The sequence below is a fragment of the Saccharothrix sp. NRRL B-16314 genome (assembly GCF_000716595.1).
Lineage (GTDB): Bacteria > Actinomycetota > Actinomycetes > Mycobacteriales > Pseudonocardiaceae > Actinosynnema.
The window spans coordinates 1-57,671 of record NZ_JNXC01000027.1; the positions used below are offsets into that span (position 1 = coordinate 1).

Here is a 57,671-nt window from a genome sequence, read left to right on the forward strand (position 1 = left end):
GGCGAACACGTCGTCCTCGGTCAACAACACCGGCGAAACATCCATACCCGAACAATAGTCGAACAGACATTCGCACGTCATCACCCGACCAGGCAAGAAAGCCGGCCGAAAATAGCACGGTCCGTCATCACTCGCCACGGACGCGTGAATTAGCCCAACCGGTGAGGGAATCGCTTCGGTGAATCACCACTTCGTCGAACAACCCGACGTCCGCAGACTAGCCGGCACCGGCGCGGCACACCCGAGGTAGAGTGGGGTCTGACAGGGCCTTCTGCGGCAGGCCGGACGCGTAGTCCGTGAAGAAGCCGGCTCGTCACGATCCACTCCACCCCACCCGTCCGCGAGCGAGTTCATCGCCGCCGACCGGTTCGGGCTCGCTGCATCCGGCACCATCGCCGCCCCCCTCGAAGCTCGACAACGACGCCGTGACGCGACTTCCTGCGAAGGGAACCCACGACATGAACGACCCGACCCTCATCACCGACGGCCCCGAGCGCCTGCTGCTCGACTACCTGCTCGACCACAGCCGGGCCGAGCTGGTCGACACGGTGCGCGGCCTGTCCGAAGCGGAGGCGCGCCGCCGGCTCGTCCCGTCCATGACAACCCCGATCGGGCTGGTCAAGCACGCCGCGTTCGCCGAGCGGAAGTGGTTCCAACACATCCTGGGCGGGCTGCCGGAGTCCGAGTGCGACGGTGCGATGGTGGGCGAGGACAGCTTCCTGGTCGGTGACGACGAGACGGTGGCCGACGTGATCGCCGAGTTCGAGCGCGCCGGTGAGCGCGCACGGGCGATCGCCGCGGACGTCGACCTCGACGCGACCCGGCAGCACCCCGTCTTCGGCGCCGTCAGCCTGCGGTGGATCTACCTGCTCATGATCCAGGAGTTCGCCCGCCACTCCGGTCACGGCGACATCTTGCGTGAGCAGACCGACGCCGCCCGCCGCACCTGAGCGGGAACCGCACCGAGCGTCAGCCGTCGAGCACCGCCGCCAGCGCCGCCGCCGCGTCGTCCCAAGTGGACAGTCCGGTGCGGCGGGTTTGGGCCAGGACGCGGAGGTCGCGACGCCACCGGTCGTCGGTCAGCCACCGGCGGAGGGCTCGGGCCAGCGCCGCCACGTCGCCCGGCGGGAGGAGGAGGCCGCCCGAACCCAAGGCGTCCGGCACGGCGCTCGCCATCACCGGGATGCCCCGGGCCAGGGCCTCCGTGACGACCATGCCGTAGGTCTCGGCCCTGGACGGCAGCACGAACAGGTCCGCCTCGGCGTACGCGTGGTCGAGCGGAACGCCGGTCAGCGGGCCGGTGAGGTGGATCCGGTCCGCCAGGTCGTGCCGGGCGATCAGGTCGCGGACCGCGGTGGACCGGCCGGGGCCGACGAACGCGCAGGTCCACGGCAGATCGGTGACCGCGGCCAGGGCTTCGACCAGCACGTCGTGCCCCTTGCGCGGTGTCAGCGAGGCGACGCAGAGGAGCCGGGAGACGCCGTCCGTTCCGGTGGCGAGTGGCGCGGGGTTGGTGCCGGGGGCGACGGCGTGGACCTCGGGCAGGCCGTGGCGGGCGGCCAGGTGTCGTGCCGCGCTCGGGCTGGTGGCGACGACGGTGGTCGCCGCCCGCAGGCACTCGCGCTCGGCGGCGTCCAGGCGTGCGGCCACGGCGGGAGGCAGGCCGGTCTCGTCGGCCAACGGCAGGTGCACCAGGACGACCAGGCGCAGCCGGTTGGCGTGCGGCACGACGATGTCGGGCACGCCGCACGCCACCAGGCCGTCCAGCAGCACCACCGCGCCGTCTTCGATCCCGCCCAGCGCGTTCACGAGGTCGGCGCGGGCGGTGTCGTCGGGCTGCGGCCAGGTGCCGGGAACGGCGATCTCGCGCACCACCCCGCCCAGCGAGCGGAGCCCCTGGACGACCCGGCGGTCGTAGGTGTTGCCGCCGCTGGGCGACGTGGGGTCGTCCACGCCGCCCGGCAGCACGAAGTGGAGCGTCACAGTGGACGTTCGTAGCTCGCCCACGCCACGTGCGACTCGTGCAACGTCACCTCGACGGCGGCCAGCCCGCGGGCGCCCTCGCCGAGCGCGCCCTCGTGCACCAGGTCCGCCAGCCGGTCGGCGACGTGCTTGGCCAGGAACTCCGTCGACGTGTTGATCCCGGCGAACTCGGGCACGTCGTCGAGGTTCCGGTAGTTGAGCTCGCCGAGGACGGCGTGCAGCCGCTCGGTCGCGAGTCCGATGTCGACCACGATGTTGTCCGCGTCGAGTTCGGTCCGCTTGAACCGGGCGTCCACCACGAACGTTGCTCCGTGCAGGCGTTGTGCCGGACCGAAGACGTCACCGCGGAAGCTGTGGGCGATCATCACGTGATCGCGGACGGTGATGCTGAACAGGGTGACCTCCGCCGAGTGAGCGAGCTACGGTGCAACTCCGGTCGAGCGTAGTGAACGCACGGCCGGTGACGAGGGGAACCGGATGCGCGAGGAAACCTTCACCGACGAGGACGTCGCCGAGTCCGATCTGGTCACCCGTCGCGGCACGTTCCGCGCGGTGGCGTTCCGCGCGGACGGGCACGAGCACATGGCCCTCGTCCACGGGCGCGCCGGGCTGCGCGAGGACGTGCTGGTGCGCGTGCACTCGGAGTGCATGACCGGGGACATCTTCGGCGCGATGCGCTGCGAGTGCGGCGACCAGCTGGAGGCCGCGCTGGACCTGATCGTCGCCGAGGGCAGCGGCATCCTGATCTACCTGCGCGGACACGAGGGGCGCGGCATCGGCCTGGTGGCCAAGGTGCGCACGCACGTGCTCCAGGACGAGCAGGGCCTGGACACGCTCGACTCCGCGACGACCCTGGGGCTCCCGGTCGACGTCCGCGACTACTCACCGGCCGCCCGCGTCCTGCGGCACCTGGGCGTCACCTCGGTGCGGTTGATGTCCAACAACCCGGACAAGGTCAAGGCGTTGGCGGACAACGGCATCGAGGTCGCCGCCCGCGTGCCGCACCTGATGCTCCCGAACCGGCACAACATCGGCTACCTCACCGCGAAACGCGACCGGATGGGTCACGACCTGCCACAAGTGGACGTGTTCGCGGCGGACTAGCCCGACAATGTCGACCGGCGCCACCATTCCGCTCTTTTGCGGGCAACCGATGCCCACTCATATCGAGTTCGCACCGGACGAGGTCCCCGAACAATCACGATGAAGACTCCATTCGGATGGACTTCGAATATTCCAGGCCGTCACGATTTGTCACGCCACGCAGTCGCACCCGACACCCGAACGGGTGGTCATTGCGCGTCGAATCGTTACACCTGAATTCTTTTCACACCATCAGCGCAGGTCAGGCCGCCTGAAGATCAATTCGGCCACCGCTTGACCGTTTCATCGTCAATCCATCTGGTGACCGAGCGTCGACCAATCCCCCGCCGGACTGCTCCGGTTGTGCCGGGCAAGTCGACCCGACCGGCGGTAACGGACTCGAACGACCGCCCGATTGACCCCCGAGAAGCTCACTCCGCACCCTCGAACGGATGCGACGGCAATGGTCGGCACACCGCCCGCTATTGTCCGTCCGCCTCCGTTCTGCCGACCATCGTCGAATGTCGTGACCCGCTGAAGAGGGGTACTAGTGGGGATTTCCTCGTCCGGCACCGCCATGACCGTCGCACCCGACGAACTGGGCACTCCCGGCGACCAGCTCGGCAAAGGCGGTGAGGCCACCGTCTTCGACCTGCCCGGTCTCACGTACCCGGACGTGGCCGGCGCCCTGGTCTACAAGCGCTACCGGAACGGCCACGACTCGCCGCAGAGCCTGCGCCGGGTCGTGATGGCCCGCGCCGGCCTCGACGCGGCGAAACGCGCCCGGCTCGACGCCGTCACCGCCTGGCCCGTGCGGGTCGTGGAGGAGCACGGGCAGGCCGTCGGCATCGTGATGCCCCGCATCCCCGACCCCTACTTCGACCAGGTCGTCCGCAACGCCGGCGTGAAGAAGTCGCTGCGCGAGGTGCAGAACCTGTTCATCGACCCGGCCCGCGCCCTGAAGGTCGGCCGGCCCGCGCCGACCGACGAGGAGCGGTTGCGGATCTGCCTCGACTTCGCCGCCGCGCTGGCGTTCCTGCACGACGAGCTGAAGATCGTGTTCGGGGACATCAACCCCAAGAACGCGGTGTTCCGGCTCGACGACCGGCCGATGGTGCTGTTCCTCGACTGCGACGCGGTGCGGCCGACCGGTGTCGTCGCCCACGTCAGGCAGCTCGACGCGCCCGACTGGGTGCCGCCGGAAGGCGGCAAGCTCACCCTCGCCACCGACCACTACAAGCTGGGCCTGTTCGTGCTGCGCTGCCTCACGCCCGGCGCGTACTCCTCGGTGGGCACCGACCCGGCCGCGGCGGCGGGGGCGCTCGACGCCGAAGGGCTCGCGCTGCTCCGGCGTGCGCTGGGCGACCCGTCGGACCGCCCGTCCGCCCGCGACTGGGAGATCCACTTCCGGCTGCTGCTCGGCGAGGCCGTCGCGCCGCCACGACTCGGCGAGGTGGACGTCGACCGCGCGTTCGTCCTCGGCGGCCGGCCGGTCACGGTCGAGTGGGAGGCGCTGGAGGCGCGCGAGGTCGAGCTCGTCGCGGGCACGCGGACCGTGCGGGTGGACGGTCGACCGGGGAAGGGCAGCACGCCGATCACGCTGGACGAGTCCGGCTGGATCACGGTCCGCGCCGTCAACGACCTCGGCGTCGACGTCCGCGAGGTCGGCCCCGTGACGGTGGCGCCCCTGCCCGAGTCCAGCCCGCTGCCGGTGCCGGTGCCCGACGTGCACCTGCCGCACACCTTCGCACCACCGGACCTCCGGCTCCTCCCCCTGCCCGCGATCGACGTGCGGGTGGAACTGCCGGACCCGCACCCCGACGGCGGACGGCCCGCACCGTGGCCGCCCATGCCCGCGCCACGCGCCGTCGGGTTCCCGCTCGACCTGCGGGCGATGTTGACCGACTCACCCGAGGTCGACCTCGGGTCACACGAGGGTGAAGGGACGGGCCGATGAGCTTTTCCACGTGGCTGGCCAGGCTGGCCGGGGCCAGGCCCGAGATCCTGGCGAAGGCGCCGGGTGACGTCAACAAGCACGCCGCGCTCGGCGGGGTGCTGCTCACCACCTCCGGCGTGGCCGCCGTGTCGGCGTTCTTCGCCCTGCACTCGGTGCTGGAGCTGCCGCCGGCCGCCGCCGCCGCGGTCGGCGCCGCCTGGGGCCTGATCATCTTCAACCTCGACCGGATGCTCGTCGTCACGATGACGCGCGACAACGGCTGGCTGCTGAACTTCCTGGCAGCGATCCCCCGACTCGCGCTGGCGCTGGTGATCGGCACGATCATCTCGATGCCCCTGGTGCTGAAGATCTTCGAGCCGGAGATCAACAGCGAGCTGATCGCGATGCAGGCCGAGACGGTCAAGCGCAACCAGGACGAGTACGACAAGGCCTACGCCAAGATCAAGGAGTTGGAGACCGAAGAGGCCGGTCTCCTCGCCGTCCTGGCGGGTCGGGCCACGACGACGATCTCCGACGACCCCGACGTGAAGGCGGCGCAGAGCGCCCTCGACGTCGCGGAGAAGGCGTACCAGGACGCGAGGCAGTCGGCGCAGTGCGAGTTCGACGGCACCTGCGGGACCGGGGTGCCGGGCAACGGCGAGTCCTACCAGCAGAAGAAGAAGGCCGCCGACGACGCCGAAGCCGCCCGGGACCGGGCGCGGACCAAGCTGGACGAGGTCACCGCGAAGGTGGCCAAGCGGATCGAGGACGGCTCGGCGACCGACACCGAGAACGCGAAGAAGCGGCTGCCCGAGGTCCAGGCCGACCTCGACCGGCTGCGCGGTGACCGGGAAGGCCTGGAACGGCGGGGCACCGACGCGACCGCCGCCGACACCGGTCTGCTCGCCCGGCTGGAGGCGCTGGACCGGATCACCGAGGACCGGCCGAGCGGCGGGCAGGCCCACCTCGCCGTGTTCCTGCTCTTCCTGGCCATCGAAGTGCTCCCGGTGCTGCTCAAGCTGCTGAACGGGTTCGCGCCCGAGACGCTGTACGACCGGCTGGCGAAGCGCGCCGACGACGGTCTCGACTCCGACGACGAGCTCTGGGCCAAGCGCGACCGCGACCTCGCGGTCGACCGCGCCGACCAGAACCTCGCCATCGAGCGCCACAAGCTGGACGCGCAGACGCAAGCCCACGCGACGACCACCCAGCTCGTCGCGGACAAGCAGCTCGGCATGGCCAAGAAGGCGATCGACGTCTGGGCGGCGGTCGCGCAGCTGCGCACCGACGAAGAGCTCAACCGCTGGTACCTCGACCACGTCGGCACGAACGACCAGCACACCAAGCCGCTGCCCAGGGTCGACAGCCAGCGCACCACGCCCATCCCCAGGACGGCACTGCCCACCACCAACGGCACCCACGTCCCCGGCGTGCCGTCGCCCACGAACCAACCCTGATTGGAGACGCTCCGCCATGGAGAGCGAAAAGGCCAAGCTGCTGCCCTTCTACCTGGTGATCGACGTCTCCGCGTCGATGACCGGCGACAAGCTCGAGCAGGCGAACGCGATCATGCCCGCGGTCGTCGACGCGCTGTCCGACGCGCCGATCCTGTCCGACAAGGTCCGGTTCGGCGTCATCGACTTCGGCACCGACGCCCTGGTCCGGCTGCCGCTGTGCGACCTGCTGGACGAGCACGTCACCCTGCCGCCGCTCAACGTCCGCGGCGCCACCTCGTACGCGGCGGCGTTCCGGCTGCTGCGCGACGAGATCGAGAGCAACGTCAAGCAGCTCAAGGCGGACGGCTTCCAGGTGCACCGGCCGGCGGTGTTCTTCATCAGCGACGGCGAGCCGACCGACCGCGACGCCGACTGGCGCGACGCGTTCCGGGACCTGACCGAGAACTTCCCGACGTACCCGAACGTCGTGCCGTGCGGTGTCGACGCGGCGAACCCGAAGACGATGGCCTCGCTGATCTACCCGGCGTCCGGGCCCAAGGCCATGCAGATGTACCTGATGGACCACGGGCAGAACCCGGCCGACGCGATCGCGATGATCGCCGAGATCCTGATCTCCAGCATGCTCGCGTCCGGTCAGAGCATGGCGCAGGGCAGCTCGGGGCTCATCCTGCCCGCCAAGCAGGACCTGCCGGCCGGCATCTCGGCGCACTCGTCGGACGACTTCGTCTGATGGACACGTCGACGGAAGAACCCACCACGCCGGCCGCCGCCCCGGCCGCGGAACCCGAGTGGCGTGGCCGTTCCGAGCCGTTCCAGGTCGGCGACCCGGGCCGGGCGGCGTCGCGGGTGGTGCCGGTCCCCGACCCGGAGGGCTGGGACCGGCGGGACACCGTCCTGGACGGTGTCGCGCTGATGGACGACGCGAAGAAGCCCATCGGCGAGGTGCGGGCGGCGAGCGTGCGTGGCCTGTCGCACCGCGCGTACGGGACCGTGCGGCAGGACGAGTACAGCTTCCGCCGCACCCGGGACGGCCGGTACCTGGTGATCGGCGTCGCCGACGGCGTGTCCGCGGGCAAGCTGTCGCACAAGGCCGCGATCGTCGCCGCGCGCAAGGGCGCGGAGCTGATCGCGAAGGCCTTGTCGGGGCCGGACCCCTTGGCACCGGACAACTTCCCGTGGCCGGACCTGGTCCGCGCGGTGGCGGGCCGGATCGAACGGCTGGGCCGCGAACGGCTCACCGCGATGGGCAACGCCGCAGCGTCGACCATGTCGGTGCGCGAAGTGGCCGGGCACATCGCGACGACCGTGCTGTACGCGGTGGTCGACCTGACCCCGGTGGGCGGCGCGCACGCGGTGCACCTGCTCTCGGTCGGCGACACCTCGGCCTGGGTGCTGCGCGACGGCGGACGGTGGGAGCCGCAGGACGCGGTGAAGAACGACGGCGCGGACCTGCACTCCTCGTCGGTCCACGCGTTGCCGCTGCCGCCCGCGGTCGACCCGAAGCCGGTCCGCACGACCGTCGCCGCCGGTGAGGCCCTGGTGCTGATGACCGACGGCATCGGCGACCCGCTCGGCCACGGCACCGGCGCGGTCGGCCGGTTCCTCGCCGACGTCTGGTCCGGGCCGCCCGCGTCGGGGCTGGAGTTCGCGGCGCACGTCGGGTTCGCGCGCAAGAGCTTCGACGACGACCGCACCGCCGTCGCGTTCTGGCCGACCTCCAGGGCATGAGCGCACACGTCGTGGACCTCGACGCGCTCGGGCCGCTCGGCGCGCTGCTCGGCGCGGGCGGGCAGGCGAAGGTCTACCACGCGCCGCACGTCACGCTCGCCGACGTGCCGGGGCCGCTCGTCTACAAGCAGTACAAGGCCGGGCACGCGCCACCGCACGGCCTCGACGCGGTGGTGGCGCGCCGGCTGCGGCTGGACGAGCGGACCCGGGAGCGGCTGGACCTGATGACCGCGTGGCCGGTCCGCGCCGTGCAGGAGGACGGCGAGGTGCGCGGCGTGCTCATGCGGCTCATCCCGGACGGCTACTTCCAGGACCGGGTGAAGCCCAGCGGCGTCCCGGCCCGCACGCTGCGCGAGCTGCAACACCTGTTCATCGCCCCGGAGCGGGCGGTGCGGCTCGGGATGCCCGCGCCGTCCACCGCCGAGCGGCTGCTGGTCTGCCGCGACCTCGCCGTCGTGGTGCACCTGTTGCACCGCAACGGGATGGTGATCGGCGACCTCAACCCGAAGAACGCCGTCTTCCGGCTCGCCGCGCGGCCGTGCGTGATGCTGGTCGACTGCGACGCGATCCGGATCAAGGGCGCCGCGGCGGTGGTGCGGCAGCTCAACGCGCCCGACTGGAACCCGCCGGAGAGCGTGCTCAGCCAGTCGAGCGACCTCTACAAGTTCGGCCTGTTCGTGCTCCGCTGCCTGAGCCCCGGCCCGTTCGCGTCGATCGCCCGCGATCCGAGCCGGGTCGACGCCGTCCTGCCCGGTGACGGCCCGAGGCTGCTGCGCGACGCGTTGAGCCGCGACCCCGGCGCCCGCACGACGGCGCAGACGTGGGGCCGCTACTTCGACGTCACGCTCACCGGCGTCGTCGCTCCCGAGCAGGGCACCCGGGAAGCGGAGCGGACCGGCACCTCCGGGTGGCGGCGCGATCCGCAGACCAGGCGATGGGTGCCGGTGACCTGAGTTGGCCCTGAGCACCTGCACCGTCTGCGGTCGTCCGCCGGTCGACCGGTACGTCGTGTCGATGCACGGCGAGGTGACGTGCGCGCGGCACCACGCCCGGGAGGACTGCGCGCTGTGCGGACGGCCGAGGGACGGCGGTGAGCCGGGGTGGTCGAGGTTCACCGCCACCACCTCGCGCTGCCCGACCTGCTCCCACCAGGCCGTGGACAGCCAGGAGGAGGCGAGGCGGCACATCCCGGCCGTCCGGGCGGAGATGGCCGCGCTGGGCATCCGGCTCGACCGGCGGGTGCGGGTGGCCCTGGTGGAGCCGGACCTGATCAACGCCGGCGGTCCGGGCCTCTGCCTCGGCCGCACCCTCCAGCGCATCGGGAACCCGGTGACCGCCGTGCTCGGCATCGAGATCGCGCGCGGCCTCACCTCGACCCACTTCGGCGCCACGGTCGCGCACGAGATCGGGCACGCCTGGCTCGCCCAGCGTGGCGCGCGCGGCCTGGCGAAGCCGCTGGAAGAGGGGTTGTGCGAGCTGTTCTCGGGCGCCTGGCTCAAGCGCCGTGGCACGGAGTTCGCCCGCACCATGCGGCGGGTGGCGCTGGAGAACCCGGACCCCGTGTACGGGGCCGGCTACCGCATGGTCCGCGACGCCGTCGTCTCGCACGGCATCGCGGTGGTGCTCGACTCGGTCTGCGCCCGCAGCCGGCTGCCGTGATCACTTGCAGAAGGAGGACGTCGTGACGCTCGAACCCGTGAGCCGCGCGATCCTGGTCGTGGACATGGAGAAGTCCAGCGAGCGGACGGACACCGGGAAGGCGGACCTGCGCGCGGTGCTCTACCGCGTGCTGCACGACGCGCTGGACGCCGCCGACCTGCCCGCCGGGCGCCGCCGGTTGGACGACCTCGGCGACGGCGTGCTGGCGGTCGCGGACTCGGAGGTGCTGCCGCTGCTCGACCCGCTGCCGGACGTGGTGAGCGAAGGGCTCGCCCGCCACAACGCCGGTGTGCGGGCGGAAGCGTGGCTGCGGCTGCGCCTGGGTGTCCACTTCGGACTCGTGGCGCGCGACGAGCACGGCTGGGTCGGTGACGCGATGACCACCGCGTTCCGGATCGTCAACGGCGCGGGCGTGAAGTCGGTGCTCAAGGCGGCCGGCCGGGCGCAGTCCGTCGTGGTGGTCTCCGACCCCGTCCACGACGCCGTGGTGCGCCACGGCTACCGCGGCATCCGGCCCGAGTCCTACGGGAAGCTGGTCGACGAAGGCCGGACGGTGTGGGTGCGCGTGCCGGGCTACGTCCAACCACCCCTGCCCGGCGACGCGCCGAAGCCGACCGGCTCCGCCACCGGCAAGGTGTTCAACGCCTACAACAACGGCCACGTCTTCAACGCCGACACGATGAACGTCGACGCCCGCATCGGGTTCGGGGGCACGTCGTGAGCGACGAGCAGCCGGAGGAGCAGCCGGAGCCCGCGGCGGACGAACCGGCCGCCGACACCGAGGCGAAACCACCACCCGCCGAGCAGCCGGACGAGGACAGCGACGAACCGGACGCGAAGGCCAGCGCGTCCGATCCGACGCAAGCCCGGAAGCTGCACCAGGACGCCCGTGCGATGGAGAACGCGCTCGCGGCCCTCCTCGGCGAGCGCCACGGCAACGGCATCGGCAACGTCTTCGTGGCGAACACGATCGGCCTGGTGGACGCCGGTCTGCCGCGGGCGTCGGGCTCGCGGCACGGGTCGCTGCCGACCGGACCGATCCCGGCGGAGTCCCTGAGCAGGGTGATCGGGACGTTCGTCAAGCCCGCCAACTACGACGAGCTGCGCCGTCGCCTGCGCGACCAGTGGTTGGTGCTGCTGCGCGCTCCCACCGGGTGGGGGCGCACGGCCACCGCGCTGAACCTCCTGGGCGTGGAGTGCGCGCTCGGCGTGGACAAGCTCAGCCCGGACACGGACCTGCGCTCGCCGTCCACCCCGATCGACCTCTCCGGCGACCGCGGCTACCTGCTGGAGGCGCTGGAGTTCGACCAGGCGGCGGCGCTGAGCGAGTTCTCGCTCGACCTGTGGCGGCTCAGGCTCGAGCAGTCGAAGTCGCGGATGGTCGTCCTCGTCGCGGCCGAGACGCCCCTGCGCGAGCGGGAACTCGCCGCGTACCTCGTGGACGGCGCGCAACGTGCGGACGACCAGGCGTTGGTGCTGAGCCACTTCCGGACCGGGCTGCGTGCCGCCGGGCTGCCGGCGCAGGACCTCGCCGACTTCCCCGAGTTCGCCGACCTGGTCGAGGAGGTGGTCAGCCGCACGTTGCGGGCGCACGATTTGGCGGACCTCGGGCGCGGCCTGTGCGCGGTCGTCTCCGGCGACCGCACCATCGAGGACGTCCGCCTCCAGTACGCGCTCAGCGCCGAGTCGGCGTTCCGCGAGTGGTTCGAGGGCCTGCCGGACAACGAGCACCGCGCCTTCGCGATCGCGCTCGGGTCGCTGGACGGCATGCCGCTGGCCACCGTCGCGGAGGCGGGCACGGCGCTCGCCAAGCTCATCCAGGCGGCCGAGATCCCGGACCCGCACGAGCGGACCCGCGCGGTGTTCGCCATCCGCACGCAGGACCTGGTCGAGCGGATGGACGCCGAGATCACCTCGACCGTCGAGGACAGCGAACTGGGCAGCCTGGCGGCCGAGGTGGTCCGCTTCCGCGACCCGCACCGGCCGCGCAAGGTGCTCGAACACGTCTGGCGCGAGTACCCCGAGGCGCACGGCGTGGTCCGGCGCTGGCTGCGCGGCCTGGGCAGTTCACCGGACCGGCACGTGCGCATCCGCGCGGGCGTCGCGGTCGGCCTGCTGAGCCTGGCGGAGTTCGACCACGCGCGGCGGCACGTGATCGAGCCGTGGGCCGACGAGAACGACTACTGGGAGCGGCAGGCCGTGATCGGCGCCCTGCGGCTGCCCGCCATGGAACCGGACCTGCAACCGCTGATCACCCGCATGATCGACCGCTGGTTGAAGGGCAAGGCGGCGACCGGCCGCCGGACCGCCGCCGTCGCCGCGCTGGCCACGTTGCCGATCATGACCACCGCGCAGGTGCTCAAGCGGCTCCGGCGGGCCGCCGACACCGACGAGCCGCGGATGATCATCTCGGTGGCCGACGCCGTCACCACGCTCTCGCTGGAGGACGACCGGCTCGACCTGGTGCTCGGCGCGCTCCTGCTGTGGACGCGGGCGACCAGGACGACCGTGCGCGACACCGCCCTGATGTGCGTGCTCCAGCTGATCGTGTACCTCCAGGTGTCCGAGGACGGCAGCACCGATCCGTGGCCCGGCCTGCTGTGGGTGGCCGACCTCGACCGGCGTGCGGACGACCCGGAACGCCGGGTCGCCGTCGGCGCCCACCGGCTCACCCGGCGGGAGGCGGTCGTCCAGCTGATCGCCCGCGCGCTGGAGGCCCAGTACTTCATGCCCGACGCGTTCAAGGTGGTCCAGCGCTGGGTCAAGACGGCCCAGCGCGACAACACGCAGCTGGAGCCGCTGGGCGCGCTGCTCGCCGACGTCGTCGGCGCCATCGGCTCGTCCGGGACCGTGCGGTCCCACCTGGCCGACTGGGCGCGGGCCCGGCGCGGCCCCGTCGACGCCGTCACCCGACTGCTCGCCGTTCTCGACCGTGAGGAGAACCGACCGTGACCGACAACCCGAACCCGGCACCGGAGCCGCTGATCACCTGCGTCCCGGTGAGGTTTGGCGAGATGATGTCCCGGCGCCGCCCGGTGCCCAGGGCCGACCAGGCGACCGTCTACCTCGACGCGAACGGGCGCTACCACCACGCCACCCAGCAGGTGCCGCTCGGCGGCGTGATGGGCTACCGGAACCTGTTCCTGGTCGACATGTCGGTGTTCTCCCGCAACTTCGAGCTCCAGCTGCCGAGCCGGGAGCAGGCGTTCTACTTCACCGCCAAGGTCACCGCGCGCTGGCGGATCACCGACCCGGTCGAGGCGGTGAAGACCAACCTGGTCGACGTCGGCCCGATCCTGTTCCCGCACGTCCAGCGCGTGCTGCGCGACATCTGCGTCACGTTCCCGATCGACGACTGCACGGGCGCCGAGCGGGCCGCCTCCTTCGCGTTCACCGATCCCCGGCGGAAGCAGCAGCTCACCCAGGGCGTGAGCATCCTCGACTGCGACACCGCGCTCACCCTGGACGCCGCCACCATCGCCTACATCACCCGGCGCACGGAGGACGCGCGGGCGCACGTGGTGAAGACGGAAGGCCTGCTGCGCTCGGAGGTCGAGCAGACCGCCCAGCAGCAGATCGACGTGCTCTCCCGCGGCCACGAGCTGGCGATGAAGCAGCTGGAGGAGGAGTACCGGCTCAAGCTGGAGCGGCAGCGGATGGAGTTCTTCAGCGGCGCGGTCGCGCAGGACCCGAACAACCTGATCGGCATCATGCTGTCCCACTCGCCCGAGCGCGCGCCCGACGTGATCGACATGCTCATGAAGCGGCACCGGATGGAGCTCGAAGAGGCCAAGCAGCTGGTGGAGGTCATGCTCAAGAACGGGCTCGTCGCGCGCAGCGACGTCACCGGGATCGTGGACCGCGCCACCACGCTGCTGACCGGCCGGATGTCGAGCGCGCCGTTCAACGTCGACCTGGACACCGCGTCCCCGCCGCTGGTCCCCGGCACGCCGGCCGCATCGCTGGAGCAGCCCCTCACCGTGGAGTTGCTGTCCGACTCGTCCAAGCCCTTGTTCGCGCCGTTGGACGACGACGAGGAAGACGACGACGAGGACGATCTGTGAGCGCACCGAGGCCGCTCTGAACTGTGCACGGTTTGTGTGCGTCGCGTGTGGTGGGGCGTGCGAGGCTATGCGTCGCCGCCGCCCGGTGCGTCATTTTCCGCCGTTCTCGAGAAACGGCACGATTCGACGCAATTCCGCCCGGCACACACATTTCGCAATTCAGGAAGAGAAGGACTCATGACCCAGCAGACCTCCTACCCGCCTGTTCCGCAGCAATCCGCCCAGCCGCCCAGGAACGGCCTGGGCACGGCCGGGTTCGTGCTCGGCCTGGTGGGTCTGGTGTTCTCGCCCATCCCGTTCATCGGCGTGGTCGCCTGGCCGCTGGTCATCCTGGGTCTGATCTTCTCCGCGGTCGGGTTGTCGCGGGTCGGCAAGGGCATCGCCACCAACAAGGGCCTGTCGATCGCGGGCATCGTGGCGTCCGTGATCGGCCTCGCCGTCTGCATCGTGTGGGTGGTCGTGTTCAACCAGGCGGTCAACGAGATCAAGGAGGAGGTCAGCCGGGTCGCCAAGGTCGACTACGAGGTCTCCGGTGACGCGGCGAACGTGGAGATCCTCTACGGCGAGGTGCTCGACCCGAAGACCGAGACCACCCCGGCGCTGCCGTGGACCAAGCAGGTCGAGAACCAGGGCGTGTACAAGGGCGGCACCCTGACCGCCACGGCCGACGAGAACGGCGGCACGGTGACCTGCAAGATCACCGTCGACGGCGAGGTCGTGTCGACGAACACCGCGACCGGCCCGTACGCCACCGCGTCCTGCGTCGGCACCTGATCCGAGCACGCGCGCAGGGCCCGGCGGGACCGTTCCGCCGGGCCCTGACCCGGTCCCGGTGGGCTCAGCGGTGCGCGGCGCAGACCGCGTCCCGGTCGTCGCGGTCCGCCCGCTCGACGCCGTACACGCGCAGCAGCTCGGGCAACCGGTACAGCGGCTCGCAGCCCGCGTCGACGCCGCTCGCGGCCAGCAGGCTGGACTGCACCAGCTCCTCGATCACCCCGTCGGCGTCCGCCACGTCGAGCACGGCCGCGACCACGCCCTCCGCCACGTCGACCGGGCCGAGCAGCGCCAGTCGGCGAAGCCCGGCACGGGCCAGCGGCCCCAGGCTCTCGTAGCTGCGCGCGACGGCGGCGCGCACCTGGAGCCCGCCGACGGCGAGCTCGTCCAACCGGTCGTCCTCGTCGGCCAGCCGGCCGGCCAGCGCCCGCACGCTCAGGTGTCGCCGCGCCGCGAGCCTGGTCCCCGCGATCCGCACCGCAAGCGGAACGCCTCCGCAGAGCGAAACCACCTGGTCAGCGGCGTCTCGCTCCCGGTCGATGCGCTCCTGTCCCGCTATCCGGCCCAGCAACGCCCGGCCCTCGGACGCGGTGAACGGCGGGATCGCCAGCGAGGTCGAGCCGGCCAGGCCGTTCAGCCGCTTCCGGCCGGTGACCAGCACCGCGCAGCCCGCGGTTCCCGGCAGCAGGGCGCGCACACCGGCGGCGGACGCGGCGTCGTCCAGCACGACCAGCACCCGCCGGTCGGCGAGGCAGGCGCGCACGCCCGCCGTCCGTTCCTCCAGGTCTTCGGGGATCACGGCGCTGACGGGGCAGAGCGCGCGCAGCAGCCCGCCCAGCACGTCCCGGGGCTGCTTCGGGTTCGACGAGGTGCCCGCGAGGTGCACGAACAGCTGGCCGTCGGGGAACTCCGCGCGCAGCCGGTGCGCCACCCGGATGGCCAACGCGGTCTTGCCGACGCCGGGCTCACCGGTGAGCACCACGACCGGCACCGACGCGGCGTCCTCCCGCAGCGCCGCCACCACCTGCTCCAGCTCGGCGCCCCGGCCGGCGAAGTCGGCGGTGTCCGGCGGCAGCTGGCAGAGCGGGAACACCGGCTCGACCGCCACCGGTTCCGGTTTCGGTTCCGGCGTCAGCTCGGGCACGTCACCACGCAGGATCTCCTGGTGCAGCCGTCGCAACGCCGGGCTCGGCTCCAGCCCGAGCGCCTGGACGAGCGCGTCGCGGGTGGTCCGGTAGGCGGCCAACGCGTCCGCCTGCCTGCCGCCGCCGCACAGCGCGATCATGAGCTGGCGGCACAACCGTTCCCGGGTCGGGTGGTCGACCACCGCCGCCTCCAACTCGCCGACCACCTCGACGTGCCGCCCAGCCGCGAGCTCGGCCTCGAACCGGTCCTCGAAGACGATCAGCCTGGTGGCCTCGCAGTGCGAGAACTCCGGTTCGAGCGCGGCGATGTCGAGGTCGGCCACCGGGCGGTCGCGCCACAGCGCCAACGCGCTGCGGTAGAGGTCCGCCGCCTGGGCGTGGTCGCCGCGCCGGGAGGCGAGCCGTCCGGCGTCGACCCTGGCGCGGAAGACGTGCAGGTCGAGGTCACCCGGTGCGACCCGGAGCAGGTACTGGCCGTCGACGTGGTCGATCCGCAGACCGGGCAGCCGCTCGCGCAGCCGTGACACGTAGGTGTGCAGGTTGGACAAATAGGACTTGGGCGGATCGCCGTCCCACACCGCGTCGACGAGGTGGTGGACGGAAACCGGTTTTCCCGCGTGCATCAACAGGACGGCGAGCAGTGCCCGCAGACGTCGGCCGCGAATCTGTACGTGCGCACCATCCGATCCGAACACGGTGAGCGGACCAAGCACTCCGAACTTCACCGACACACTGTAGGAGCAAAGAGCGGTATCAAGTAACCATCCGAACAATGTAGTTGGGATAATTTCACCTAATCGCGAGTTCACCTCGCATCGCGAATCTCCGCGCGCTTTTCTCCGGTCGTGTCCACGCCCGCGGAACACCCGGTCCGGCGGGTGGTCCGGGGCCCCTCGGCGGCCCGGCATTTGGGTGACGCGGCGGCGACGTGACACTCTGGGGCCATACCGCCCGCATCGGGCAGTTTCGCCCACGGTTCACGAATCCGGCTCCCGAGCACCGACCGGGCACGCAGTGGACGCCGCCTCTCGACGGCACTTGATCGTTCTCCGGTCCCACCCGCACCACGCGGTCCCTGCGGCGCCCCTCCACACCACCGTGTGGCGGTCGCGGCCGTCCCGACTCACCCCCACGGGAGCACGTCATCAGCATCTCCACTCCGCTGCCACCGGCCGTCGGCGCGCCTCGCGCACTCGCGGACGTGTACGGCCCCGGCGTCGCCGTGTGCGCGCGGCCTGCCGCGGGCGTCGCGGCGAGCCGGCACCGCACCACCGTCGACGCGCTGTCCGCCCGACCGGTCGCCGTCGCCGGCGGCACCCCGGTGATCTGCAGTGCGGGCGGCACGGACCCGACGCTGCTGGCGGTGCTGCGCGACGGCGGCCTGCCGGTCGGCGACGACCTGCGCGCGTTCCGCGACGAGGCCGGGTTCGCGGCGCGCGTCACCGAGGCGGTGGCGGACGGCCTGCTGATCTCGGCGGAGTACCCGCTGCCGACCGCGCTGTGCCCGGACGAGCGCACGGTGAAGACCGGTCGGCTGGTCGGGTTCCTGAACAACAAGGCCAGCATCAGTACGTTCGTCGACCCCCGGTTCCACGCGCGGCGCAGCGTCGTCACGCGGGACGAGCTGGCCGAGGCGACGCCGGCGGAGAAGTCGTGGGTGCTGAAGGCGGCGACCAACGACGCGCACGGCGGCAGCCTGGACGTGTACCTGCACCAGGCGGGCGAGCCGGTGGAGTTCCCGGCGTTCACCGACCTCCTCGGCGAGTTCGTGGTCGAGGAGTACCTGGACATCGTGCGCAACTGGGGCATCCAGCTGTACGTCGGGCCGGACGCGGTGGCCAGGCTGCTGGCCGTCACCGAGCAGCGCGTCGACGCCACCGGCGTGTACGTCGGCGGACTGTTCGGCCTGGTCAGCCCGCCGCCGGCGGACCTGCTCGCGGAGTGCGTCGCGATCACCCAGCGCGCGGCGGACGTCGGCTACCGGGGCCTGTGCAGCCTGGACTGCGCCGAGACCGGGGACGGCCGGCTGGTGATGCTCGACCTGAACTTCCGGATCACCAGCGGCTCCATCCCGCTGCTGGCGCTCCAGTCCGTCCGCCCGGACGCCCTGGACGGCCACGCCGAGTCGGTGAAGCTCACCGTCGCCGCGCCCCTGGCCGACCTGCTGACCCACCTGCGCCCCACCCTGGCCGCCGGAGGGGTCCTCATCACCTCGGGCCACGACACCACCCGCACCGACAACCCCGTCAGGCTGAGCACCCTGCAACTGCTGGTCCACGGCGACGACCCCCACGACGTCACCGCCCGTCGCGGCGCGCTCGAAGTCGAATTCGGCCACTGACCGACCCGTCTGCTGGGCTCATCCCGGCCCAGCAGACACCTGCGGCTCGTCGAGCCGTCAGGTCGAGGCGCGCACCACCAGCTCCGTCGGCAGTATCGCGGCGGCCGGTGGTTCGCCTCGGATCTGTTCCATCAGCAGTCGGACCATCTCGCGGGTGATGCGCTGGAACGGCTGCCGCACCGTCGTCAGCGCGGGCCGCGTGGAGGTGGCGATGCTGGAGTCGTCGAACCCGCCGACGGCCACGTCCTCCGGCACCCGCCGCCCGGAGTCGTGCAGCACGTTGAGCGCCCCCGCCGCCATGAGGTCCGACGCGACGAACACCGCGTCCAGGTCCGGCGCCCGTTCCAACAGCGAAGCCATCGCCGCCTCGCCACCCACCCGGCTGTAGTCGCCGTGCGCGATCAGCTCCGGCGTCGCGTCGGCGCCCAGCACGTCCCGGTACCCGGCCAGCCGCTCCACCCCGCCGGGGGTGTCCGGCGGCCCGGTGATGGTGGCGATCCGCCGCCTCCCCCGCGACCGCAGGTGCTCGACCATCAACCGCGCGCCCGAACGGTCGTCCGCCGCCGCGTAGGCCACCCGGTTCTCGAACCCGATCGGCTTGCCGCACGCCACGACCGGAATCCCCGAGTCGTGCAGGTCGTCGATCAACGGGTTGCCGGTGTGCGACGACACGAGCAGCACACCGTCCACATGACCCGCGGCGATGAACCGGCTCGTCCGCTTGCGCTCCACCTCCGTGCTCGCGGTCATCAGCAGCACGGGCACGTCGAGCTCGGCCAGTTCCTGCGTGCACCCCTGCAGCAGGATGCTGAAGTTCGGGTCCTCGAACAGCCGCTGCTGCGGCTCGGTGAGCACGAAGGCCACGGAGTGCGCCCGCTGCGTGACGAGGCTGCGCGCCGCCGGGTTGGCCACGTACCCCGTCGTCCGGACCGCCTTCAGCACGGCCTCCAACGCGGCGGGGCTGACGTTGCGCCCACCGTTCAGCGCCCGCGACACCGTGCCGCGCGACACGCCGGCGGCAGCCGCCACGTCGTGGATGGTCGGCCGGTGCCGCGCCGCCTTGCTGCGATCGCCGCTCATGACTCCCTCATGCTTTCACCGCTCCGGAGAGCAAGTCGATGCGCCAGTATCGCTGCAAAGTGAGGAACAGAGCGATCAAGGGCAGCACCGAGACGAGTGAACCGGTGACGACCAGGGTGTAGAGCGCGGGCACGCTGTTGCCCTGCTTGAGCATCGTGTAGAGCCCCAGCGTGACCGGGAACTTCCCGTCGTCGGCCAGCATGATGTACGGCAGCATGAAGTTGTTCCAGATGGACACGAACTGGAACAGGAACACCGTGACCAGCCCGGGGACCATCATCGGCAGCGCGATGGACCCCAGGATGCGCACCTCGCTCGCGCCGTCGGTCCGGGCCGCCTCGACCACGTCCTCCGGCACCGACGCGGCGGCGTAGATGCGGGCCAGGTAGATCCCGTACGGGCTGACCACGCTCGGCAGCAGCACCGACAGGTACGTGTCGGACAGCCCGATCTTCGACATCAGCAGGTACTGCGGGATGGCCAGCACCACCGCGGGCACCAGCACACCCGCGATGAGCGCGTTGAAGATCAGCGTCCGACCGCGGAACGTGTACTTGGCCAACGCGTACCCCGTGACGCCCGACAGCGCGGCCGACAGCAGCGCGCCCACGCCCGCGTACAGCGCGGAGTTCGCCATCCACCGCCAGAACATCCCGTCCCGGTACCCGGCCAGCTCGCCGATGTTCGCCACCAGCGACGAGCCGACGGACAACGTCGTGGTGGAGAACAGCTCGCCGGTGCTCTTGGTCGCCGCGACCAGCACCCACGCCACCGGGAACAGGCAGTACACCGCACCCAGCAGCAGCACGACCGTCGGCAGCGCGCCCAACGCGGACACCAGCGAACGCCGGCGGACCGGAGGTGGCGTCACGACCCGGTCCTCGACCAGCACGGCGCTCACCGCTCACCCCCGAACGCCCGCGAACGGGTCAGCCGCAGCAGCCCGAACGAGATCACGAACATCACCAACGCGATCAGCACGGACGTCGCGGCGGCGGAGTAGAGGTCGCCGCGGCCGAACGCGTCCTGGTAGACCTTCATCAACGGGGTCCAGGTGAGCGAGAGCGAATTGGTCAACGGCGCCAGCGTGGTCGGCTCGGCGAACACCTGGAGCGTCGCGATGACCGAGAACAACGACGTCAGCACCAACGCCGGCGCCAGCAACGGGATCTTGATCCGCAACGCGACCTGCAACGGCGTGCACCCGTCGATCCGGGCCGCCTCGTAGAGGTCGCGCGGGATCGCCCGCAACGCGGTGTACAGGACCACCATGTTGTAGCCGACCCCGCCCCACACCGCGATGTTGGCCAGCGCGAAGTAGATCCCGGTCGGCGACAGCACGTCCACCTCGGGCAGCGACAGCTCGCGCAGCAGCTGGTTGAACGGGCTCGTCCCCGGCAGGTACAGGAACCCCCACAGCAGCGACGCGATGACGCCCGGGATCGCGTACGGCAGGAAGATCGCGATCCGGCTGAACCCGCGGGCGCGCACCCGGTCCTCGTCCAGCAGCAGCGCGAACACCAGCGCCAGGCCGAGCATCGTCGGCACGAGGATCGCGCCGTAGCCGAACACCCGCAACGCGCCCGCGCCGAGTTCGGAGTCGGTGAGCGCGCGCCAGTAGTTGTCCAGGCCGACGAACACCTCCGACCGGCCGCCCTTGCCCAGCCCCAGCCCCTTGACCTCGGTCCGAAACAGGCTCAGGTACACCGTGTACGCGATGGGCAGCGCGAACACCAGCAGGAACAGGACCACCGCGGGGGCGACGAAGGCGTACGGCGCCACCTTCGGCGCCGCACCACCCCGCCCGGACACACGAGTCGTCACGGGTGTTCTCCTCAGCCGCCGACGGTGAAGCCGTTGGCCTTCATGTCGTCCACGGTCGCGGCCTGCATCTTCGTCAACGCGGGCACCAGGTCCGCGCCGGCGCTGATCGCCTCGCCCATGGCGTTCTTGTACGCCGTGTAGGTGACGTTGACGTTCGGTCCCCAGGTGAACCCGGAGGACGTCCCGGCGATCTTGGCGGCCTGCGTGTAGAAGTCCGGCTGGTTCGGGAAGAACGCGGGTGGCTTGGCCTGCGCCTCCTGCGCCGACGTGGCCGCCGGGTAGATCCCGCTCACCGTCACCAGCGCCTCGACGGCCGCGGGATCGGTGTTGAGCCAGATCGCGAACTCGGTCGCCGCCTTCTGCTTCTTCGACGCCGCGGTCACCGCCGTGGTCGAGCCGCCCCAGTTGCCGGTGCGCGGCTTGGCGGGGTCCCACTGCGGCATCGGGGCCATCGCCCACTTGCCCGCCGTGCCCTCCGCGTTGCCCTTGAGCACGCCCGGTGCCCACACCGCGCTCAGCCAGCCGATCTGGGTGCCGTCGTTGAGCGCCTTGTTCCACTCCGGCGTGTACATCGGCGCCTTGTCGATCGCGCCCTCGGCGATCAGGCCGCTCCAGTACCCCGCCACCTTCTTCGTCGCGGCGTCGTCCACGGAGACCTTCCACGCGTCGCCGTCCACCGACCACCACGAGCCGCCGGCCTGCTGCACCAGGCCCGCGAACCAGCCCGGGTCGTTGGCCGAGAACGTGCCGAGGAACTTGTCCGGCGCCTTGGCCCGCAGGTCACGGGCGGTCTGCGCGTACTCGTCCCAGGTCGTCGGCACGGTCAGGCCGTACTGCTGGAACAGGTCGGTGCGGTAGTAGAACATCATCGGACCCGAGTCCTGCGGCACGGCGTAGACCCCGGCGCCGCCCAGCGTCACCTGGTCCCAGATGCCCGGCGCGAACTTGTCCTTCGCCGAACCCGCCCACTCCGAGACGTCCGCGAGCACGTCGTTGCTGACCAGCGTCGGCAACGCCTGGAACTCGACCTGCGCGAGGTCGGGCGGGTTGCCGCCCTTGGCGCTGGTCATGAGCTTGGTGACCAGGTCGTCGCCCTGTGCCTGCTTGCTCACCACGACCTTGACGTCCGGGTGGTCGGCGTTCCACTTGTCGACCACCTTGTCGATTTCGGGCGCCCAGGCCCAGAAGGAGAGTTCGACCGGGCCGTCGGCGGCCTGCTCGCCGCCTCCGCCGCAACCGGCGAGCAGGGCGAGGCCGAGGCCGACTGCCGCGGCCTTCTTCGCGATGTCGAGTCGCATGGGGTCTCCGGGGGTTCCGCGTCGCTGACGCCACTGCCAGCGAGAACCGCGCTGTGAACGTGCACAGTAGTTGCACCCACGTCGCCCCTGTCAACCTCTTGACAGGGGCATTTATCTGCAAAGTAATCTTCGATCAGACCGTGCACGTTCACAGCCGCAGGAGTGTTCATGACGTTTGTGGTGCCTCGCCAGGCCGAGGGGCAGGCCGTGGAGGACCCCTTCTCACCGCGGATGCCGGTAGGCGTGGACGGACTCGTCTACGGCGGGGACTACAACCCCGAGCAGTGGCCGGAAGAGGTGTGGGTCGAGGACGTCGAGCTGATGCGGCAGGCCGGGGTGAACCTGGTCAGCGTCGCCATCCACGCGTGGGCGCGGCTGGAGCCGAGGCCCGGTGAGTTCGACTTCGGCTGGCTGGACCGGCTGCTCGACCTGCTGCACGGCGCGGGCATCGCGGTCAACCTGGCCACCCCGACCGTGGTGCCGCCCGCGTGGCTCTACCGCGCGCACCCCGGCATCCGGCCGATCACCCGTGACGGCACCGAGCTGGAACGCGGGTCGCGGGCGACGTTCTGCCCGAGCGCGCCCGCCTACCGCCAGGCCGCCGCGAACATCACCCGGCAGCTCGGCGCGCGCTACGGCGACCACCCGGCGGTGGCGCTGTGGCACGTGCACAACGAGTACGGCGCACCCGTCGGCGCGTGCTACTGCCCGGAGTCGGCCGCCGCGTTCCGGCGCTGGCTGCGTGCCCGGCACGGCTCGCTGGACGCGCTCAACGAGGCCTGGGGCACCAGCTTCTGGGGCCAGCACTACGGCGAGTGGGCCGAGGTCGAGCCGCCGCGCGTCTCCGGCACCACCGGCAACCCGGCGCACGAGCTGGACTTCGCCCGGTTCTGCTCGGACGAGCTGCTGGCCTGCTACACGGCCGAGCGCGACATCCTGCGCAGCCACTCCACCGTGCCCGTGACCACGAACTTCATGACCACCAACTGCAAGTCGATCGACTACTGGCGCTGGGGCCGCGAGGTGGACGTGGTCGCCAACGACCACTACCTGACCGCCGAGGCCGACCGGAACCACATCGACCTGGCCATGTCCGCCGACCTGACCCGCGCGGTGGCCGGCGGCCGGCCGTGGATGCTCATGGAGCACTCCACCGGCGCGGTGAACTGGCAGCCGCGCAACCTCGCCAAGCGGCCGGGCGAGATGGGCCGCAACAGCCTGACCCACGTGGCGCGCGGCGCGGACGCGGTGATGTTCTTCCAGTGGCGGGCCTCCCGCTTCGGCGCGGAGAAGTTCCACTCGGCGATGCTGCCGCACTCGGGCACCCGCAGCCGGCTGTGGCACGAGGTCGTGCGGCTCGGCGCGGACCTGGCCGCGTTGGAGGAGGTGCGCGGCAGCCTCGTCCGGGCCGACGTCGCGGTGCTGTGGGACTGGGAGTCGTGGTGGGCGCTGGAACTGGACTGGCGGCCGTCCGTCGACCTGTCGTACCGGGAGCGCGTCGGCGCGTTCTACGAGCAGCTGTGGGACGCCAAGCTGACGGTGGACTTCGTTGCGCCGCAAGCCGATCTGAGCGGCTACCGGCTGGTCGTGGTGCCCTCGCTGTACCTGACGACCACGGCGGCGGCGAAGGTGCTGCACGACTACGTGGCCGGTGGCGGCACGCTCGTCGTCTCGTACTTCTCCGGCATCGTCGACGTCAATGACGCCGTGCACCCCGGCGGCCACCCCGGCGCGCTGCGCGACGTGCTCGGGCTGGAGGTCGAGGAGTTCCTGCCGCTGCGCGAGGGCGAGGAGGTCGGGCTCGACGGCGGGCTGCGCGGTGACGTGTGGGCGGAGCACCTCCGGCTGGTGGGAGCCGAGAGCGTGCACTCCTACGTGGACGGTCCGGCGGCGGGCGGTCCGGCGGTCACCCGGCACCGGTTCGGCTCCGGCAACGCCTGGTACGTCTCGACCCGGCTGCGCGGCGCGGCGCTCGACCACGTGCTGCGGGACGTCTGCGCGCAGGCGGGCGTCGAGGTCCGGGACGACCTGCCGCGTGACGTGGAGGTGGTCCGCCGGCGCGGGGTCGACGCCGACTACCTGTTCGTGCTCAACCACACCGACGCCGAGGTGCGCCTCGCCGCGTCGGGCACCGAGCTGCTCACCGGACTGCGGTGCGAGTCCGAGCTGTGCGTCCCCCCGGGCGGCACGGCCGTGCTCAGGTCCTGAGCGGGTTTCCCCAACCCGGCGCGTTCTCGACGAGGAGGACGAATGACAGGTCCCAAGAAACTCCCTGCCAAGTGGGTGTGCGCAGCGGCGGCGGTGTTCGCCGTTGCCGCGTTAACGGCACCGACGGCATCGGCCGCATCCACCATCACCAACGGCGGCTTCGAATCCGGCACGTCCGGCTGGACGACGTACTCGCCGAACGGCACGCAGGCCGCGTCGTTCAACGAGTACGGCGGCCGGTCCGGGAACCACCGGCTGTCCCACTGGTCGTCGTCCGCGTACCAGGTCGAGACCAGGCAGACGCTCACCGGCCTGGCCGACGGCCGGTTCACCACGCGGGTCTGGGTCCGTTCCGGCGGTGGGCAGGTCCAGTCCTACGTGGCCCTGCGCGGGTGCGGCGGCGCCGAGCAGCGCACGCACGTGCCGGTGAGCGCCGGTGAGCTGTGGGTCCAGCTCGCGGTCACCGCGACCGTGTCCGGCGGCCAGTGCACGGTCGTGCTGTTCTCCAACGCGCGCGCGGGCAACTGGACGAACTTCGACGACGTCCAGTTCGCCTCCGGGCAGACGTCCCTGCCGATCCGCGGCGGTGACGTGTCCACGCTGAAGAAGGCCGAGGACCTGGGCGGCGTCTACCGCACGGCGTCCGGGCAGCAGCAGGAGGCCTTGCAGATCCTGAAGGCCAACGGGATGAACCTGGTCCGCCTGAAGGTGTGGGTGAACCCGGCGGACGGCTACAACGACAAGGCGAAGGTCCTGGCGATGGCCAGGAAGGTCAAGGCACAGGGCTTGCAGCTGATGGTCGACTTCCACTACTCCGACACGTGGGCCGACCCCGGTCGGCAGAACAAGCCGGCGGCGTGGGCGTCCTACAGCTTCCAACGCCTCACGCAGGCCGTGTACGAACACACTTACGACGTGCTCAACGCCCTTAAGGCGCAGGGCACGACAGCGGACATGGTCCAGGTCGGCAACGAGATCAACGGCGGGATGCTCTGGCCGGACGGTTCCACGGACAACTGGGACCGGCTCGCCACGCTGCTCAAGAGCGGTGTCAGCGCGGTGAAGGCCGTGTCGTCGTCCACCAGGGTCATCCTGCACGTGGCCAAGGGCACCGACACCGGCGCCGTCCGGTGGTGGTACGACTCGGCCGTCGCGCGCGGCGTCCCGTTCGACGTCATCGGCCTGTCGTACTACGGCTACTGGCACGGGACGCTGGGCGAGCTGCAGCGGACCATGTTCGAGGCGGCGCCCCGGTACGGCAAGGACATCCTGGTCGTGGAGACCGCGTACCCGTTCACGATGGACAACGCGGACCACGAGGGGAACGCGTTCAGCGACAGGTCCCAGCTGGTGCCGGGATATCCGGCCACGTCCGAGGGCCAGCTGGCCAACTTCCGCGACGTGCTGAGCGTCGTGCAGGCCGTGCCCGGCGGGCGCGGGCTGGGCGCCGTGTACTGGGAACCGACCTGGTACGCCGTGCCGGGCAACAACTGGGACCCGTACAACCCGTCGACCGGCAGCGGCTGGGACAACCAGGCCCTGTTCGACTGGTCCGGCCGGGCCCTGCCCGCCATCGCGGCGTTCAACCGCTGACGTACCGGTGACCGGGTGCGGCCGACCCCGCACCCGGTCTCACCGCTCGCCGGCGGAGTCGAGCCACCGCCCCCACGTGGTCTGCCGCACCTTCGGCTGCGGGTGCTCGGCGACGTGCAGCAGGAACTCCGCGCGCCGCCGGACCACCGGGTCGGGGTCCTCCGACAGGCTCCGCATGCGCTCGCGGAACCGGTCGTCCGCGATGTGCCGGACCAGGCGCGCGTACAGCCAGTCCTTGCAGCGGTACGGGCGGCGCAGCACGTCGGTGACGAGGTCCGTCATCCGCGGCCGGATGGTCTCCGGCACGCCGCCCTTCTCCAGCGCGCGCAACAACACCTGCTTGCGACCCCACGGCGACCACAGGTACGAGGCCCGCGCACCCCAGTCGTCCGGGTAACGCCCCTCCCAGTCCAGGTAGAGCAGCACGAACGGCGCGTGCCGCTCCCGGAGTTCCCGGTCCGCGCCCCACACCGGGGAGGTCAGCTCCATGACCGTCCGCCCGTAGTGCCGCCGGAAGGCGGCGCGGGCCCGGTCCATCTCGGCGGCCAGGCGCGGCTCGGCCGGCGCGGGCGTCCCGGCGCGCGCCCACACGTCGTTCGACCAGCGCAGGGCGTCCGCCGCGGCCTTGACCGACGCCTGGTGCCGGGCCAGCGCCCGCCGCCGGACGTCTTCGTCGCGCGCCACCAGGTCCCACACCCACGAGGGGTCTTCCACGGAGTCGGCGGCCACGCGACGATCCTCGCACTACCCCTTCGTACGCGGTACTGCGCATTACGTAGTAGCATCCATCGCACACCACCGGGGAGAGCTGCATGGACACCAGTCAACTGCTCAAGGGGGTGCTGGACCTCGCCGTCCTCGCGGTGCTGCGCAAGGAGGACGGGTACGGGTACGACGTGCTGCGCAGACTGCGGCAAGGCGGCCTCGACGGCGTCGGCGACGCCTCGGTCTACGGCACCCTGCGCCGGCTCTACAACGCCGGCCTGCTCACGTCGTACGTCGTGCCCAGCGAAGAGGGCCCGCACCGCAAGTACTACAGCCTCAACGAGCCGGGCCGCGCGCGGCTGCTCGATTCTGGCAAGACCTGGAAGTCGTTCGCGCAGGCGCTGGACGATCTGTTGGGGGAGGGTGCATGAACACGCAGGCGAACACCGAGGTCCAGCACTACCTGGACGCGATGCGCGGAGCTCTGTCGGACCTGCCCGCCGCCGAGGTCGGCGAGATCATGGACGACGCCGGCGCGCACGTGGTCGAGGTCGCGGAGGAGATGGGCGACGAGTTCACCCTCGCCGCGCTGATCGACCGGCTGGGCACGCCGCAGGCGTACGCGCAGGAGTTGCGCGCCGCCGCCGGCTACCCGCCACCCGCACCCGCGGCGCCGGCCGGCGTCCGCCCGATGCTCCTGGCCCGGTACACGCTGTGGAGCCTCGTCGCCGGCACCCTCATGGCCTTCGCCTACGCCGCGTCCGGGGGCGACAGCCAGGAGTTGACCGTGCTCGTCGGCCTCTGCGCCGCCGCGGGCACCCTGTTGGTGTTCCGGCAGAAGGACCTCCTCGCGGCAGTCGGCAGGCTGCCGGAAACCGTGGCGCTGAGGGACGTCCTCCGACGCGCCGAGCGGTCGGAGCCACTGCGGTTCCTCACGCCCCTGCGCACCTTCCAGCCGATGTGGTGGGTGGCACGGGCGCTGCTCATCGTCGCGGTGGGCGTGCTGGCGTACCGCCTCAGGTCGCCGATCGTCCTGGTCATCGTGACGCTCGCCTTCCTGTCGATGGTCGCCGGCCCCAAGTCGAAGACCGACCGCCGGTGGCTGTGGATCAGCCTGCCCTCGACCGGCCTCGCCATCGGCGGGCTGCTGCTCATCTTCAGCTCGATGACGTCCTGGCTCTTCTACGAACGGTCCGCCCCGGTCTCCTACAACACGGCGCCGCCGTCGGTGCCCGACAACATCTACGTGTTCGACAAGGACGGCAGGCCGCTGACCGACGTGCACCTGTACGACGAGGACGGCCGCCCGCTGGACTCGCCGTGGTACGGCTGCAACGGCAGGACGGCCCGCGATGACAACCGCTACCCGCGCCCGCGGGTCGTCCACGACGAGAACGGTTGCCGGGAGATCCCGGGCGTGCCGCCCTTCACGATCGTCATCCCGGGCACCGATCCGGCGTTCACCACCACCGCACCTCCGGCCACGCCGTCGCCGCAGCCGTCGACCACGCCGTCGCCCCAGCCGTCGGCCGCGCCACCCACCACGCAATCGGTTCCGCCCACCGCGGTCGTCCCGACCAGCTGACGATTTCGCCTTTGCCACACCGGATTCTTCTTCGCACAAGATCATTTCGACGCGGAACGCGTTGGCCCGTGCCCTGGCACCGGACACACCAAGGCACGGGCCTGCTACTGCCGGTTAACGCAGCGAAATACACGGAATACCCAAAAGTGTGATGGTTCGGCCGTTTCAGCAGCACAGGGGCGTGCTGCTACTCGATGTGGAAATTTCTCCCCCGATGGTTACGCCGTTGTGCCACCATTGCTCTGTTCGTGCGGCACGAGGGGGCCGCCGAACGTGACCCGGAGCATCCGACCGGGTCGGGCAGTAAGGGCTAAACGATCATCAGGGGAGGAGATCGCTATGTCTAACACCACCAAGACCGAATACCTGGGTGAAGACGTCCCAACGGACGCCACCGCGCTGCCGGCCCTGCCGGAGCCCGAGCAGGACCAGCTGCCCGTCCTGGATCCCAAGCACGACCACACCCACGACGACGGCGAGCTGGAGCCGATGTGCTCCGGCGGCGGCTGCGTGCAGAAGACGTCGGTCTGAGCTGTCAACCGTGATCACGCCCGCCGACCGGGTCCATCCTGGTCGGCGGGCATTGGTCGGTTGCGTTCTGTGATGTCATAGACCCGTGTCTGTGCCCGCTTCACGCGACGAAGCCGCTGTTATCCGCGAAGCACGCGAACTGCACCGCACCGGCGTGGACGCGTCGTGCTCCGGGCGGCACCACGAAGCGTTGCGGTTGCTTCGACGCGGGCGGAAGCTGGCCGACAGCATCGCTCCCACCGATCCGGACACCCGGACCGCGTGGCTGGTGGCCCGGATCAGGCTGTTGTCGACGCTGTCCACGTTGATGGCGGAGTCGGCGGGCCCGACCGCGGCGCTCGACGGCCTGGCCGAGGTCCGCCGGCTGATCGCGGACGTGACCGACCCGCTCGTGCAGGCGGAGCTGCTCGGGAGCGTCGAGCACAACCGCGGCCTGCTGCTGCTGAACACGGGTTTGATCGAGAACGCCATCGCCGTCCTCGACTCCGCGCTCGGCCACGAGGAGCGCAGGCTCGCGGCAGGCGAACCGGTGCCGTCGCTGGTCGAGCCGGTCGTGAAGTCCCTCTGGAGCCTGGGCACGGCCCACACCCGACTGGGCGCGGTGGGCAGGGCTCGACAAGACCTGACCAGGGCCGCCGCGATGGCGACCGAGCACGGGCTGCTCGACCGGGCCGCCGACGCGAACCACAGCCTGGGCATCCTGGACCTGCGGGTCGGCGACGTCCCGTCCGCCCTGCGCCGCTACGAGAACAGCGAGCGCTCGTACCGCGACCAGAACCTCGACGTGCCCGTCCTGCTCGGTATGCACCGGGCGCAGGCCCTGATGGCGGCCGGGTTGGCGGACGAGGCGGGCATCCAGCTCGACAGCGTCCTCGCCGTGCTGCGCGCCGAGCACGGCATCACCCGTGACCTGGCCGACGTGGAGCTGTACCGGGCCGTGGCCGCGTACATGACCGACGACCTCGACCTGGCCCGCGGCATGGCGTCGTCGGCCCGGCAGCGGATGCGGCGGTGGGGCTGCGACACCTGCGTCGCCAACGCGACGCTGATCGGTCTCCGCGTCGACACGGTGGTGGCCCTGCGGTCCGGCCGCGTCCCCCGTTCCCTGCCGACCCGGGCCCTCGCGTTCGCCGGCGCGCTGCCCGTGCCCAGGCTGGCCGAGCAGGCGGCGTCCGCGCGGATGTTGGCGGTGCGCCTGCACATCCGGCGCGGTGACGTCGACACCGCCGCCGCAATCCTCGACCTGGTGCCGCGCCCCGGGAAGCTGACCCCGATCGACCACCGCCTGCTGCGCCGCCTGTGCCGCGCCGAACTCGCCGTGGCCCGCGGCGACCGGTCGACCGCGCTGGCCGAGATCAGGGCCGGCCTGACCGACCTCGACCACGTGCGCGACCGGATGGGCGGCCTCGAACTGCTGTCCGGCACCGCGCTGCACGGCCGTGAGCTGACCGAGCTGGCCGTCCACCTCGTCCTGGCCGGCGGCAACGCCCGCAGGCTGTTCACCTGGCTGGAGCGGACCAGGGCGCAGACGTACCGCTACGAGCCGCTGACCCGGGTGGACAACCCCGAGCTGGCCGAGCGCATCGCCGAGGTCCGAAGCCTCACCCAGTCGATCCACCAGGCCGAGCACGACGGCCACTCCACCGCCGGGCTGCGCGCCCGTCACGCCGAACGCCTGCGCGAGGCGAACCGGCTCGGCTGGCACAGCGGCCGGTGGGGCAAGCCGCGCCCGGTCGCCGGCCTGACCGACGTGACGGCGCAGCTGGGCGAGCGCGCGTTGGTCAGCTTCGCGTCGTCCGAGGACGCCCTGGTCGCGGTGGTCGTGGTGGACTCCACCGTCCGGCTGGCCCGGCTCGGCTCGGCCGAAGTGGCCGCGGAGAGCGCCCGGATGCTGAACGCGGACCTGAACGCCCTGGCGCCGGACCACCTGCCGGAACCGCTGGCGCGAGTGATGTCCGCGTCGGCCCGCAAGCAGGCGGACCGGCTCGACGCGCAGCTGATCCAGCCGCTGGCGAAGCTGATCGGCGACCGGGAGCTGGTGATCGTGCCGACCGGTGCGCTGTACGCGGTCCCGTGGGGCGTGTTGCCGACGTTGCGCGGACGGCCCACGGTCGTCGCGCCGTCCGCCACCGCCTGGCTGGCCGCGAACCGCGTCGAAGACCGCCCGGTTGGCTCGACGGTGCTGGTGCGCGGTCCCGGGCTGCCCGCCGCCGTCGGTGAGATCGACAAGCTGGGCGCGCACTACACCACCGCCGCGCTCATGTCGGGCGACGACGCGACGGCGGCGTCCGTGCTGAAGTCGCTGGACGGAGCGGAGATCGCCCACCTGGCCGCGCACGGCGTCCACGAGCCGGAGAACGCCCTGTTCTCCCGGCTGGACCTCAGCGACGGCCCGCTCTACGCGCACGAGATCACCGGCCTGGCCCACCCGCCGCGCCAGGTCGTGCTGGCCGCATGCGAACTCGCCCTCAACCGCATCCGCCCCGGTGACGAACCGCTCGGGTTCGCCAGCGCGCTGCTCGCCAGCGGCTCGCAGATGGTGGTGGCGCCGCTGAGCCGGGTCGGCGACCGGGCCTGCGCCGCCGCGATGGACGACTACCACCGCAGCCTCGCCGCCGGCGCCCGACCGGCCGTGGCACTGGCCGACGCCATCGCGGCGGACCCGTTGCGGCGACCGTTCGTCTGCCTCGGCAGCGGCTAGGTTCCCCCGGGTAACGCCCTCGGTGCAACGGCAGGCGCCCGGGTAGGGCGCCTGCCGGACGTGGTCCACCCGAACCGGCGGTAACCGGCCCGGAGACCGGCGGTCAGGAAGCCGACACCTTGTCGCCGACCTGCACCTGCGGGCTCTCCCGCCCCTCCCTCTCGGCGACGACGTAGCGCCGCAGGATGAGGCAGTACATGAGGTCCAGCACGAAGCAGGCCACGTAGAGGAACACCAGCAGCTGGCCCCGTGCGAAGTCGTCGCGCGAGAAGAGGAACAGGGTGACGGAGAACAGCCCGGTGCCGACCATCTTCGAGATCGCGATGCCCATCGACTGGCCGCGAGCGGACCGGCGCTGCTGCACCATCGCGATGAACACGGCCGACATGAGCAGGTTCTGGCCGTAGATGACGTAGGCGCCGCCGTAGTCGTGGAACTCCCGGACGAACGCGATCTCGCACCAGGTCGCCACCACGATCCCGAACACGACCTGCGCCCGGATCGCGAGGGGACGCCGTTCGGGGAATTCGTTCGGCGCGAACTTCATGATCTGGAAGAGGATGACCAGGTCCAGCGCGAACCAGGCGTAGTTGGACAGCCGGAGCAGTCCCTCGGCGGGGTAGAGGAACGAGAAGATCGCTTCACAGGAGATGTTGCCGCACAACGCCGCGATCGGCATCGCGAAGCTGCGGTCCCGGAACCCCTTCCTGATGACGAGCACGTACGTGACGACCCAGAACAGCGTGCCGACCCCGGAAACAACGGTGAACATCGTCGGCGCCGGCACGCCGAACAGCTCCAATGGCCCGAATTCAGTCCGGATCACTGCCCCTCCGCATTCTCACGATAATCAGTCCGGACGAACCATAGCCGAGCCGGATGGCCGGGCGACCGGTATTCGCCGAGCCGCCGCGCGCTGCACCTATAGGCCTTTTGGCGTACTCCGTCACGGATTGCGATCACCCGATTCCGGCCCGCGAACACGACTCGCCGGTAGCTAAAGGCGCGGGATGGTACCACAGCAGGTCTGCGTTAGCGGGAAAGTTTCACACCGGCCCGATGCAGCACTTCGGATATCCGTTCAACGTCTAGTTAACAATGTTCACGTTCGCACGCCGGGCACACAGCCGAGTACCTATGCTGCCACGTGAGACTCGATACCCCAAGGAGCTACACCGGTGGAGCAGGACGAAGACACCAGCGCGCACGACCATGATTTAGCATCAGTCGAACATCATGAAGACAGCATTGAAATGCTGTTCCAGACGCATTTTTCCCGGCGCTATGACACCGGCGTGCAGGTAACCGCCGACAAGGCCGCCTCGGCGCTCCGGCTCCACGAGGTGTGGCGCAGCCACCGCATCGACGTCGATTTCGACCGGTTCGTCGAGGACGCCTTCCTCTCCTTGCAGTACGCGTACAACCAGAAGTACGGCCAGTGGGACCAGGTCAACGACCTCAGGGCGCTCTACCAGGACACCTGGTACAAGAAGATCGCCCCTTTCGCGTCCGCGCTCGCACCGGACGCGACCGTGCTCGGCGTCGGCGTGAACGACGGCCGCGAAGTGCGCCAGCTCTTCGAGAACCGGAACCTGAACATCGACCTGCTCGACATCAGCTCCGAAGCGATCCGACAGGTCGCCAAGCAGCTCAGCGGGTACCGGAACGTCCGCAGCTTCGTCGGCTCGTTCGAGGACTGGAAGCCCGAGTCCGCCGACTACGACCTGTTCTTCTCCTTGCGGACGCTCAACAGCACGTCCATCGACCTCCAGTCGTGCGTGCGGAAGTCGGTGACCCTCGTCAAAGAGGGAGGAATCCTCGTCTACTCCGTTTCCAACGGCTACATCCACACGGGCGAACGCGGCGAGCCGATGGCCGTCCAGGGGATGTTCTCGTACGAAACGGGGACGATCGACGCCGAACGCCCCAAGCAGATCGCCCACGAGATCACGCAGTTGCTCGGCGCCGAGGACACGACCGTGGTCGAGGTGTCCGAAGAGCCGACCGAAATCTTCATCGTCGCGCAGCGGAACCAGTCCGGAGGGGTGTCGTTCGATGGCGGGCTTTGAGCAGCCGATGGCGTACTTCAGGTTGGTCCGCCCGCACTGGACGATCGCCAGCACGCTCGCGGTGATGGTCGGTGTCCTCCAGGCCTGGGCGGAAGGCTATTCCCACGTCCTGCTGGCGTCACTCGTCGTCGGCGCCGCATTCATCCAACACGCCGTCATGGAGGTGTGGGATGAGCTGAAGGACTACTCCAACTACCGGCAGGACGTCTATTCGGAAGTCGCCCAGCCGCCCACCCTGTTCTCCGGTGGCAGCGGCGTGCTGACCGGCCGGTTGTTGACCGTGCCGCAGGTCTGGCGCTTCTTCTACACGTTGCTGGCCATTTACGTGGTCGTGCTGGGCGGGATCATCCACTTCGTCGGGTGGCGCTTCCTGTTGTGCGTGGCGGCCGGCATGTTCTTCATGTTCGGGTACAACTCGAAGCTGAAGCTGTCCTACATCGGACTCGGCGAGTTCTCGAACTTCATCTCGTTCGGCCCGATCCTGGTGTGCTCCGCGTACCTCGCGCTGAGGCTGGGCGCACCGACCGCGACCGCCGACGCGGGCAGCTGGAACCTGCCGGCCTTCGTCAGCGGGACGGTGCTGGTCGAATCGCTGATCCTCGGCACGATCTGGTTCGGCAGCCTGCACATCCAGGAGATGCTGGACTACGACGAGGACAAGGCGGGCAACAAGCGGACGCTCGTCGTCCGGTTCGGCAAGGCCTACGCCTCGCGCGTCCCCTTCGTGACCTCCCTGATCATCACGGCGCTCGCCGCGTGGCTGGTGGTCGACGACCTCGCGTTCGCCTTCGTGCTCCCCGGTGTGCTCCTGAACCTCGTGGAGACCGCGATGTTCATGTCGCGGTGGCGCGACGCCGAGTACTTCATGCGGAAGATGAAGAGCTTCTTCGTCTACCGGAACTTCGTGCTCACGGCCCTCGGCCTGGTGATCTCGTACGGCTTCCGGGACCTGCCCCAAGCGGCCGGGACCACGGCGCTGATCGCGTTGTTCGCCCTGACCGCCGTCACCTCGCTCCCGGCGCTCTCCTTCCTGGCCAAGAACCGTGTCTTCACCTTCGCCCGCGCCGCGTGAGCTGAGCCAAGTCCAAGGAAGGCAACGATGAAGAGCGACCTGGTCAGTGCGACCCTCCCGGACGTCGGCGCGCCGATCCGGCGGATCGGCCGAATACCTCTGGCCAACCGGCTCGACCACCTGCCGGGCGAATCCGGTGCGCTCGCGGGGTACCGCAACGTGGCCGGTTGGGTCCGGCGCGGGGACGACCACCTCAGGGACCAGGTCGAGCGGTTCGGGCCGGTCTACCGGCACATGTTCGGCGTCGACCCGATCGTGTGCGTCGCCGATCCCGACCTGGTTTCCCGGGTCGGCCGCAACCGCGACAAGTGCTGGTCGTCCGGGGTGGCCTGGGGCTACTACCTCTCCGGCATGGACGACACGATCGACGGCTGGGACGGAATCCTCACCCTGGACGACGTGCCGCACCGCGACGTCCGGCGCCTGCTGTCCCCCGCGTTCGCCCCGGACGCGCTGGAGTCGTACGCGCGGAGCTGCCAGAAGCTCGTGGAGGAGGAAGTCGCGGGCTGGGTCGGGCGCGGCCGGATCGAGGCCAAGGCAGCCATCCGGAAGCTCCTGGTGCGCATTTCCGCGCTCATCTTCATGGGCGTCGAGGACCCCCGTGAAGCCGAACGCCTGGACGCCACGATCCGCGGCCTCTGGCTGGCCAGTTTCACGCCCGCCGTCGGCGTTCCGCTCGGTGCGGTCCGGTCCCGGATGCTCAAGTCGTACCGCGGCCTGCTCCGCTCGCTGACGGAGCGCATCGCGGAGAACCGCAACCCCGGGGGCACCGACCTTTTCAGCCGCTTCTGCCGGGCCAGGGGCGAAATCGAGTGGACCGACGACGAGACGCTCGCGCGGACGTTCATCTCGACCATGCTCGCCGCATTCGACACGAACACCCTGTCGATGAGCAGCATGGCGCACGTCCTCTCGCACGAGCCCGAATGGCAGGAGCAGCTCCGGGAAGAGGCGTTGGAGGCTTCGTCGGCCGAGCCGAGCGTCCAGGCCCTCGCCCGCATGGAGAAGACCGAACGCGTGTGGAACGAGACCATGCGCCTGTTCCCGGTCAGCTCGCACGTGATGCGGCGAAACCTCGTGGACACGGAGCTGGGCGGTCACGAGATCCCCGCCGGAACGTTGGTGTTCGCCCTGCTCGGACCTCCTGCGCGCCACCCCGGGGCGTGGACGGATCCGGCGGCGTTCGACCCGGACCGGTTCTCCCCCGAGCGGTCCGAGCACCGTTCCAGGCCGGGGATCTTCTCGCCCTTCGGTGTGGGCGCGCACGTCTGCGTGGGAGGCCTGCTGGCCGGCCACCAGGTGAAGATGGTCTACCGGTCCCTGCTCTCCCGGGCCCGAATCGCCCCGGTGGGCAAAATGCATTTCCGTCACACCTACGCGCCTCTTGGCTCGGTCGCGGGTCGCGTGAACGTCGAACTGCGACCGCTTTCCAGCGTGGGGAATTAAAGATGGCCGCGAGGTCACCGTCGAGATTTGGTCAAGGCCAGGAGGAGGCATGATGAAGACCATCGCCAACACCGCGTACTTAGAGCTGTCCGCGAACGTGACCGATGCTCTGGACTCGTTTCTGCGGACGCTTCCCTCGGAAGGGGGAGATCTGCTGGTCGAGACGATGCGCTACGCCTGCTTCCCGGCCGGGAAGCTCGTTCGACCCACCCTTTTCGCGGCATCCGTCGCCCTCTGCGGACGCGATCCCCGCGAAGTCCTCAACGTGGCGGTCGGGCTGGAAGTCGGCCACACCGCGAGCCTCGTCCACGACGACATCATCGACCGCGACGAGATCCGCCGCGGCCGTCCGTCGGTCTGGCACCGCTACGGCACCGACACCGCGATCCTCGCCGGCGACGCGCTCTTCTTCGCGCTCTTCCGCGCCGTCACGGAGTCCGACTCCGACCCGTACGCGACCGTGGAGGCCGTGAAGGCCATCGCCGAGGTCGGCCACGAGCTGTGCCTCGGCCAGGCCTGCGAAGCGGAAGCCACCAGGACGGCCGACCTGACCTGGAACACCTACCGCCGGGTCATCTACCTGAAGTCGGCGTCGTACATCCGGCTCTGCACCGAGCTGGGCGCGGTGCTGGCCGGCGCCACTCCAGTGCAACGCGCGCAGCTGCGCACGTTCGGCGAGAACCTGGGCATGGCGTTCCAGATGCAGGACGACGTCCTGGCCTACGTGGGCACGCTCGACACCGCCGGCAAGGACCCGCTCAGCGACGTCCGCTCCTGCCGCGCGTCCCTGCCGGTCGTCATCGCGAACGAGCAGGGCACCGACGGCGAGCGTGAACTCCTCCAGCGCTACTTCTCGTCCGGTGCGGTCACCTCGGCGGAGCAGGACGACCTGGTGGCCCTCCTGGGCTCGGAGCCCGTCCTCAAGCAGGGGAAGACGATGGCAGCCGAACACCTGGACCGGGCGATCCAGTCCCTCTCCACGTTCGGGGACTCCGAATACCTCTCCGTCCTGCGGGACATCACCTCCGCCCTCGAAGACCGCCAGGCGTGATCCCGGGCTGATCGGTCCGGTCGCCGCGGCGGATCACCGGCGACCGGACCAGTCCGCCACCAGGGACCTCAGGGGCGCCGCGCGAACCAGCGGAGTTCCGCGGGCGCCGGGGTCTCGACCACCCGGCCGTCACGAACCGTCCAGGCCACCGACCGCTGCCGCTCGTCGCTCAACAGGAAGAACCCCGCCGGCATGTCCAGGTCGTCGTCCACCGGGTCGAGCCGCGCCAACTCCGCGACCCGATCCCGCAACGAGGCGACGGCTGCCTCCCGGATGTCGCCGCCGAAGAACACGTACGCCGTCCAGTTGAACGGTGCCGCCGGGAACGCCCAACCACCCGCGTAGCCGTCGCCGTGCCCGGACACGATCTCCTCGACCAGAGGCCGCTGGCCGTGGTCGAACTCGATCCATCCCCGGACCGCGACGTACATGCCCATGCCCCGGCACGCTAGCCGCACCCGGTGACGTGGCGCGGCGTGGCGCGCCCTCCGGCAGAATCGACCCTCCGAACCGGACTGATCGGAGGCCAGCGGTGAAGTACCTGATGCTGATCTACGGCAACGACGAGGTGTGGAACAGCGTCGACGTGGACGAGTTCGCCAAGCTGGTCGGTGAGGTGGACGCGTTCAACGCGGCGCTGCGGGAGTCCGGCGAGCTGGTCGACTCCCAGGGTCTGGTGGCCCGGCCGCGGTCGGTGCGCGTGGTCGGTGAGGCGCCGGTCGTGACCGACGGCCCGTACCTGGAGGCGAAGGAGTACGTCGGCTCCTACTTCGTGGTCGACGTCGACAGCGAGGAGCGCGCGGCGGAGATCGCGCAGTCCTACCCCGCCCTGCGCTACAGCCGCGGCCTTGGCGGCGGCCTCGAGGTGTGGCCGCTGATGGAGCGTGGCGGCGGCGACCTTTGACCGGCGGTCCGGTCGAACACCTCCTGCGCACGCTGACACCGCAGGTCCTGGGCATCCTCGTCCGCCGGTACGGCGACTTCGCCCGGTGCGAGGACGCCGTGCAGGAGGCCCTGATCGATGCCGCCGCCACGTGGTCGCGGAACGGCGCGCCGGAACACCCGCTCGGCTGGCTGACCACGGTCGCGGCACGCCGCTACGTCGACCAGGTGCGTTCCGACGCCGCCCGGGAACGCCGGGAGCAGGCCCTGTTCGACGCCGTGCCGCGCGACCGGCTGCTCGCACCGCCACCGGACGCGGAACCGGTCCGGGACGACCTGCTGGAGCTGCTGTTCCTCTGCTGCCACCCCGCCCTCACCCCGTCCGCGCAGATGGCGCTCACGCTGCGGGCCGTCGCCGGGCTGACCACGACCGAGATCGCGGCGGCGTTCCTGGTGCCCGACAAGACGATGGGTCAGCGGATCTCCCGCGCCAAGCAGCGGCTGCGCGAGGTGGGCGCCCGGTTCGAGCTGCCGCCCGACCACGAACGCGGACCTGCGCTCGCGGTGGTCCTGCACGTGCTGTACCTGCTGTTCAACGAGGGTTACAGCGCCAGCGCCGGCCCCGCGCTGCGTCGCCCGGACCTCACCGACCAGGCGATGCGGCTGGCGCGGGAGCTGCACCGCCGGCTGCCGGACTCCGGTGAAACCGCCGGCCTGCTCGCCTTGATGCTGCTGACCGAGGCACGTGCCGCGACCCGCACCGGGCCGGACGGCACCCTGGTCCCGCTGGCCGACCAGGACCGGACCAGGTGGGACCGGGCGGCCATCGCCGAGGGCGCCGCCCTGGTGACCCGCAGCCTGGCGGACCACCCCGTCGGCCCGTACCAGGTGCAGGCGGCGATCGCGGCCGTGCACTGCGAGGCGGCCACTGCCGGGGACACCGACTGGCCGCAGGTCCTGGCGCTGTACGACGTGCTGGAACGCATCGCGCCCAGCCCCGTCGCCGCGCTGAACCGGGCCGTGGCCGTGGGCGAGGTGCACGGCCCCCGTGCCGCCCTGGACGCCGTCGCCGAACTGGAGCGGGGCGTGCTGGCGGGCAACCACCGGCTGGTCGCCGTCCGCGCCCACCTGCTCGAACAGGCGGGTGACCGCACCGCCGCGAGCGAGGCGTTCCGGCAGGCCGCACGGCTCGCCGGCAACGTGCCCGAGCAGCGGTTCCTGCTGCTCCGGGCGGCGCGCTGCGCGTCGACCGGCTGAGGCCGCGGACCGCCGGAAAAATCTTGTCGCGGCCACGTAGAAATCAGGTCGTCGGCTCCGATCCCCTCCCGAGCGAGCCCGTCGGGCGTCGCCGGGAGGAAGGAACGCGATGACCAAGGTGACCGCACAGATGTCGGTGTCCCTCGACGGCTTCTACGCCGGGCCGCGCCACGAGGGCGACGGCGACTGGATGGGGTCCGCGGAGTGCAGCGCGTTCTTCCGCGTGACCCGCTGGGCGATCAGCGCGATGGCGTGGCGGGAGCGGCAGGGCTTCGCCGGCGGCGAGCAGGACCTCAACTCCGACGTCATCCGGGAGACGTTCGAGGCCGCCGGCGCGTACGTCATGGGACGGCGCATGGCCGACGGCGGCGAGGTGCCGTGGGGCGAGGAGCCGCCGTTCCGCGCCCCCGTCTTCGTCGTCACCCACCGCCCGCGCCCGACCCTGGAGCGCAAGGGCGGGACCAGCTTCACGTACGTCACGGACGGCGTCGCGAGCGCGGTGGAGCAGGCCAGGGCCGCAGCCGGCGGCAAGAACGTCGCGGTCGCCGGTGGCGGCACCCTGGTGCGGCAGGTCCTGGCGGCCGGCCTGCTCGACGAACTGGAGGTGCACGTCGTGCCGGTCGTGCTCGGCACCGGGATGCGACTGCTCGACGCGGACCTCGGGCTCGGCACCGACGAGGGCATCGAGCTGACCCCGACCAGGGTCCTGCACGCCCCGGACGTCACGCACATCCGTTACAGCGTCAAGGGCCGCGCCCCTCTCGTGCTGGACGACAGGGGGCGCGGCAACTGACGGACGGCATCGGCTCAGGGCGTCGTCCAGGTGACCGGCAGTTCGTGGACGCCGTAGATGTTCATGTCCGTCCGGAGCTTCACCTCGTCGGCCGGAACGGCGAGTTCGAGCGTCGGGAAGCGGCGGAGCAGCCCGTCGAAACCGGCGCGCATCTCGATGCGGGCCAGCTGCTGGCCGAGGCACTGGTGGACGCCGTGGCCGAACGACAGGTGGCCGCGGGCCGCGCGGTGCACGTCGAGGGTGTCGGGGTCCTCGAAGCGCTCCGGATCGCGGTTGGCGGCCAGCAGCGAGACGACGACCGTCGAACCACCGGTGATCGTCTCACCGTTCAGCTCGATGTCCTCCGTGGCGTAGCGGAAGAAGATGTCGGCCACCGACAGGTACCGCATCAGCTCCTCGACGGCGCCGGGCATCAGGTCCGGGTCGGCACGCAGCTCGGCCGCCTGGCCGGGGTTCTCCAGCAGGGCGAAGGTGCCGAGCGACAACAGGTTCGCGGTCGTCTCGTGGCCCGCGAGCAGCAGCAGGAAGGCGATCCCGGTCAGCTCCTCGACGGTGAGGTCGTCATGGCGGGCCAAGTCGGACAGCATGTCGTCGTCCGGCTCGGCGCGCTTGCGCGTGACGAGTTCGCCCAGGTAGGCCGTCATCGCGCCGAACGCGGCCATCTTCTCGTCCAGCGCCACGTCCCTCTCCATGAACTTCGAGGAGTTGGACTGGAAGGTGTCCCGGTCGGCGTAGGGAACGCCGAGCAGTTCGCAGATCACCAGCGAGGGCACCGGCAGCGCGAACTCCTTGACCAGGTCGACCGGCGGCGTCAGGCGCGTCATGTGGTCCAGCTGCCGCTCGACGATCTCGATGATGCCCTCTTCGAGCTTCTTCATGCGCTTGACGGTGAAGGCGCCGGTGAGCATGCGCCGCAACCGGGTGTGGTCCGGCGGGTCCATGGAGATGAACAGGCCCGGCATCTGCGGGGACGGCTCGGTCTGCTCGGGCATGCCGGGGGTCGGGTACGGCACGTGGATGATGCCGATGTCCTGGCGCGAGCTGAACCGGGTGTCGGCCATGAGCTTGCGGACCGCGTCGTAACCGGTGACGAGCCAGCCCTCGTGACCGTCGGGGAAGACCATGGGGCTGACCGGGCGCGCCTCGCGCAGCCGGGTGATGTCACTGGGCGGGTCGAAGGGGCCTGCGTCGCGGTTCATCGGGAGGCCCTGCGGGACTGGAACCGTTCGAGTCATCGGATTTTCCTTCGGTGGTGGTGGTGGTGGTGTTGTTGTTGTTCGGGCGCTCAGTGCTCGTGGTCCCAGGTGACCGGAAGTCGGTGGACGCCGTAGATGTTCGCGTCGTGGCGCAGCGGGACGTCCTCGTCCGGGACGGCCAGGCGCAGGGGCGGGAACCGGGTGAACAGGGCGGGGAACGCGACCCTCATCTCGACCCGGGCCAGTTGCTGCCCGAGGCACTGGTGGACGCCGTGCCCGAAGGCCAGGTGACCGGTGGCCTGCCGGCGCAGGTCGAGGGTGTCGGGGTCGGCGAACTTCTCCGGGTCGCGGTGGGCGGCCTGCACCGAGATCGTGACCGTCTCGCCCGCCTTGACCAGGTGGCCGTCCCGCTCCACGTCCGCCAACGCCGCCCGTGCGCCGGTGTGGGTGATGGTCAGGTAGCGCAGCAGTTCCTCCACCGCCCGCTCGACGCAGCAAGGCGAAGGCGCCCAACGCGATCATGTTGGCGGTGGTGTCGAGCCCGGCGCCGAGCAGGAACGTGCCGAGGCCCGCGATCTCCGCTTCGTCCAGGTCGGTGGCGGCCAGTTCGCCGAGCACGTCGTCCGTGGGGTTCGCGCGCTTGGCCGTCACCAGTCCGCGCACGTACTCCTCCAACGCGCCCCAAGCCGCGTACATCTCCTCCGGAGCGGTGTCCGGGGCGGTCAGGGTCTTCGCGTGACGGGTGAACGTCTCCCGGTCCGCGTAGGGACTAGCGGGTGGACTCGCGGTTGAACAGCTTCTTCGACCAGAGGTAGCCGCCGAACCCGATGACGACGCACCAGCCGAGCGCGATGGCCGCGTTGTTCCCGATCGGCGTGCCCATCAGCAGGCCGCGCAGGGTCTCGATGAGCGGGGTGAACGGCTGGTACTCGGCGAACCAGCGCAGCGCGGTGGGCATCGAGTCGGTCGGGACGAAGCCGCTGCCGAGGAACGGGAGCAGGACCAGCGGCAGGCCGACGTTGCTGGACGACTCGACGCTCTTGCTGGCCAGGCCGAGCGCGGCGGCCAGCCAGATGAAGGCGAAGGTCATCAGCAGCAGCACGCCGGCGGTGGCGAACCAGTCGCCGACCCCCGCCGACGGCCGGAAGCCGACGAGCAGCGCGACGCCGATCACGGCCGTGATGCTCAGCAGGGTCTGGATGAGGCTGCCGACGACGTGCCCGGTCAGGACGGACACCCGGGCGATGGCCATGGTGCGGAACCGGTCGACGATGCCCTCGGTCATGTCCATGGCGACCGAGATGCTGGTGCCCTGGATCGCGGAGGTGATCGTCATCAGGATGATCGCGGGGGTGACGTAGTTGACGTACTCCGCGCGCCCGGCGGCGGCGCCGCCGATCCCCGCGCCGAGCGTGCCGCCGAAGACGAAGACGAACAGCAGCAGGAAGACGATCGGCATCACCATGAGCATCACCGTCATCGACGGGTACCGCACCATGCGCTTGAGGTTGCGGCGGATCATCGTCGCCGAGTCGGTCAGTGCGTACGACGCGGTGCTCATGGCGTGGTCACCTTCTCGTTCTTGGGCTTGCCGGTGAGGGCGAGGAAGACGTCGTCCAGGTCAGGGGTGTCGACGCTCAGCGAGTCGACCTCGACCGCGCCCGCGTCGAGTCGGTCCAGCAGTGCCTTCAGGGACCTGAGGCTGCCGTCGTGCGGCACCCGCAGGGCGAGCGCGTCGCTGTCGCGGGACGCCTGGCCGATGACGCGCGTGGCGGATTCGAGTTCACGGGAGTCGGTGAACCTCAGCAGCACGTGGCCGCCCGGGATGCGCCGCTTGAGCTCGTCCGGTGTGCCCTCGGCGACGATCTTCCCGTGGTCGAGCACCGCGATCCGGTCGGCGAGCTGGTCCGCCTCCTCCAGGTACTGCGTGGTGAGGAAGATCGTGACGCCGCCGGCCACCAGTTCGCGGACGATCTGCCACATGCTGCGCCGGCTGCGCGGGTCGAGTCCGGTGGTCGGCTCGTCCAGGAAGATCACCTGCGGTGAGCCGACCAGGGTCATCGCGAGGTCGAGCCGCCGCCGCATACCGCCGGAGTACGTCGCCGCCGGCTTCCGGCCCGCCTCGACCAGGTCGAACTGCTCGAGCAGCGCGCTGGCCCGCTGCCGTCCCGCCGCCCGGCCGAGGTGGTGCAGGTCGGCCATCAGGGTCAGGTTCTCGTAGCCGGTCAGCAGGTTGTCGACCGCGGAGAACTGGCCGGTGACGCCGATCGCGGCGCGGACGGCGTCGGGCTCGGCGGCGACGTCGTGGCCCGCGACCCGCGCACTGCCGCCGTCGGCCCCGATCAGGGTGGACAGGATCTTGACCATGGTGGTCTTGCCCGCGCCGTTGGCGCCGAGCAACGAGAAGACGGTGCCGCTCGGGACGTTCAGGTCGATGCCGTCGAGCACGACGTGGTCGCCGAACGACCGGCGCAGTCCGGTCACCGTGATCGCGGACCGGGATGGCGTGGTCATGGGAAATCCCCCTCGGAAGTCAGGTCAGGAGCGGCGGATGGTGATGTCGCCGTACGAGGTGTTCGCACGGACTTCGACGGTCTGGTCGGACTTCTCCGGCCCCTGGCTGACGTCGTCCAGCGAGTTGCGCACCCGCCCGTGCCCGGTCTTCAGGTCGAGCCAGGCGGCGGTGCCCTCGGCGACACCGATCTCCAGGTCGCCGGTGGACGTGTTCACCGTGACCGAGCCGCGCACGACCTCGCCGACGCGGATGCTCCCGTTGGCGGTCTTGGCTTCCACCTTGCCGCCGGCCCGGTCGACGGAGATGTCGCCGTTGGCCGAGCGGACCCGCAGCTCGCCGGCGATCGTGCCGATGTCCGTGTGGCCGTTGGAGTTCTTGATGACCGCGCCGCCGCGGACGTCGCCGAGCTGCACCCGTCCGGTGCCGGTGGAGACGTCGGCGTCGCCGTCCACCGCTTCGACCGTGACGTGGCCGAGGGTTTCGAGGCGCAGCGGGCCGGTCCGGTCGAGGCGGAAGTGCCCGACCGAGGCCTTGAAGCGGCACTCCCCCAGCACCCCGGTGCTGCGGACGTCCGCGATCGACATGTCGCCGTTCACCTGCGAGCCGGCGGGCAGCTCGATCAGCACGTCGACGGACTTGGTCTTCTTGGAGAAGTCGATGGCGCGGGCCTTCAGGCCGCGGACCAGCAGCACGCCGTCGGCGTACTCGACGCGGGTCTTCTGCGCGGCCTCCACGTCGGACTCGTCGGACTCGTCGCTCGGCCGCACCTCGACCAGGGTGTCGATCCGGTCGGTCGCGATGATCTGCACGTCTCCGGCGCGGAGTTCGATGGTGACGGTGATGGGTTCGGGAGTGGCGAAAGCAGGCATGGCTGTCCCCTGGGAGTGAGTCGGAAGAACGTCCCCGCAGGTGGGGGCGTTGAAGTGGAGCGGAGTGGGCGGAGCGGCTAGCGCGCCCAACCGGTGTAGTGCTGCGCAGTGCGCTTACCGCGCCGCTCGGTGCCTTGGTCGCGAGCGGGGGTCTGCAGTGCGGCGGAGGCGGCCCTGACCAACCAGGCGTTCAGCGACCGGCCTTCCTTCGCCGCAGCCTCTTCGATCGCGGCCTTGAGCTGTTCCGGGAGGCGGACGTTGAACCGCACCGCCGGACCGTCCTCGAAGCCGGCCGCGGCGTCGTCGGCGGGTGCCGCGGCCCGGTCCGCCGTGTCTTCGAGCGGCTGCTCCGGCTGCGGCACCGTCACGACGAAGTTCGGGTCGCGGCCACGCAGCCGAACCTGGACCGAGCCGGGAGCCAGATCGCGGGTGATCTCGTCAGCCGCCGCGGAGAGGGCTTCGAGCAGCGCGAGCCGGATCGCCGACTCCATCGACACGGTCAACCGCTCGATCAGCACAGCGGCATCGCCACCGCCGGTCTCGGCGACGGTCAGCAACTCCCGACCGAGGGAATCCACGTACGGCGTCAGGTCCATGGCACCACTCTGACACACCATGGCACCACACGCAAGCCACATTGGCTCAGCCTGGCATCACAGTGACTCACCAGTGGCTCACCAGTGGCTCAACCGCCGCTCACCCCCAGCCCTCACCAGCCAGTTCCTACACGCAAGCCGCCCCACCCTTCGACCCCACGGTTCACAACCCGGCCACCCCAGCCGCCTCGCCACCCCAGCCGACCCGGTCACCGCCCCCGCCCCAATCGCCCTAATCTCCCCCTGCTGCATCTCCGGCTGCATCTCCTCCGGCTGCCAGACGATCGAGCCATTCGCCGAGCAGGTGCTGTTCGGCGCTGCTGAGCGTGGTCTGCTCGGGCAGCAAGGCGCGCAGGGTCCGGGCGGCACTGGCGGGGCCCGCGTCGCGCACGGCGGGCTTCTCGTAGGTGACGGCGCCGACCATCGATTCACGCATGGCGGTGAGCAGGGCAGGGTCCCGCTGGTCATCGGGCAGCGACAGCCAGGTGAGCACGGCACCGCGCGCCGTCGCGTGGACGATGGAGGCGGCCAGCCCTTCACCGACGCGGAGCCAACCGCCGGCAGCGAGCCGGTGGATGCGCCCCAGCAGGATCCGCATGCCCGCCTGGAACGCGGCCGACGTCGTCCCACGCCTGGGTTCGCCGTACATCAGCGCGTACAGCGAGGGATTGGCCAGCCCGAACTCGACCGCGAGATCCCAGCCCGCCCGCAGGTCGTCAACCGGATCGCGAGGATGGGCGTCCGCGTGCTTGGCGGCGAGGAAGGTCGCGTAGCCGTGTTCGGCCACCGCCTCCAGCAGCCCGTCCTTGTCGCCGAACAGGCGGTAGATCACCGGGGCCTGCACCCCGGCCGCCGCCGCGACCGCGCGGGTGGTCACCGCGTCGCGCCCCGCCTTCGCGAGCAGGTCCGCCGCAGCCTCGACGACCCGCTGGCGCGTGACCTCACGGCCGTCAGTCGTGGTGCCAGACTCCACCTCATCCTGCATGTATCAACGATACCACCGGCTTGTTGCCACCGATTCGAGCGCCTGTTATCGTCGCTATCGCCTTCACGAAATCAACGGAAACACAAGGGGTGCGCCATGCCGGAACGGTTGCGAATCGTGGGCCTTGAGGAACACGTGGTCCTGCCAGTCGTGCTCGACGCGTGGAGCAGGGCAGGGGTGTCGCCGCACGGCTACGGCGACGACCACCCGGTCACACGGCGGCTGCGTGACGTCGGCGATCAGCGCCTGGCAGACATGGACGACCAGGGACTGGACGTCGCGGTGCTGTCCCTCGCCACGCCGGGCGTGCAGAACCTGGCGGCGGCCGATGCGGTGAGCGTCGCCCGCGAGGCCAACGACGCCCTCGCCGAGATCGTCGACACGAACCCGGACCGGTTCCAAGCACTCGCGGTGATCCCGACGCCGTCGCCCGAGCACGCCGCGGTGGAGTTGGAACGCGCGGTCACCCATCTCGGCTTCCGCGGCGCGATGCTCTACGGGCGCACAGGTGACAAGCCGGCCGACTCGCCGGAGTTCGACGACCTCTACGGCATCGCGGAGAAACTGCGCGTGCCACTGCACTTCCACCCGCAGACCCCGCCCTGGGCGGTCCACGAGGCGTACTACTCGGGACTGCCCAACGGCGTGGGCCCGGCGCTGGCGACCGCCGGTCTGGGCTGGTACTACGACCTGGGCGTGCAGTACCTACGAATGATCTTCTCCGGCGTGTTCGACCGCCACCCCGAACTCCAGGTGATCGCCGGCCACTGGGGCGAAGTCGTCCTGTTCTACTTGGACCACATCGGAATCCTGCAGGGCATGGCGAAACTGGAGCGCCCCCTGGCCGACTACTTCCGCCAGAACTTCTGGGTGGCCGGGAGCGGCACGGTCAGCGAGCGCTACCTGAGGTGGACGGCCGAGGTCGTCGGGACGGACAGGATGCTGTACTCGACGGACTACCCCTACACCTTCGGCACACGCCCCGGCGGTTTCCCGTTCCTGGACACCAGCAACGGCGCCGCCCGCACCTTCCTAGAACAGGCGCCGTTCACGGACGAGGAAAAAGCCGCCATCGGCTCCGGCAACTGGAACCGCCTGACCGGCCACATCCCCACCAACCACCGCCCCCACCAACCGGCCTGACCCCACATCGCCACGACCCAATTCCGCGACAAACGACAGCAGTTCAACGATCAGCACTCCGACCTGCGACGAACTGCGCTCAGTCGTCCTCCGCCACCTCTTCGCCGACCACCTCGCCGCCGTTCCACACGACCCGGGCGGTGGTGACGACGACGTCGTCGCCACCGCTGATCAGCCGGCGGGTGAGGACCAGGTCGAGGTCCGTCGAGCCACCACATCCCGGTGGGAATGGATCTGCACAACAACGAGGTCGGCCGCAACATCGCGCAGGCCAACCCCGACGCGAGTCCCGAGCAGTTGGCGAATCTGGTCGAACAGGCGGTCAAGGACGGCAAGATGGTGGTCATCGACAAGAACGACACCCTCGTGCCCTCCAACGAGGTACCACCTGGCGAGACTCGCGAGACCAGGAAAACACCGTGGCCCACGGACAACCCCGGGCGCAACGACGACCACGACCCCGGCAAGCCGTCGGCTACTCCGGACCAATACTGATCATGCGCTCGATAGTGACCCTGATCGCCCTGCTTGCCCTGCTGGCAGGATGCAGCGAGACCGCCTCAGGAGTGACGGTGGAATTCGACGAGAACCTCGAAAAGGCGATCGGCGATCTGGCCCGCTCGGACGACTCCAGCCCGCTCAAGGAGCTGGCACCCGGTGATTGGACCTCAGTGCGCGTCCTCACCGGGCCCGCATCCGGCACGCGGATCGAGCGGGAGTTGGGTCGGCCCGTCGAGCTGGACGGCGACGGTACCTACGACGGCGATTACGTTCAGGACGGCAACCTGCTGGTGTTCCAGCGTGATGGCGAGACCGTGCGGATGGTCAGCCTCGGACAACTCGCCGCGCTCGCCGACGGCGAGTACGCCGCGGACGTGGTCCTGCAAGCGCGCGGTGGCGCCATAACCATGACCGGCCCGGACGGCCGCCCCGCAGGCCGCTGACCCCGCCGGCGGGTCCCCAGCATCGCATCCCGTCGTCTCCACGTACTCGAACAACACTGCCAGGGTGTAGCGACATTCGAGGAGTTCCCAGTCGTGGTGCCCGTCGTAGCCGAGGCTGCCGTACTCCGGGTCGACGAGGTAGAGCTTCCACAACGCCATCTCCGTGCGGGCGATATTGGGGCTCATGTTGCCGCGCCACATGGCGGTGAACAGGAAGTCCACGTCGACCCGCTTGCCCGGCGGGCAGTTGGCCGGCGCCGCGCGACCGCCTGTCGCCGGGCCTTGGCCGCAGTGAGCACGTTGCGGGGCCCGTCCGGAGCGGCCTTCGTTTTCCTATGCTGCCGTCACCGGATGTCGGAGGTGCGCGAGTGGTGACAGGTGGCGACCTGGTGGCGATGGTCGAGCGACTAGCTCCAGCCGGCACGTCCGAGCGGCCGGTGCGGCATCAAGGAATATTGCTGTTGTGGGCGATCGGCAGAGCGGCTCAAGGGTTGCCGCGGTTGGCGCGTTGGACCGATGCGCAGGAAGAGTTGCGGCCACTGCTCACCGCCCTGGGACGCGAGGGGAGTCGCCCGACGCCGCAGTACCCGTTCGTAGCGTTGGCCAAGACGCAGTGGTGGGAACTGCCTGAGGTACTCGAGGAAATCCCTAGTGCTCATGGTTCAGCTCCGCTGAAGTGGTTGAACGAGCGCAACCCGCAGGGTGGGCTTCCCCGTGAGGTCTACGACCTGCTCGCCACCAACGTGGAGGCTCGCGACGCTGTCGTCCAGGCGTTGCTTCACCGGTTCTTCCGCGACAGCCCGACGGCTGAAGTGCTGAGACTGACCGGCCTGGACGACACCGGTGCCGGTCTGGCGGAAACGCAGGCGGACGTTGTCCGGGCCGAGAACTCGTTACGAAGCCCTGACGACCGCGAGCGAACCGGTCCTCCTGTGGCGTCGAAGAGCAGAACGCAGGGCCTGGCATCCCGAAGCGATCCTCTGCTGGGCTTACCGAAGGCCGTCGACCTGCTCAGAGACCTCATCGGGATCGAGATCCGGACCGTGTCCGGCAAGTCGAACACCATCCTGCACGTGCGGGGCGACGACGTCATGGTGAAAACGGGACGCTCGCCCGAGGGACAACCCGTACCGGTGAGCGCCGTGCAGAAGGGCTTGGACCTGCTCGCCGCCCGGGGATCGGTACGGGTGGCCCCCGACGAATTGGGGCACCGAAGTTCGTTCGTGGGTGCTGTGCTGGCGGTTCTGCCCGGCGCGCGGTTCACCGGTGACCCCGCCGTGGTGGTGCTCGACGAGCTGTCGGTCGACGACACCGCCGGCGACCACCACAACGGCCGGCTCGACTCGGTTGCCCAGGTGAAGATCAGGCTGGAACAAAAGCGGTTGCGCAGCCTGCTCGCCGATCACCGGACATCCGCGCAGTGCGCCCTCTGCGGCGATCTGTTCCCACTGGACTTCCTCGTCGCCGCCCACATCAAGAAGCGGGCCTCGTGCACTGATGACGAACGCCGTGACCTCGAGAACGTAGCGATGCTTGCCTGCACGTTCGGCTGCGACGCGCTCTACGAATCCGGCTGGATCACCGTCGACGACAACGGACTCGTACGGGCACGACCACTGCACAGAGTTCCGCATGGCAACATGCGCGACCGTCTCAGCCACTTGAGGGGACGCTCGTGCACTGCCTACACACCCTCATCGGCACCCTACTTCGAGTGGCACCGTACGACGATCTTCGAGGCTTGACGGTCTCACCGCTGGGACTCCCGCACGGTTGTTGCGGTCCTGTGGGAAACCACGCCGTTCCTCGCTCCTGCCGGCCCGCAGCGGCATGTCGATGCCCGCGAACCGTCCCCCACACTCCGGGATTCACCCCTGGCCACCACTTCGCGTATCAGACAGGCTCTTCCGGCCGGCCGTGCGTCGCCGCAAACGGAAAGTACCAATTCGTTCACCGACAGTAGTACGGGTGCACCGTACATCCGGTGAAACCCTTTGGAGTCTTCCTGCGATATGCCGTCAGTAGGGACCTCACCTGCTCTGAAAGGTCCACAATCATGAGCCTTCTTCGGCGCGCACGCGGTACGTGGTACTTCGTCGTGGTGATCGCGAGCGCGGGCATCTTCACCGCTGTGCCGTTCGCTCACGCCGCTCACCGCCTGCGGAGGCCATCGCTGTGGTGGTGGACCGCGCTCTACACCGCAGCTGCCGTCGCGTTGCTCTTCATCATGCCGTCCTCACAGGGCCAGACCGCGGCGTCGACCACGGACGTGCGCAGCACGCTCGGCGCTCTCGGCGCCATCGCGATCATGGTCGCCGCCTGCATCCAGCTCAGCGGTATCCGGCGCGACGTCTACGGGCTTCCTCAACCCGTCCGACCGCCCCTGCAGCCGCAGCCATCTTGGGGTGCAGACCCCGCTGTCGCCGCGGCACTGGCGCTGCGGGCCAAACGAGAGGAAGCCCGCACGCTCGTCGCACGGGACCCGGCGCTCGCACGGGACCTCCGGATCGGTCGACCGGATCTACCACGGCAGTTCGACGACGGCGGCCTGGTGGACATCAACACCGCACCATCGTCCGTCATCGCGCAGTGCTGCGGACTCGACGACCGCGCCGCGGAGCAGATCGAACGCGCCCGCCAACAGCACCCCGTCCCCTTCCAGTCGGTCGATGAACTGCTCGTCTTCGCCGAGCTGGACGTCAGCTCGTGGGATCTGATCCGCGAACGAGCGGTTGTCTATCCGTAAGGCACAGCTCCCTGCCCAAGATCCGCCAACGCCTCGCCACTACCAGCCCCGAACCGGCGGCCCACCGAACGCATCCCCACCAACCGGCTCACAGCGACAACGCACGACCAAGGGCGAGCTGACCGCGCTCGGCGAAGTACTCGACCTGATCCTGCTCCCAGCCTCCACCGCAGTGCGGACCGGCTCGAACGATCCGCCGTCGCCTTCGAGCCGGTCATCCGTCCCGCGTCGCAGTCGACCATGTCAGCGCGCTGCATCGCGGTGTCCAGGCGGCCTGGAAGCACCCGCGCTCCGCGGGGACGGTGTCGGGCTGGCCAGCACCCGTGCACCCGAGCGGACCCGCATCCACTTGCGGGCCGCGTACGCGCCGATCGCCGGACCGAACCTCGCCGGCCTGGTCAGCAGGCGCACGCTCGACAACGCCCACAGCCCCGCACGAGCACTGACCCTGCGCGCCCGCCGCCTCGGCGAAAGACACGCATCCCGCCCACGAACCCAAGCAGCCAATGCCAGCCACACCGCAGCGCCCCCACCGCTCTGCACCTACAGGAACCACAGACGCGGCGCCGCTGAACACCCCACGTCTCGGTCACCACCATCAGCGATGTCCTCGTACGACGCTTCCCCAGCACCCACCTGCCCACCCCTGCAACCTCCAGGACACGCCCTCCCGACCCAGGCACCGCGCCTCACCCCCAGCGCACGCCCGCCGCACGATCCGCGAACGACACCGCTCGTTATGCCCCAGCACCATTCCGGCTTCTGGTATCTCCTGCTCGGGGTTGGCCGACAAGCACCACCGGAGAGCGGGTTCCGCGCCGCCAGGTGCACTCATGCCTGGCAGCAGCCAGCCCGGAATCAACCCGGTGGATTCGCGCTACCCGCAAGGCGTTGCGCCCTAGACTTCGGCAGCCAACGCCGACGACGTCCGGCCGTTGCACGCGTCAGCGGGAGGAGATCGCATGCAGGACCCTTCGGACTCGATGGAGATCGCCGAGCCTGAGGAGAACGGCCGGAGCGATACCACCGACTCGCCTGCTGAGGACGCTCCGACATCCGACTCGGACAGCGACTCGACGACGACGTCGACGGTCCTCGTGGAAGTGCTTCCAGGGGTGGCTATCGTCGGCGGTGAGGTCCCGCCGGAGCTGAAGCCCGATCTGATCGACTTCGGGATCGTTCCGGCTGCCGACCGCAAGCAGATCTCAGCGATCCTCGCCTCGATCGGGAGGTACATCAACCGCGCGGCGTGGCGAAGCGGATATAACGGAATGGATGTTGACGCTTACCAAGTGCGTGGAGGCGGCAGCCGGGTACCGGTGGATGCTCGGCCGGACCACAGCGCGCGACGCTTGGAGAACGGCTGCTCCGGAGCGAGCGTCGGCTCCGTCGCGAAGCGCCGGGTTCGAACGCGTGTCCTTCTTTGACAGAAGTTCTACTCAGACAGTCGACCAGCCTCGGATTTTGCGCCTGTAGTTGAGTTTACCGACCGACTCGGCTTGTTCAGGCCTCTGTCCTGGCACTTCCCATCGCGGACATGTGCGCGACGGTGAACCTGAACGAGGGTCGGAGCGGACGAAGTTCACCCTTATGGGGGCATCGGTGGCCGCGACACGCGCAGACGAAGGGGCGCCCTGCAAACAGGGCGCCCCTTTGGATCTTTCCGCTTCAACCGGTCAGGCGGTGTTGAGGACCGGCTTGTTCATGAAGGTGTTCACGCCCAGCAAAATCAGAATTACGAGCTGAACGGTGATCAGTCCGACCGTTGCCCAGTGCGGAAGATCCTCAGGCACAGCCTTCAACGTCATCGCCGGCGCGGCGAGCGCGCCGACGACCAACAGCACGGTGACCGCCGCCTCGAGAAGCTGGGAGGCATGGCTCGACGGCATAGACACATCCACCGCGAACTCTCCCTTCTCGATGCGCAACCGCGCCTCGTGGGTGGGACGTTCGTCCCCGATCGACTCCAACTCGGCGAAGACCGTAGCTTCGATCGGAACTTCGCCGTCGTGCGCCGGGTTGTCCAAGTCCGGTCCTTTCTCTTGCGGATCTCACAGGCCCCTGCTGGGACTGGAGGTCCGGACGGGCGTCATGCCCCACCCCCTGGAGGGGCTCGACGCCCAGCACGGGTCACGCAGGCAGCTGGACGGGCTGCCGCCCGTGATTCAGAGAAGCGGCTGACCTCCCTGGGGATGTGTCAGCTGCTCCTCTGGATCACCGCGTGGATCGGTGACGCAGCAAGTGGTCATTTCGCTCTCCTCGTTCTCTCCGGGTTCGGCGACGGGATGTCGCCGTAGCGGCAACCCTCGCGGCTGCCGTAGGAGAAGTCTGGCATGCTCGAGGCACCTAAGCAACACTTCTCACACATTTTCTGTGTCAAGTGATGGTGTCGAAGTGTGTGATCTGCGAGGATGGGGGGACCTGGACGCAGAACTGCACCGGGAGTCACGGAGGGAGTACAGCTATTTCACCGTCGAACGAAGCGGAGGCCGTAGAAGGGCCTGCGGTGGTTGCCCGCGTGAACATCGCCCTGGTCAAGGAGAGCGCCAAGGCTCTCGTCAAGCTTCAGGGCGACACAGGGCTCAAGAAGGTCGACATCGTCAACCGGGCGATCCAGCTCTACGAGTTCATCGCCGGCGAGCTGAAGGACGGTCGTCAGGTCGTGGTGCGTGGTGACGACGGACAAGAGGTGCTGGTGAAGATCTTTATGTGACCGATTGGGGTCAGGACATGGCACGGCCATCCGAAGGGCGCCTGGTTCTCCAGATCAGGCGCCCACGGCGTGTCACGACCGACTTCAGGACTTGAGATCCGGGCGCTGACCTGGTAGAACCAGGCGTTGTTCGTGGCGGTGTGGTTCCCCAAGCCGGAGAACCTGGCCGTACCCGGCGCCGGCTTCGGCATCAGCAGGGCCACCGCGCACCGTCACCAGGACGAGGCCGCCACCGCGCTCGCCGACCAGGCCTCGGACCTGCACGACGCCCTGCGACGCGCCGAGGACGAGGGGCTGGGCCACGTGGTCCTCGACGGGAAGGTCTTCTCTGCCGACCGCCTTCGTGAGAAGACCACCAGCGTGAAGAGATCCTTAGTGACCGAGCAACGTTCGGGCGTGTCTTTCGAGCGGTTCGGCGAGGTCGGGGAACTCTCCGCCGCCGATTCGGCGCGACAGCCGGGCGATGGTGCAGAGCTGCGCGAACCGACCCGCATCCGTGTCGAGGATGTCGGCGTAAACGTCGTGTACTCGCTGCGCGATTCGTGGGCGTCAGGAGGCTGTAGCACAGCAGGGTCGCTACGGGTCGCACATGTTCGGCACTCGCGGCGACACCGGTCGTTGCGCGAACCGCTCGGCCAACGCCGCGCCCGTTGACGGCCGTTCGGGACCATTGCGGGGTCGGTACACCGGAGCCGGGCATCGGCAGCCGCTACGGCCACCGAAAAGCCACTCAACAGATCCACCCGGCCGGGTCACCGAGACCTGGAGCACACTGCTGACAACATTTCGTGCGAAGCGACCGCCTGCTCCATATTTGCTCCAGATCGGCAGGTCCAGTCCACACTGGACGGAAAAGCAAGATCGCCCGCCGAACCTGTTTTAGCAGGTCAGCGGGCGATTCGTATGCTGTATTCGATTGTGGAGCTGAGGGGACTCGAACCCCTGACCCTCACACTGCCAGTGTGATGCGCTACCAGCTGCGCCACAGCCCCGTGCCTGCACGTTTCCCGGCGGTTGGGGCCGCCGTTCTCGTGTGGCAATACCGTACAACATCGCCCCCTCACGGACGAAATCGGGGGGTCGTACACAGCATCAGGGCAGCTAGACGGGGTGGGACCGGCCTACTTGACCAGGTTCGCCAACCAGTCCTCGTCGTCCCAGTCCACGATCTTGCCGTCCTGCATCACAGTGGGCGTGCCGCCGAAGTTGCCGCCCGCCTTCACCTCGTCCAGCTCGGCCTGCGCGTCGTCCTCGTGCGCACCGTTCTCCACGCACTGCTTGAACGTGTCACCGGTGATCCCGAGGTCCGTGCCGAGCTTCACCAACTCCTCCTTGGTGTACCCCGGACCACCCTCCTCGGGCTGCTTGGCGAACAACGTCTCGTGGTACTGCCAGAACTTGTCCTCGTCGGCCGCGCACAGCGCCGCGTTCGCGGAGTCCCGCGAGTACCCCTCCGGGTCGGAGTACCTGATCAGGAACGGCAGGGCGTGGTACCTCACCTTGAGGGTGCCGGCCTCGATCTCCCGCTTGATCTCGTCGCCGTAGACCTTCTTGAAGGTGCCGCACGCCGGGCAGAGGAAGTCTTCGTAGATGTCGATGGTGGCCTTGGCGGTGTCCTTGCCCACCACCACGGCACCGCCGTCGCGCACGATCGGCGCGGACACGCCGGCGACCTCCTGCGGCGCGGCCAGCGGCTCTTTCCCGTTCGACTTCGTCCAGAGGACCCCGCCGATCACGGCCACCGCGAGCACGGCGACGACCACGATCCCGATGACGATCTTGGACCGGTCGCCGGACGCACCGCGTGCCGCGCTCACCGCCGTAGTCGCCGCCCGCTGCTGCTGCTTCTTCTTCCGAGCGTTGCGCTCCGCGCCACCCACAGCTCAAATCCTTCCCGGTCGACCTCGCGCGAGGCTACCGAGCGATGCTGAGCGGAACCTGAGTGCTCACGCGTCCGGCTGACGGGGACGTCCCGCCACGCGCTCGCCGACCGGCACCTCGGGCCCCTCGTCCAGACACCCGGACTCACCGGCCACCTCGGCCGCGACGTGCGTCTCCGCCTCGCGCGGCAGGGTTTCGGGTGCGAAGAGCCAGAACACCAGCGCCACGGCCGCCATGGCACCCGTCAGGGTGAACGCGGCCTGGTAGGAGAACTGGTCCACCAGCACACCGGCGAGCAGCGGCCCGACGATGGCGCCGCAGTCGGCGACCATCTGGAACGCGGCCAGCACCGGCCCGCCCTTGGCCTTGGCGCCGATCACGTCGGCCACCACGGCGTTCTGCGGTGGGTTCAGCAGTCCGGCTCCGATGCCCGCAACCAGCGACGCCGCCATGAACATCAGCACACCGCCGCTGAAGCCGAGCCACACCGTGCCGACCGCGGACACGGCGAGTCCGGCGATGGCCATCGGCTTGCGGCCGATGCTGTCGGACAGCTTCCCGGAGATCATCAGCACGGCCGCGTTGCCCGCCGCGAACACCGACAACGAGATGCCGGCGATGGCGGGCGTGCTGTGCAGCGCCTCCACCACGAACAGCGGCACGAGCGAGATGCGGACGCCGAAGACGGCCCAGCCGTTCGCGAACCCGGACGCCAGCGCGGCCCGGTAGGCGGCCATCCGCACGGCCGCGCGGACCGGCATCGACACCTGTTCGGTCGAGTTGTCCAGTGCGGCGAGCGTGGACCGGCGCAGGTACCACCAGACGACGAACGCCGCGACGACCAACGCCCCCGCGTACGTCACGAACGGCACCTGGATGGAGATCTCGACCAGTGCCGCGCCGACGATCGGGCCGCCGATGTTGCCGAGCAGGAACCCGGTGGCCCACAGCCCGGACGCCCGGCCGCGCAACGCCGCCGGCGTGATCCGGATCAGCAGGCCGACCGCGGCGACGGTGAACATGGTGGAGCCGATGCCCGCGAACGAGCGGAACACGATGAGCTGCCAGTAGGCGGTGGCGAAGCCGCACGCGCCGGTGCCGAGCGCCACGATGAGGATGCCGACGATGTAGACCCACGTCTCGCCGAACCGGTTCACCAGCCGACCGCTCATCGGCGCGAACAGCAGCCTGACCAGCGCGAACGAGCTGACCACGGCGGACACGGCGAACGTGCCGACGTCGAAGCTCTTGGCGTACGCGGGCAGCACGGGCGCGACGATCCCGAAGCCGAGGGCGATGATGAAGCTCGCCACGACGAGCACCCACACCTCGCTGGGCAGCCGGGGCTTGACCTTCGCATCGGACCCCAGCACTGTGCGCCCCTTCCGATCTCCGTTAGCTGTGCTAAGCATATGCGGTACGGCAACTAAATTCTCAATCGAGCAGCTCGTCGACTCTGCGTGCATAAGCGGTAACCGGGTAGGCGACGTCGAAACCACACGCCTCCACGAACCGCTCCCCCGCGCCGCCCTCGGCCACGTGCGAGGCCACCAGCAGCGCCCCTGCCTCCCGCAACGCCGTCACCACACCACCCACCAGCGCACCGCCGAGCCCCCGTCGACGCCGCGCCGGCCGCACGACCGCGTGCTCCACCAGCCCGACCCGGCGCTCACCGAACCCGGACGCGAACCCACCGATCCGCTCACCTCCCGGACCGTCGTCCACCACGACGAACACGCACCGCGGGTCGTCCAGCCGCTGCCCGAGGTGCCGCAGCAGCCGCGGGCCGTCCACGCCCAGGTCGTCGGCGAGCAGTTC

Annotated in this window: 53 protein-coding genes, 1 tRNA gene and 2 pseudogenes (1 of these 56 running past the window's edge); 34 read left to right on the plus strand and 22 right to left on the minus strand. The window is 70.1% G+C overall.

The window, feature by feature from the left end; translation table 11 throughout:
* Positions 1-458: 458 nt before the first annotated feature.
* On the plus strand, positions 459-950 hold the full coding sequence (locus OQ02_RS29990) for a DinB family protein (RefSeq protein WP_033442001.1): 492 nt from the start codon (positions 459-461) through the stop codon (positions 948-950).
* 19 nt (positions 951-969) lie between these two features.
* Here OQ02_RS29990 and OQ02_RS29995 read toward each other — a convergent pair whose 3' ends face one another.
* Both OQ02_RS29995 and OQ02_RS30000 read right to left on the minus strand, forming a co-directional pair.
* Positions 970-1,983: a glycosyltransferase family 4 protein gene (locus tag OQ02_RS29995; RefSeq protein ID WP_051772956.1), complete on the minus strand. Its 1,014-nt coding sequence runs from the start codon at positions 1,981-1,983 to the stop codon at positions 970-972.
* Complete coding sequence (locus OQ02_RS30000) at positions 1,980-2,378, minus strand: 6-pyruvoyl trahydropterin synthase family protein (RefSeq protein WP_033442003.1); 399 nt, start codon at positions 2,376-2,378, stop codon at positions 1,980-1,982. Before OQ02_RS30000 ends, OQ02_RS29995 begins: the two co-directional genes overlap by 4 nt.
* Positions 2,379-2,460: 82 nt before the next feature.
* Here OQ02_RS30000 and OQ02_RS30005 point away from each other — a divergent pair, with 82 nt between their 5' ends.
* The 11 genes from OQ02_RS30005 to OQ02_RS30055 all read left to right on the plus strand — a co-directional run bounded on the left by OQ02_RS30005 (position 2,461) and on the right by OQ02_RS30055 (position 14,684).
* A complete protein-coding gene (locus tag OQ02_RS30005; RefSeq protein WP_033442004.1) occupies positions 2,461-3,087 on the plus strand; it encodes a GTP cyclohydrolase II in 627 nt (208 codons plus the stop codon).
* A gap of 529 nt (positions 3,088-3,616) precedes the next feature.
* Entirely contained in the window at positions 3,617-5,023 is a 1,407-nt protein-coding gene (locus tag OQ02_RS30010; RefSeq protein WP_033442005.1) for a hypothetical protein, read from the plus strand.
* Complete coding sequence (locus OQ02_RS30015; RefSeq protein WP_051772957.1) at positions 5,020-6,459, plus strand: DUF4407 domain-containing protein; 1,440 nt, start codon at positions 5,020-5,022, stop codon at positions 6,457-6,459. The genes OQ02_RS30010 and OQ02_RS30015 overlap by 4 nt, the downstream gene beginning before the upstream one ends.
* Before the next feature lie 16 nt (positions 6,460-6,475).
* Positions 6,476-7,189, plus strand: a complete 714-nt coding sequence (locus tag OQ02_RS30020) for a vWA domain-containing protein (protein ID WP_033442006.1) — start codon at positions 6,476-6,478, stop codon at positions 7,187-7,189.
* Positions 7,189-8,187, plus strand: a complete 999-nt coding sequence (locus OQ02_RS30025) for a protein phosphatase 2C domain-containing protein (protein WP_033442007.1) — start codon at positions 7,189-7,191, stop codon at positions 8,185-8,187. Before OQ02_RS30020 ends, OQ02_RS30025 begins: the two co-directional genes overlap by 1 nt.
* Positions 8,184-9,140 carry a hypothetical protein gene (locus OQ02_RS30030; RefSeq protein WP_033442008.1) on the plus strand — a complete coding sequence of 319 codons (957 nt, stop codon included), beginning with the start codon at positions 8,184-8,186 and terminating at the stop codon, positions 9,138-9,140. Before OQ02_RS30025 ends, OQ02_RS30030 begins: the two co-directional genes overlap by 4 nt.
* Position 9,141: 1 nt before the next feature.
* Positions 9,142-9,846 carry a protein DA1 gene (locus OQ02_RS30035; RefSeq protein WP_033442009.1) on the plus strand — a complete coding sequence of 235 codons (705 nt, stop codon included), beginning with the start codon at positions 9,142-9,144 and terminating at the stop codon, positions 9,844-9,846.
* Between the two features lie 22 nt (positions 9,847-9,868).
* Positions 9,869-10,567, plus strand: coding sequence for an adenylate/guanylate cyclase domain-containing protein (locus OQ02_RS30040; protein ID WP_156077390.1), 699 nt, complete (start codon positions 9,869-9,871; stop codon positions 10,565-10,567).
* Positions 10,564-12,798 (plus strand): hypothetical protein, encoded by a 2,235-nt coding sequence (locus tag OQ02_RS30045; RefSeq protein ID WP_033442011.1) that lies wholly within the window; start codon positions 10,564-10,566, stop codon positions 12,796-12,798. Before OQ02_RS30040 ends, OQ02_RS30045 begins: the two co-directional genes overlap by 4 nt.
* Positions 12,795-13,910, plus strand: coding sequence for a hypothetical protein (locus tag OQ02_RS30050; RefSeq protein ID WP_033442012.1), 1,116 nt, complete (start codon positions 12,795-12,797; stop codon positions 13,908-13,910). Before OQ02_RS30045 ends, OQ02_RS30050 begins: the two co-directional genes overlap by 4 nt.
* A 177-nt stretch (positions 13,911-14,087) precedes the next feature.
* Positions 14,088-14,684, plus strand: coding sequence for an MmpS family transport accessory protein (locus tag OQ02_RS30055; RefSeq protein WP_051772958.1), 597 nt, complete (start codon positions 14,088-14,090; stop codon positions 14,682-14,684).
* A 64-nt stretch (positions 14,685-14,748) separates the two neighbouring features.
* Here the strand turns inward: OQ02_RS30055 and OQ02_RS30060 are convergent, their stop codons facing one another.
* Positions 14,749-16,554, minus strand: coding sequence for an AfsR/SARP family transcriptional regulator (locus tag OQ02_RS30060; protein ID WP_197043562.1), 1,806 nt, complete (start codon positions 16,552-16,554; stop codon positions 14,749-14,751).
* 476 nt (positions 16,555-17,030) lie between these two features.
* Here OQ02_RS30060 and OQ02_RS30065 point away from each other — a divergent pair, with 476 nt between their 5' ends.
* Positions 17,031-18,170 carry a hypothetical protein gene (locus tag OQ02_RS30065; RefSeq protein ID WP_033442013.1) on the plus strand — a complete coding sequence of 380 codons (1,140 nt, stop codon included), beginning with the start codon at positions 17,031-17,033 and terminating at the stop codon, positions 18,168-18,170.
* 57 nt (positions 18,171-18,227) lie between these two features.
* On the opposite strand, the gene OQ02_RS30070 is transcribed toward OQ02_RS30065, so the two are convergent.
* The 4 genes from OQ02_RS30070 to OQ02_RS30085 are packed head-to-tail and all read right to left on the minus strand — an operon-like array spanning position 18,228 to position 22,372.
* Positions 18,228-19,250 carry a LacI family DNA-binding transcriptional regulator gene (locus OQ02_RS30070; RefSeq protein WP_033442014.1) on the minus strand — a complete coding sequence of 341 codons (1,023 nt, stop codon included), beginning with the start codon at positions 19,248-19,250 and terminating at the stop codon, positions 18,228-18,230.
* Positions 19,251-19,257: 7 nt separating this feature from the next.
* Positions 19,258-20,151: a carbohydrate ABC transporter permease gene (locus tag OQ02_RS30075; protein WP_081916043.1), complete on the minus strand. Its 894-nt coding sequence runs from the start codon at positions 20,149-20,151 to the stop codon at positions 19,258-19,260.
* Positions 20,148-21,074 carry a carbohydrate ABC transporter permease gene (locus tag OQ02_RS30080; protein WP_231500295.1) on the minus strand — a complete coding sequence of 309 codons (927 nt, stop codon included), beginning with the start codon at positions 21,072-21,074 and terminating at the stop codon, positions 20,148-20,150. Before OQ02_RS30080 ends, OQ02_RS30075 begins: the two co-directional genes overlap by 4 nt.
* A gap of 11 nt (positions 21,075-21,085) precedes the next feature.
* Positions 21,086-22,372: an ABC transporter substrate-binding protein gene (locus OQ02_RS30085; RefSeq protein ID WP_033442016.1), complete on the minus strand. Its 1,287-nt coding sequence runs from the start codon at positions 22,370-22,372 to the stop codon at positions 21,086-21,088.
* 168 nt (positions 22,373-22,540) lie between these two features.
* Here OQ02_RS30085 and OQ02_RS30090 point away from each other — a divergent pair, with 168 nt between their 5' ends.
* Positions 22,541-24,580 (plus strand): beta-galactosidase, encoded by a 2,040-nt coding sequence (locus tag OQ02_RS30090; protein WP_231500296.1) that lies wholly within the window; start codon positions 22,541-22,543, stop codon positions 24,578-24,580.
* A 42-nt stretch (positions 24,581-24,622) separates the two neighbouring features.
* The gene (locus OQ02_RS30095) at positions 24,623-26,173 is read left to right on the plus strand and encodes a glycoside hydrolase family 53 protein (RefSeq protein ID WP_051772960.1); all 1,551 of its coding nucleotides are present in this window, start codon (positions 24,623-24,625) and stop codon (positions 26,171-26,173) included.
* Positions 26,174-26,212: 39 nt separating this feature from the next.
* On the opposite strand, the gene OQ02_RS30100 is transcribed toward OQ02_RS30095, so the two are convergent.
* Entirely contained in the window at positions 26,213-26,902 is a 690-nt protein-coding gene (locus OQ02_RS30100; protein WP_033442019.1) for a hypothetical protein, read from the minus strand.
* A gap of 83 nt (positions 26,903-26,985) precedes the next feature.
* Between OQ02_RS30100 and OQ02_RS30105 the strand changes: the two genes are divergently transcribed.
* The 4 genes from OQ02_RS30105 (at position 26,986) to OQ02_RS30120 (ending at position 31,695) form a co-directional block, all read left to right on the plus strand.
* Positions 26,986-27,309 carry a PadR family transcriptional regulator gene (locus OQ02_RS30105; protein WP_033442020.1) on the plus strand — a complete coding sequence of 108 codons (324 nt, stop codon included), beginning with the start codon at positions 26,986-26,988 and terminating at the stop codon, positions 27,307-27,309.
* Positions 27,306-28,463, plus strand: coding sequence for an HAAS signaling domain-containing protein (locus tag OQ02_RS30110; protein WP_033442021.1), 1,158 nt, complete (start codon positions 27,306-27,308; stop codon positions 28,461-28,463). Before OQ02_RS30105 ends, OQ02_RS30110 begins: the two co-directional genes overlap by 4 nt.
* A gap of 339 nt (positions 28,464-28,802) precedes the next feature.
* Positions 28,803-28,994, plus strand: a complete 192-nt coding sequence (locus tag OQ02_RS30115; RefSeq protein WP_033442022.1) for a hypothetical protein — start codon at positions 28,803-28,805, stop codon at positions 28,992-28,994.
* Between the two features lie 91 nt (positions 28,995-29,085).
* Positions 29,086-31,695 (plus strand): CHAT domain-containing protein, encoded by a 2,610-nt coding sequence (locus OQ02_RS30120; RefSeq protein WP_033442023.1) that lies wholly within the window; start codon positions 29,086-29,088, stop codon positions 31,693-31,695.
* A gap of 103 nt (positions 31,696-31,798) precedes the next feature.
* Here the strand turns inward: OQ02_RS30120 and OQ02_RS30125 are convergent, their stop codons facing one another.
* A complete protein-coding gene (locus OQ02_RS30125; protein WP_156077392.1) occupies positions 31,799-32,521 on the minus strand; it encodes a transmembrane-type terpene cyclase in 723 nt (240 codons plus the stop codon).
* A gap of 352 nt (positions 32,522-32,873) precedes the next feature.
* Between OQ02_RS30125 and OQ02_RS30130 the strand changes: the two genes are divergently transcribed.
* From OQ02_RS30130 to OQ02_RS30145, 4 genes are read left to right on the plus strand one after another with little or no spacing between them, the layout of a single operon-like run.
* A complete protein-coding gene (locus tag OQ02_RS30130) occupies positions 32,874-33,764 on the plus strand; it encodes a class I SAM-dependent methyltransferase (RefSeq protein WP_156077393.1) in 891 nt (296 codons plus the stop codon).
* The gene (locus OQ02_RS30135; protein WP_081916044.1) at positions 33,751-34,836 is read left to right on the plus strand and encodes a prenyltransferase; all 1,086 of its coding nucleotides are present in this window, start codon (positions 33,751-33,753) and stop codon (positions 34,834-34,836) included. The genes OQ02_RS30130 and OQ02_RS30135 overlap by 14 nt, the downstream gene beginning before the upstream one ends.
* A gap of 27 nt (positions 34,837-34,863) precedes the next feature.
* Complete coding sequence (locus tag OQ02_RS30140; protein WP_051772963.1) at positions 34,864-36,282, plus strand: cytochrome P450; 1,419 nt, start codon at positions 34,864-34,866, stop codon at positions 36,280-36,282.
* A gap of 49 nt (positions 36,283-36,331) precedes the next feature.
* On the plus strand, positions 36,332-37,333 hold the full coding sequence (locus OQ02_RS30145; protein ID WP_051772964.1) for a polyprenyl synthetase family protein: 1,002 nt from the start codon (positions 36,332-36,334) through the stop codon (positions 37,331-37,333).
* Between the two features lie 68 nt (positions 37,334-37,401).
* Here OQ02_RS30145 and OQ02_RS30150 read toward each other — a convergent pair whose 3' ends face one another.
* Positions 37,402-37,770 (minus strand): hypothetical protein, encoded by a 369-nt coding sequence (locus OQ02_RS30150; protein ID WP_033442026.1) that lies wholly within the window; start codon positions 37,768-37,770, stop codon positions 37,402-37,404.
* 95 nt (positions 37,771-37,865) lie between these two features.
* Between OQ02_RS30150 and OQ02_RS30155 the strand changes: the two genes are divergently transcribed.
* The 3 genes from OQ02_RS30155 (at position 37,866) to OQ02_RS30165 (ending at position 40,265) form a co-directional block, all read left to right on the plus strand.
* Complete coding sequence (locus tag OQ02_RS30155) at positions 37,866-38,237, plus strand: YciI family protein (RefSeq protein WP_033442027.1); 372 nt, start codon at positions 37,866-37,868, stop codon at positions 38,235-38,237.
* Positions 38,234-39,472 (plus strand): RNA polymerase sigma factor, encoded by a 1,239-nt coding sequence (locus OQ02_RS30160; protein ID WP_033442028.1) that lies wholly within the window; start codon positions 38,234-38,236, stop codon positions 39,470-39,472. The genes OQ02_RS30155 and OQ02_RS30160 overlap by 4 nt, the downstream gene beginning before the upstream one ends.
* A 109-nt stretch (positions 39,473-39,581) precedes the next feature.
* Entirely contained in the window at positions 39,582-40,265 is a 684-nt protein-coding gene (locus tag OQ02_RS30165) for a dihydrofolate reductase family protein (RefSeq protein ID WP_033442029.1), read from the plus strand.
* Between the two features lie 14 nt (positions 40,266-40,279).
* Here the strand turns inward: OQ02_RS30165 and OQ02_RS30170 are convergent, their stop codons facing one another.
* From OQ02_RS30170 to OQ02_RS30200, 7 genes and pseudogenes are all read right to left on the minus strand, one after another.
* On the minus strand, positions 40,280-41,500 hold the full coding sequence (locus tag OQ02_RS30170) for a cytochrome P450 (protein ID WP_033442030.1): 1,221 nt from the start codon (positions 41,498-41,500) through the stop codon (positions 40,280-40,282).
* 50 nt (positions 41,501-41,550) lie between these two features.
* Positions 41,551-42,229 (minus strand): annotated as a pseudogene (locus OQ02_RS42910) (cytochrome P450); the annotation flags it as partial.
* A 1-nt stretch (position 42,230) separates the two neighbouring features.
* Entirely contained in the window at positions 42,231-43,022 is a 792-nt protein-coding gene (locus tag OQ02_RS30180) for an ABC transporter permease (RefSeq protein WP_033442031.1), read from the minus strand.
* Positions 43,019-43,975 carry a daunorubicin resistance protein DrrA family ABC transporter ATP-binding protein gene (locus OQ02_RS30185; protein WP_033442032.1) on the minus strand — a complete coding sequence of 319 codons (957 nt, stop codon included), beginning with the start codon at positions 43,973-43,975 and terminating at the stop codon, positions 43,019-43,021. Before OQ02_RS30185 ends, OQ02_RS30180 begins: the two co-directional genes overlap by 4 nt.
* A 24-nt stretch (positions 43,976-43,999) precedes the next feature.
* Positions 44,000-44,845, minus strand: a complete 846-nt coding sequence (locus tag OQ02_RS30190) for a DUF4097 family beta strand repeat-containing protein (RefSeq protein WP_033442033.1) — start codon at positions 44,843-44,845, stop codon at positions 44,000-44,002.
* A 77-nt stretch (positions 44,846-44,922) separates the two neighbouring features.
* Positions 44,923-45,441 carry a YlcI/YnfO family protein gene (locus OQ02_RS30195; protein ID WP_033442034.1) on the minus strand — a complete coding sequence of 173 codons (519 nt, stop codon included), beginning with the start codon at positions 45,439-45,441 and terminating at the stop codon, positions 44,923-44,925.
* A gap of 232 nt (positions 45,442-45,673) precedes the next feature.
* The gene (locus OQ02_RS30200; protein ID WP_033442035.1) at positions 45,674-46,426 is read right to left on the minus strand and encodes a TetR/AcrR family transcriptional regulator; all 753 of its coding nucleotides are present in this window, start codon (positions 46,424-46,426) and stop codon (positions 45,674-45,676) included.
* A gap of 135 nt (positions 46,427-46,561) precedes the next feature.
* On the opposite strand from OQ02_RS30200, the gene OQ02_RS30205 reads away from it, so the two are divergent.
* The 6 genes and pseudogenes from OQ02_RS30205 (at position 46,562) to OQ02_RS45125 (ending at position 52,686) form a co-directional block, all read left to right on the plus strand.
* Positions 46,562-47,569 (plus strand): amidohydrolase family protein, encoded by a 1,008-nt coding sequence (locus OQ02_RS30205; RefSeq protein ID WP_231500297.1) that lies wholly within the window; start codon positions 46,562-46,564, stop codon positions 47,567-47,569.
* Positions 47,570-47,764: 195 nt separating this feature from the next.
* Positions 47,765-48,064: pseudogene (locus OQ02_RS40300) on the plus strand (DUF6973 domain-containing protein); the annotation flags it as partial.
* A 14-nt stretch (positions 48,065-48,078) separates the two neighbouring features.
* Positions 48,079-48,513, plus strand: a complete 435-nt coding sequence (locus tag OQ02_RS30215) for a hypothetical protein (RefSeq protein ID WP_231500298.1) — start codon at positions 48,079-48,081, stop codon at positions 48,511-48,513.
* Between the two features lie 371 nt (positions 48,514-48,884).
* Positions 48,885-50,258 carry a hypothetical protein gene (locus tag OQ02_RS41450; RefSeq protein WP_156077394.1) on the plus strand — a complete coding sequence of 458 codons (1,374 nt, stop codon included), beginning with the start codon at positions 48,885-48,887 and terminating at the stop codon, positions 50,256-50,258.
* Between the two features lie 353 nt (positions 50,259-50,611).
* On the plus strand, positions 50,612-51,259 hold the full coding sequence (locus OQ02_RS30225) for a helix-hairpin-helix domain-containing protein (protein WP_051772969.1): 648 nt from the start codon (positions 50,612-50,614) through the stop codon (positions 51,257-51,259).
* A 962-nt stretch (positions 51,260-52,221) separates the two neighbouring features.
* Positions 52,222-52,686, plus strand: coding sequence for a hypothetical protein (locus tag OQ02_RS45125; RefSeq protein WP_033442038.1), 465 nt, complete (start codon positions 52,222-52,224; stop codon positions 52,684-52,686).
* A 249-nt stretch (positions 52,687-52,935) separates the two neighbouring features.
* On the opposite strand, the gene OQ02_RS30235 is transcribed toward OQ02_RS45125, so the two are convergent.
* Positions 52,936-53,286 (minus strand): hypothetical protein, encoded by a 351-nt coding sequence (locus OQ02_RS30235; protein WP_051772970.1) that lies wholly within the window; start codon positions 53,284-53,286, stop codon positions 52,936-52,938.
* Positions 53,287-53,777: 491 nt separating this feature from the next.
* Between OQ02_RS30235 and OQ02_RS30240 the strand changes: the two genes are divergently transcribed.
* Together OQ02_RS30240 and OQ02_RS41455 are read left to right on the plus strand one after the other, a co-directional pair.
* Positions 53,778-53,972, plus strand: coding sequence for a hypothetical protein (locus OQ02_RS30240; RefSeq protein WP_231500299.1), 195 nt, complete (start codon positions 53,778-53,780; stop codon positions 53,970-53,972).
* A gap of 126 nt (positions 53,973-54,098) precedes the next feature.
* Entirely contained in the window at positions 54,099-54,626 is a 528-nt protein-coding gene (locus OQ02_RS41455) for a hypothetical protein (protein ID WP_051772971.1), read from the plus strand.
* Positions 54,627-54,891: 265 nt separating this feature from the next.
* Here the strand turns inward: OQ02_RS41455 and OQ02_RS30250 are convergent.
* The 4 genes from OQ02_RS30250 to OQ02_RS30265 form a co-directional block, all read right to left on the minus strand.
* A tRNA-Ala gene (locus OQ02_RS30250) sits at positions 54,892-54,964 on the minus strand.
* Positions 54,965-55,093: 129 nt separating this feature from the next.
* On the minus strand, positions 55,094-55,852 hold the full coding sequence (locus tag OQ02_RS30255) for a DsbA family protein (protein WP_033442040.1): 759 nt from the start codon (positions 55,850-55,852) through the stop codon (positions 55,094-55,096).
* A gap of 66 nt (positions 55,853-55,918) precedes the next feature.
* A complete protein-coding gene (locus OQ02_RS30260) occupies positions 55,919-57,226 on the minus strand; it encodes an MFS transporter (RefSeq protein ID WP_033442041.1) in 1,308 nt (435 codons plus the stop codon).
* A 61-nt stretch (positions 57,227-57,287) separates the two neighbouring features.
* Positions 57,288-57,671, minus strand: partial view of a GNAT family N-acetyltransferase gene (locus OQ02_RS30265; RefSeq protein WP_033442042.1) — the final stretch only. Its footprint extends 438 nt past the window's final position; 384 of the gene's 822 nt are visible here — the last part of the coding sequence; the start codon falls outside the window, past its right edge — the gene reads right to left on this strand; its stop codon occupies positions 57,288-57,290.

Coding starts and splice junctions, on each gene's coding strand:
- OQ02_RS30115 (WP_033442022.1), top strand. CDS start 28,803: ATGTCTAACACCACCAAGACCGAATACCTGGGTGAAGACGTCCCAACG.
- OQ02_RS30085 (WP_033442016.1), bottom strand. CDS start 22,372: ATGCGACTCGACATCGCGAAGAAGGCCGCGGCAGTCGGCCTCGGCCTC.
- OQ02_RS30090 (WP_231500296.1), top strand. CDS start 22,541: ATGACGTTTGTGGTGCCTCGCCAGGCCGAGGGGCAGGCCGTGGAGGAC.
- OQ02_RS30105 (WP_033442020.1), top strand. CDS start 26,986: ATGGACACCAGTCAACTGCTCAAGGGGGTGCTGGACCTCGCCGTCCTC.
- OQ02_RS45125 (WP_033442038.1), top strand. CDS start 52,222: ATGCAGGACCCTTCGGACTCGATGGAGATCGCCGAGCCTGAGGAGAAC.
- OQ02_RS30170 (WP_033442030.1), bottom strand. CDS start 41,500: ATGACTCGAACGGTTCCAGTCCCGCAGGGCCTCCCGATGAACCGCGAC.
- OQ02_RS30020 (WP_033442006.1), top strand. CDS start 6,476: ATGGAGAGCGAAAAGGCCAAGCTGCTGCCCTTCTACCTGGTGATCGAC.
- OQ02_RS30200 (WP_033442035.1), bottom strand. CDS start 46,426: ATGCAGGATGAGGTGGAGTCTGGCACCACGACTGACGGCCGTGAGGTC.
- OQ02_RS30195 (WP_033442034.1), bottom strand. CDS start 45,441: ATGGACCTGACGCCGTACGTGGATTCCCTCGGTCGGGAGTTGCTGACC.
- OQ02_RS29990 (WP_033442001.1), top strand. CDS start 459: ATGAACGACCCGACCCTCATCACCGACGGCCCCGAGCGCCTGCTGCTC.
- OQ02_RS30185 (WP_033442032.1), bottom strand. CDS start 43,975: ATGACCACGCCATCCCGGTCCGCGATCACGGTGACCGGACTGCGCCGG.
- OQ02_RS30110 (WP_033442021.1), top strand. CDS start 27,306: ATGAACACGCAGGCGAACACCGAGGTCCAGCACTACCTGGACGCGATG.
- OQ02_RS30190 (WP_033442033.1), bottom strand. CDS start 44,845: ATGCCTGCTTTCGCCACTCCCGAACCCATCACCGTCACCATCGAACTC.
- OQ02_RS30135 (WP_081916044.1), top strand. CDS start 33,751: ATGGCGGGCTTTGAGCAGCCGATGGCGTACTTCAGGTTGGTCCGCCCG.
- OQ02_RS30150 (WP_033442026.1), bottom strand. CDS start 37,770: ATGGGCATGTACGTCGCGGTCCGGGGATGGATCGAGTTCGACCACGGC.
- OQ02_RS30015 (WP_051772957.1), top strand. CDS start 5,020: ATGAGCTTTTCCACGTGGCTGGCCAGGCTGGCCGGGGCCAGGCCCGAG.
- OQ02_RS30140 (WP_051772963.1), top strand. CDS start 34,864: ATGAAGAGCGACCTGGTCAGTGCGACCCTCCCGGACGTCGGCGCGCCG.
- OQ02_RS30055 (WP_051772958.1), top strand. CDS start 14,088: ATGACCCAGCAGACCTCCTACCCGCCTGTTCCGCAGCAATCCGCCCAG.
- OQ02_RS30145 (WP_051772964.1), top strand. CDS start 36,332: ATGATGAAGACCATCGCCAACACCGCGTACTTAGAGCTGTCCGCGAAC.
- OQ02_RS30180 (WP_033442031.1), bottom strand. CDS start 43,022: ATGAGCACCGCGTCGTACGCACTGACCGACTCGGCGACGATGATCCGC.
- OQ02_RS30025 (WP_033442007.1), top strand. CDS start 7,189: ATGGACACGTCGACGGAAGAACCCACCACGCCGGCCGCCGCCCCGGCC.
- OQ02_RS30070 (WP_033442014.1), bottom strand. CDS start 19,250: ATGAGCGGCGATCGCAGCAAGGCGGCGCGGCACCGGCCGACCATCCAC.
- OQ02_RS30165 (WP_033442029.1), top strand. CDS start 39,582: ATGACCAAGGTGACCGCACAGATGTCGGTGTCCCTCGACGGCTTCTAC.
- OQ02_RS30095 (WP_051772960.1), top strand. CDS start 24,623: ATGACAGGTCCCAAGAAACTCCCTGCCAAGTGGGTGTGCGCAGCGGCG.
- OQ02_RS30030 (WP_033442008.1), top strand. CDS start 8,184: ATGAGCGCACACGTCGTGGACCTCGACGCGCTCGGGCCGCTCGGCGCG.
- OQ02_RS30005 (WP_033442004.1), top strand. CDS start 2,461: ATGCGCGAGGAAACCTTCACCGACGAGGACGTCGCCGAGTCCGATCTG.